59 protein-coding genes, 1 tRNA gene and 2 pseudogenes (2 of these 62 running past the window's edge) are annotated in these 56306 nt (G+C 63.5%); 21 read left to right on the forward strand and 41 right to left on the reverse strand.

Going from position 1 to position 56306, the window contains the following annotated elements; genetic code table 11:
- The 10 genes from cobA to ACOGJC_RS06800 form a co-directional block, all read right to left on the reverse strand.
- On the reverse strand, window positions 1-1445 hold the 5' portion of the coding sequence (gene cobA, locus ACOGJC_RS06755; RefSeq protein WP_419847745.1) for a uroporphyrinogen-III C-methyltransferase. 34 nt of this gene lie to the left of the window's left edge; the window shows 1445 of its 1479 coding nt (coding positions 1-1445); the start codon lies at window positions 1443-1445; its stop codon lies off the left edge, out of view.
- A 31-nt stretch (window positions 1446-1476) separates the two neighbouring features.
- Complete coding sequence (gene hemC, locus ACOGJC_RS06760) at window positions 1477-2337, reverse strand: hydroxymethylbilane synthase (protein WP_419847746.1); 861 nt, start codon at window positions 2335-2337, stop codon at window positions 1477-1479.
- A gap of 10 nt (window positions 2338-2347) precedes the next feature.
- Window positions 2348-3598, reverse strand: coding sequence for a glutamyl-tRNA reductase (locus tag ACOGJC_RS06765; RefSeq protein WP_419847747.1), 1251 nt, complete (start codon window positions 3596-3598; stop codon window positions 2348-2350).
- Window positions 3599-3616: 18 nt separating this feature from the next.
- Entirely contained in the window at window positions 3617-4252 is a 636-nt protein-coding gene (locus tag ACOGJC_RS06770; protein ID WP_419847748.1) for a precorrin-2 dehydrogenase/sirohydrochlorin ferrochelatase family protein, read from the reverse strand.
- A 99-nt stretch (window positions 4253-4351) separates the two neighbouring features.
- Window positions 4352-5215, reverse strand: coding sequence for an SAM hydrolase/SAM-dependent halogenase family protein (locus tag ACOGJC_RS06775; protein WP_419847749.1), 864 nt, complete (start codon window positions 5213-5215; stop codon window positions 4352-4354).
- A gap of 37 nt (window positions 5216-5252) precedes the next feature.
- Entirely contained in the window at window positions 5253-5447 is a 195-nt protein-coding gene (locus ACOGJC_RS06780) for a helix-turn-helix domain-containing protein (protein WP_419847750.1), read from the reverse strand.
- Window positions 5448-5536: 89 nt separating this feature from the next.
- The gene (proC, locus tag ACOGJC_RS06785; protein ID WP_419847751.1) at window positions 5537-6331 is read right to left on the reverse strand and encodes a pyrroline-5-carboxylate reductase; all 795 of its coding nucleotides are present in this window, start codon (window positions 6329-6331) and stop codon (window positions 5537-5539) included.
- Between the two features lie 151 nt (window positions 6332-6482).
- Window positions 6483-6938, reverse strand: coding sequence for a YbjN domain-containing protein (locus ACOGJC_RS06790; RefSeq protein ID WP_419848208.1), 456 nt, complete (start codon window positions 6936-6938; stop codon window positions 6483-6485).
- The gene (locus tag ACOGJC_RS06795) at window positions 6935-8149 is read right to left on the reverse strand and encodes a glycosyltransferase (RefSeq protein ID WP_419847752.1); all 1215 of its coding nucleotides are present in this window, start codon (window positions 8147-8149) and stop codon (window positions 6935-6937) included. The genes ACOGJC_RS06790 and ACOGJC_RS06795 overlap by 4 nt, the downstream gene beginning before the upstream one ends.
- A 52-nt stretch (window positions 8150-8201) precedes the next feature.
- On the reverse strand, window positions 8202-8438 hold the full coding sequence (locus ACOGJC_RS06800) for a MoaD/ThiS family protein (protein WP_419847753.1): 237 nt from the start codon (window positions 8436-8438) through the stop codon (window positions 8202-8204).
- Window positions 8439-8508: 70 nt separating this feature from the next.
- On the opposite strand from ACOGJC_RS06800, the gene ACOGJC_RS06805 reads away from it, so the two are divergent.
- Window positions 8509-9105 carry a histidine phosphatase family protein gene (locus ACOGJC_RS06805; protein ID WP_419847754.1) on the forward strand — a complete coding sequence of 199 codons (597 nt, stop codon included), beginning with the start codon at window positions 8509-8511 and terminating at the stop codon, window positions 9103-9105.
- Window positions 9106-9129: 24 nt separating this feature from the next.
- Here ACOGJC_RS06805 and ACOGJC_RS06810 read toward each other — a convergent pair whose 3' ends face one another.
- The gene (locus ACOGJC_RS06810; RefSeq protein WP_419847755.1) at window positions 9130-9330 is read right to left on the reverse strand and encodes a hypothetical protein; all 201 of its coding nucleotides are present in this window, start codon (window positions 9328-9330) and stop codon (window positions 9130-9132) included.
- Between the two features lie 25 nt (window positions 9331-9355).
- On the opposite strand from ACOGJC_RS06810, the gene ACOGJC_RS06815 reads away from it, so the two are divergent.
- Window positions 9356-9431, forward strand: a tRNA-Lys gene (locus ACOGJC_RS06815).
- Between the two features lie 32 nt (window positions 9432-9463).
- Window positions 9464-10225: a hypothetical protein gene (locus tag ACOGJC_RS06820; RefSeq protein ID WP_419847756.1), complete on the forward strand. Its 762-nt coding sequence runs from the start codon at window positions 9464-9466 to the stop codon at window positions 10223-10225.
- Between the two features lie 55 nt (window positions 10226-10280).
- On the opposite strand, the gene ACOGJC_RS06825 is transcribed toward ACOGJC_RS06820, so the two are convergent.
- Window positions 10281-11549: an ammonium transporter gene (locus ACOGJC_RS06825; protein ID WP_419847757.1), complete on the reverse strand. Its 1269-nt coding sequence runs from the start codon at window positions 11547-11549 to the stop codon at window positions 10281-10283.
- Between the two features lie 9 nt (window positions 11550-11558).
- Entirely contained in the window at window positions 11559-12338 is a 780-nt protein-coding gene (locus ACOGJC_RS06830) for an aspartate dehydrogenase (RefSeq protein ID WP_419847758.1), read from the reverse strand.
- Window positions 12339-12451: 113 nt separating this feature from the next.
- Between ACOGJC_RS06830 and ACOGJC_RS06835 the strand changes: the two genes are divergently transcribed.
- Entirely contained in the window at window positions 12452-12814 is a 363-nt protein-coding gene (locus tag ACOGJC_RS06835; RefSeq protein WP_419847759.1) for a hypothetical protein, read from the forward strand.
- A 23-nt stretch (window positions 12815-12837) separates the two neighbouring features.
- Here the strand turns inward: ACOGJC_RS06835 and dut are convergent, their stop codons facing one another.
- Window positions 12838-13275: a dUTP diphosphatase gene (gene dut / locus ACOGJC_RS06840; protein WP_419847760.1), complete on the reverse strand. Its 438-nt coding sequence runs from the start codon at window positions 13273-13275 to the stop codon at window positions 12838-12840.
- 101 nt (window positions 13276-13376) lie between these two features.
- Here dut and orn point away from each other — a divergent pair, with 101 nt between their 5' ends.
- From orn to ACOGJC_RS06870, 6 genes and pseudogenes are all read left to right on the forward strand, one after another.
- Complete coding sequence (gene orn / locus ACOGJC_RS06845) at window positions 13377-13952, forward strand: oligoribonuclease (RefSeq protein ID WP_419847761.1); 576 nt, start codon at window positions 13377-13379, stop codon at window positions 13950-13952.
- Window positions 13949-15025: an MBL fold metallo-hydrolase gene (locus ACOGJC_RS06850; protein WP_419847762.1), complete on the forward strand. Its 1077-nt coding sequence runs from the start codon at window positions 13949-13951 to the stop codon at window positions 15023-15025. The genes orn and ACOGJC_RS06850 overlap by 4 nt, the downstream gene beginning before the upstream one ends.
- 379 nt (window positions 15026-15404) lie before the next feature.
- Window positions 15405-15743 (forward strand): WhiB family transcriptional regulator, encoded by a 339-nt coding sequence (locus ACOGJC_RS06855; protein WP_419847763.1) that lies wholly within the window; start codon window positions 15405-15407, stop codon window positions 15741-15743.
- Window positions 15743-16240: a TlpA family protein disulfide reductase gene (locus tag ACOGJC_RS06860; RefSeq protein ID WP_419847764.1), complete on the forward strand. Its 498-nt coding sequence runs from the start codon at window positions 15743-15745 to the stop codon at window positions 16238-16240. Before ACOGJC_RS06855 ends, ACOGJC_RS06860 begins: the two co-directional genes overlap by 1 nt.
- 143 nt (window positions 16241-16383) lie before the next feature.
- Entirely contained in the window at window positions 16384-16779 is a 396-nt protein-coding gene (locus tag ACOGJC_RS06865; RefSeq protein WP_419847765.1) for an L-rhamnose mutarotase, read from the forward strand.
- Between the two features lie 70 nt (window positions 16780-16849).
- Window positions 16850-17437: pseudogene (locus tag ACOGJC_RS06870) on the forward strand (FadR/GntR family transcriptional regulator); the annotation flags it as partial.
- Window positions 17438-17575: 138 nt separating this feature from the next.
- Here the strand turns inward: ACOGJC_RS06870 and ACOGJC_RS06875 are convergent.
- The 5 genes from ACOGJC_RS06875 to ACOGJC_RS06895 form a co-directional block, all read right to left on the reverse strand.
- Window positions 17576-18475 carry an aldo/keto reductase gene (locus ACOGJC_RS06875; RefSeq protein ID WP_419847766.1) on the reverse strand — a complete coding sequence of 300 codons (900 nt, stop codon included), beginning with the start codon at window positions 18473-18475 and terminating at the stop codon, window positions 17576-17578.
- Between the two features lie 234 nt (window positions 18476-18709).
- Entirely contained in the window at window positions 18710-19450 is a 741-nt protein-coding gene (locus ACOGJC_RS06880) for an ATP-binding cassette domain-containing protein (RefSeq protein ID WP_419847767.1), read from the reverse strand.
- Window positions 19447-20352: an ABC transporter permease gene (locus tag ACOGJC_RS06885; protein ID WP_419847768.1), complete on the reverse strand. Its 906-nt coding sequence runs from the start codon at window positions 20350-20352 to the stop codon at window positions 19447-19449. The genes ACOGJC_RS06880 and ACOGJC_RS06885 overlap by 4 nt, the downstream gene beginning before the upstream one ends.
- A gap of 95 nt (window positions 20353-20447) precedes the next feature.
- Window positions 20448-22265, reverse strand: coding sequence for a sugar ABC transporter substrate-binding protein (locus tag ACOGJC_RS06890; protein WP_419847769.1), 1818 nt, complete (start codon window positions 22263-22265; stop codon window positions 20448-20450).
- A gap of 365 nt (window positions 22266-22630) precedes the next feature.
- A complete protein-coding gene (locus ACOGJC_RS06895) occupies window positions 22631-22900 on the reverse strand; it encodes a transposase family protein (protein WP_419847770.1) in 270 nt (89 codons plus the stop codon).
- Between the two features lie 132 nt (window positions 22901-23032).
- Here ACOGJC_RS06895 and ACOGJC_RS06900 point away from each other — a divergent pair, with 132 nt between their 5' ends.
- Entirely contained in the window at window positions 23033-23245 is a 213-nt protein-coding gene (locus ACOGJC_RS06900) for an amidase family protein (protein WP_419847771.1), read from the forward strand.
- On the opposite strand, the gene ACOGJC_RS06905 is transcribed toward ACOGJC_RS06900, so the two are convergent.
- From ACOGJC_RS06905 to ACOGJC_RS06935, 7 genes are all read right to left on the reverse strand, one after another.
- Complete coding sequence (locus tag ACOGJC_RS06905; protein ID WP_419847772.1) at window positions 23242-23571, reverse strand: L-rhamnose mutarotase; 330 nt, start codon at window positions 23569-23571, stop codon at window positions 23242-23244. The genes ACOGJC_RS06900 and ACOGJC_RS06905 overlap by 4 nt on opposite strands.
- On the reverse strand, window positions 23568-23990 hold the full coding sequence (locus tag ACOGJC_RS06910) for an amidohydrolase family protein (protein ID WP_419847773.1): 423 nt from the start codon (window positions 23988-23990) through the stop codon (window positions 23568-23570). Before ACOGJC_RS06910 ends, ACOGJC_RS06905 begins: the two co-directional genes overlap by 4 nt.
- Window positions 23987-24676, reverse strand: coding sequence for a FadR/GntR family transcriptional regulator (locus ACOGJC_RS06915; protein ID WP_419847774.1), 690 nt, complete (start codon window positions 24674-24676; stop codon window positions 23987-23989). The genes ACOGJC_RS06910 and ACOGJC_RS06915 overlap by 4 nt, the downstream gene beginning before the upstream one ends.
- Before the next feature lie 337 nt (window positions 24677-25013).
- The gene (locus ACOGJC_RS06920; protein ID WP_419847775.1) at window positions 25014-25193 is read right to left on the reverse strand and encodes a hypothetical protein; all 180 of its coding nucleotides are present in this window, start codon (window positions 25191-25193) and stop codon (window positions 25014-25016) included.
- A 21-nt stretch (window positions 25194-25214) separates the two neighbouring features.
- A complete protein-coding gene (locus ACOGJC_RS06925; RefSeq protein WP_419847776.1) occupies window positions 25215-26510 on the reverse strand; it encodes an enolase C-terminal domain-like protein in 1296 nt (431 codons plus the stop codon).
- The gene (locus ACOGJC_RS06930) at window positions 26507-27379 is read right to left on the reverse strand and encodes a fumarylacetoacetate hydrolase family protein (protein WP_419847777.1); all 873 of its coding nucleotides are present in this window, start codon (window positions 27377-27379) and stop codon (window positions 26507-26509) included. Before ACOGJC_RS06930 ends, ACOGJC_RS06925 begins: the two co-directional genes overlap by 4 nt.
- Window positions 27376-28059 (reverse strand): GntR family transcriptional regulator, encoded by a 684-nt coding sequence (locus tag ACOGJC_RS06935; RefSeq protein WP_419847778.1) that lies wholly within the window; start codon window positions 28057-28059, stop codon window positions 27376-27378. The genes ACOGJC_RS06930 and ACOGJC_RS06935 overlap by 4 nt, the downstream gene beginning before the upstream one ends.
- A 92-nt stretch (window positions 28060-28151) precedes the next feature.
- Between ACOGJC_RS06935 and ACOGJC_RS06940 the strand changes: the two genes are divergently transcribed.
- The 3 genes from ACOGJC_RS06940 to ACOGJC_RS06950 are packed head-to-tail and all read left to right on the forward strand — an operon-like array spanning window position 28152 to window position 31181.
- Window positions 28152-29081, forward strand: coding sequence for an aldo/keto reductase (locus ACOGJC_RS06940; protein WP_419847779.1), 930 nt, complete (start codon window positions 28152-28154; stop codon window positions 29079-29081).
- The gene (locus ACOGJC_RS06945; protein ID WP_419847780.1) at window positions 29041-29925 is read left to right on the forward strand and encodes an amidohydrolase family protein; all 885 of its coding nucleotides are present in this window, start codon (window positions 29041-29043) and stop codon (window positions 29923-29925) included. The genes ACOGJC_RS06940 and ACOGJC_RS06945 overlap by 41 nt, the downstream gene beginning before the upstream one ends.
- On the forward strand, window positions 29919-31181 hold the full coding sequence (locus tag ACOGJC_RS06950) for an alpha-hydroxy acid oxidase (protein WP_419847781.1): 1263 nt from the start codon (window positions 29919-29921) through the stop codon (window positions 31179-31181). Before ACOGJC_RS06945 ends, ACOGJC_RS06950 begins: the two co-directional genes overlap by 7 nt.
- Before the next feature lie 48 nt (window positions 31182-31229).
- On the opposite strand, the gene ACOGJC_RS06955 is transcribed toward ACOGJC_RS06950, so the two are convergent.
- From ACOGJC_RS06955 to ACOGJC_RS06965, 3 genes are read right to left on the reverse strand one after another with little or no spacing between them, the layout of a single operon-like run.
- A complete protein-coding gene (locus ACOGJC_RS06955; RefSeq protein ID WP_419847782.1) occupies window positions 31230-31454 on the reverse strand; it encodes a substrate-binding domain-containing protein in 225 nt (74 codons plus the stop codon).
- Between the two features lie 9 nt (window positions 31455-31463).
- A complete protein-coding gene (locus ACOGJC_RS06960; RefSeq protein WP_419847783.1) occupies window positions 31464-31760 on the reverse strand; it encodes a hypothetical protein in 297 nt (98 codons plus the stop codon).
- A gap of 59 nt (window positions 31761-31819) precedes the next feature.
- On the reverse strand, window positions 31820-32236 hold the full coding sequence (locus ACOGJC_RS06965) for a LacI family DNA-binding transcriptional regulator (RefSeq protein WP_419847784.1): 417 nt from the start codon (window positions 32234-32236) through the stop codon (window positions 31820-31822).
- Window positions 32237-32321: 85 nt separating this feature from the next.
- Here ACOGJC_RS06965 and ACOGJC_RS06970 point away from each other — a divergent pair, with 85 nt between their 5' ends.
- The gene (locus ACOGJC_RS06970) at window positions 32322-33479 is read left to right on the forward strand and encodes a D-alanine--D-alanine ligase family protein (protein WP_419847785.1); all 1158 of its coding nucleotides are present in this window, start codon (window positions 32322-32324) and stop codon (window positions 33477-33479) included.
- Window positions 33480-33576: 97 nt separating this feature from the next.
- The gene (locus ACOGJC_RS06975; protein WP_419847786.1) at window positions 33577-34512 is read left to right on the forward strand and encodes an SDR family NAD(P)-dependent oxidoreductase; all 936 of its coding nucleotides are present in this window, start codon (window positions 33577-33579) and stop codon (window positions 34510-34512) included.
- A 76-nt stretch (window positions 34513-34588) separates the two neighbouring features.
- Here ACOGJC_RS06975 and ACOGJC_RS06980 read toward each other — a convergent pair whose 3' ends face one another.
- Window positions 34589-34876 (reverse strand): helix-turn-helix domain-containing protein, encoded by a 288-nt coding sequence (locus ACOGJC_RS06980; protein WP_419847787.1) that lies wholly within the window; start codon window positions 34874-34876, stop codon window positions 34589-34591.
- Between the two features lie 422 nt (window positions 34877-35298).
- Between ACOGJC_RS06980 and ACOGJC_RS06985 the strand changes: the two are divergent.
- Window positions 35299-36064: pseudogene (locus ACOGJC_RS06985) on the forward strand (SDR family NAD(P)-dependent oxidoreductase).
- A 53-nt stretch (window positions 36065-36117) separates the two neighbouring features.
- Entirely contained in the window at window positions 36118-40104 is a 3987-nt protein-coding gene (locus ACOGJC_RS06990) for a discoidin domain-containing protein (RefSeq protein WP_419847788.1), read from the forward strand.
- Window positions 40105-40730: 626 nt separating this feature from the next.
- On the opposite strand, the gene ppdK is transcribed toward ACOGJC_RS06990, so the two are convergent.
- From ppdK to ACOGJC_RS07015, 5 genes are all read right to left on the reverse strand, one after another.
- Window positions 40731-43475: a pyruvate, phosphate dikinase gene (ppdK, locus tag ACOGJC_RS06995; protein WP_419847789.1), complete on the reverse strand. Its 2745-nt coding sequence runs from the start codon at window positions 43473-43475 to the stop codon at window positions 40731-40733.
- Window positions 43476-43773: 298 nt separating this feature from the next.
- On the reverse strand, window positions 43774-44514 hold the full coding sequence (locus ACOGJC_RS07000) for an ATP-binding cassette domain-containing protein (protein ID WP_419847767.1): 741 nt from the start codon (window positions 44512-44514) through the stop codon (window positions 43774-43776).
- Entirely contained in the window at window positions 44511-45416 is a 906-nt protein-coding gene (locus ACOGJC_RS07005) for an ABC transporter permease (RefSeq protein WP_419847768.1), read from the reverse strand. The genes ACOGJC_RS07000 and ACOGJC_RS07005 overlap by 4 nt, the downstream gene beginning before the upstream one ends.
- A 95-nt stretch (window positions 45417-45511) precedes the next feature.
- A complete protein-coding gene (locus tag ACOGJC_RS07010; protein ID WP_419847769.1) occupies window positions 45512-47329 on the reverse strand; it encodes a sugar ABC transporter substrate-binding protein in 1818 nt (605 codons plus the stop codon).
- Between the two features lie 509 nt (window positions 47330-47838).
- Complete coding sequence (locus ACOGJC_RS07015) at window positions 47839-48753, reverse strand: NAD-dependent epimerase/dehydratase family protein (protein ID WP_419847790.1); 915 nt, start codon at window positions 48751-48753, stop codon at window positions 47839-47841.
- Between the two features lie 95 nt (window positions 48754-48848).
- Here ACOGJC_RS07015 and ACOGJC_RS07020 point away from each other — a divergent pair, with 95 nt between their 5' ends.
- From ACOGJC_RS07020 to ACOGJC_RS07030, 3 genes are read left to right on the forward strand one after another with little or no spacing between them, the layout of a single operon-like run.
- Entirely contained in the window at window positions 48849-49976 is a 1128-nt protein-coding gene (locus ACOGJC_RS07020; RefSeq protein ID WP_419847791.1) for a cytochrome c biogenesis CcdA family protein, read from the forward strand.
- The gene (locus tag ACOGJC_RS07025) at window positions 49939-50370 is read left to right on the forward strand and encodes a fluoride efflux transporter FluC (RefSeq protein WP_419847792.1); all 432 of its coding nucleotides are present in this window, start codon (window positions 49939-49941) and stop codon (window positions 50368-50370) included. The genes ACOGJC_RS07020 and ACOGJC_RS07025 overlap by 38 nt, the downstream gene beginning before the upstream one ends.
- On the forward strand, window positions 50367-50690 hold the full coding sequence (locus tag ACOGJC_RS07030) for a fluoride efflux transporter FluC (RefSeq protein ID WP_419847793.1): 324 nt from the start codon (window positions 50367-50369) through the stop codon (window positions 50688-50690). Before ACOGJC_RS07025 ends, ACOGJC_RS07030 begins: the two co-directional genes overlap by 4 nt.
- A 37-nt stretch (window positions 50691-50727) precedes the next feature.
- On the opposite strand, the gene ACOGJC_RS07035 is transcribed toward ACOGJC_RS07030, so the two are convergent.
- The 6 genes in view from ACOGJC_RS07035 to ctaD are tightly spaced (at most 35 nt apart) and all read right to left on the reverse strand, a layout consistent with a single transcriptional unit that may run on beyond the window.
- Entirely contained in the window at window positions 50728-51426 is a 699-nt protein-coding gene (locus ACOGJC_RS07035) for a class I SAM-dependent methyltransferase (protein ID WP_419847794.1), read from the reverse strand.
- A 35-nt stretch (window positions 51427-51461) separates the two neighbouring features.
- The gene (gene serS, locus ACOGJC_RS07040; protein WP_419847795.1) at window positions 51462-52736 is read right to left on the reverse strand and encodes a serine--tRNA ligase; all 1275 of its coding nucleotides are present in this window, start codon (window positions 52734-52736) and stop codon (window positions 51462-51464) included.
- Window positions 52733-53644 (reverse strand): cytochrome c oxidase assembly protein, encoded by a 912-nt coding sequence (locus tag ACOGJC_RS07045; RefSeq protein WP_419847796.1) that lies wholly within the window; start codon window positions 53642-53644, stop codon window positions 52733-52735. The genes serS and ACOGJC_RS07045 overlap by 4 nt, the downstream gene beginning before the upstream one ends.
- A 14-nt stretch (window positions 53645-53658) precedes the next feature.
- A complete protein-coding gene (locus tag ACOGJC_RS07050; protein WP_419847797.1) occupies window positions 53659-54009 on the reverse strand; it encodes a cytochrome C oxidase subunit IV family protein in 351 nt (116 codons plus the stop codon).
- An 8-nt stretch (window positions 54010-54017) separates the two neighbouring features.
- Window positions 54018-54635: a cytochrome c oxidase subunit 3 gene (locus ACOGJC_RS07055; protein WP_419847798.1), complete on the reverse strand. Its 618-nt coding sequence runs from the start codon at window positions 54633-54635 to the stop codon at window positions 54018-54020.
- Window positions 54636-54639: 4 nt separating this feature from the next.
- Window positions 54640-56306: the 3' portion of a cytochrome c oxidase subunit I gene (ctaD, locus tag ACOGJC_RS07060; RefSeq protein WP_419847799.1), read on the reverse strand. It continues 412 nt past the right edge of the window; the window shows 1667 of its 2079 coding nt (coding positions 413-2079); its start codon lies off the right edge, out of view; the stop codon is at window positions 54640-54642.

The raw sequence follows: 56306 nt of genomic DNA on the forward strand, positions 1-56306 counted from the left end.
AGGCCGTCGACGGTGTGCTCGGAGGCCTCCACCGCGACCTCTAGGCCCCGACTGCGAGCGGTTTGCGACGTGATCGGACCGATGGTGGCTACCACTTCGGGCACGATGTCGGCACCATAGGAGTCCACGAAGTTGGTGACGGTGGACGACGACGTGAAGGTGATGACCTCGGCATCGGCCAACAGGGCGGCGGCGGCGGGATCGGGTGCCGGGGCCACGGTGCGGTAGGCGGGAACCACGTCGACATCCCAGCCGGCGGCGGCTAGACCATCGGGCAGCACGTCGCGGGCGGTCTCGGCTCGGGGGATGAGCACACGGCCCGGACCCTCGGGCCCAACCTCATCAGGCTCAACCTCATCAGATAGGGCTTCCAGCAGGGCTTCGGCCACGTACTGCTCGGGAACCAGGTCGGCCACCACGTTGCGCTCGGCCAGCGCCGCCGCGGTTCCGGGGCCGATGGCGGCCACCTTCACGCCTCCGAGACTTCGGGCATCGGGAAGCTGCTCGAAGAACCGGGCCACACCGGTGGGCGAGGTGAGCACCAACCAGTCGTAGGTGCCAACCTCGGCTGCGGCCTTCTCTAGGCGGTCGAGGTCCTCAGGGGGCTCAAAGGCGATGACCGGCAGCTCGATGGCCTCCGCTCCCCTTCGGCGAAGCTCAGCGGCCAGCCCCGCGGCCTGGGGCTGCGCCCGGGTCACGACGATGCGGTGGCCGAACAGGGGCCGGTTCTCGTACCAGGCCAGATCGGCGGCGGCCACTTCGCCGATCACGATGGTGGCGGGCGGCTGGGGATCGAGGTCGGCCAGGGTGGCCAGGGTGGCCCGCAGCGTGCGCTGGCTGGGGCGGGTGCCCCACTGCACTGCGGCGGCGGGCGTGTCGGGGGCCATGCCCGCAGCCACGAGACGGTCGCAGATCGGGCGACAGCGGGCTGCACCCATGAGTACCACCACCGTTCCACCGAGGGCGGCAACCGCCTCCCAGTTGACCGAGCCCTCCCCTTTGGCCGGATCTTCGTGGCCGGTGACCACGGTGAACGATGTGGAGGAATACCGCATGGTCACGGGAATGCCGGCGTAGGCGGGAACCGCCACCGCCGAGGTGATGCCGGGGACGACCTCGAAGGCGACGCCGGCGGCGGCCAGGGCGGCAGCCTCCTCGCCGCCCCGGGCGAACACGAAGGGGTCGCCGCCCTTGAGGCGCACCACCTGCTGGCCGGCCTGACCCCGAGCCACCAGCAGGGCGTTGATGTCGTCCTGGGAGGTTCGGGGTCCGCCGGGCTGTTTGCCCACCGAGATGCGCTCGGCATCGGCCGGCGCCAGATCGAGCAGCGAGGTCACCGACAGCCGGTCGTACACCACCACATCGGCGCCGGCCAGCACCTCCGCCCCCCTCAGGGTCAACAGCGCGGGATCGCCCGGCCCGGCACCAACCAGATAGACGGTCATCGGGCTATCCAAGCCAGCTTGATAATGACAGTCATCGGGCCACCGCCTGCAAGAGCTTGCCAGCTAATTCCTGGCCCAGGGCCTCCCCGTCTTCTCCTTCGCCCACCACGGTGTGGCACCGGCCGTCGATGCCGTCGGCCAGCACGGCCCGCATGGCCAGCGTGTCGCCCTCAACGTGGGCGTGGGCGCCGGCAGGCAGCGTGCAGTCGCCGCCCAGAGCTGCCAAAAAAGCCCGCTCGGCATCCACCGCCCGACGAGTGGTGGGGTCTTCGATGGCGGCCAGCAAGGCGCGGACTTGGTGGTCGTCTTCTCGGCACTCCACCGCCAGGGCGCCTTGGCCCACTTGGGGCACCATGGTCTCGCAGCTCAGTACGTCGACTACCGGGGGGTGCTCGCCCAGGCGTTCCAGTGCGGCCTGGGCGATCACCACTGCGTCAAAATCGGCGGCCTTGGCCAGCCGGGTGCCGATGTTGCCCCGCAGCTCGGCGAATCGCAGGTCGGGGCGAAGCCCTCGAAGCTGCACTCGGCGACGAGCTGAGCCGGTGGCCACCAGTGCGCCTTCGGGCAGATCGGCCAGGCGACAGCCGACCAGCGCGTCTCGGGGATCGGCCCGGAGAGGCACCGCGGCAATCACCAGACCCTCGGGGGTGGCCGCGGGCAGATCCTTGGCCGAGTGGACGGCAATGTCGGCTCGGCCGTCGAGCACGGCGGCCTGCACTTCTTTGACGAAGACTCCCTTGCCGCCGATGGCCGAAATGGGCTCGTCGGCCAATCGGTCGCCCGAAGTGGCAACCAGCAAAGGCTCGACATCGGCGGCGCGGCCCAGCAGTTCAGCGATGTGGGCCGTTTGCCACCGGGCCAAGGCGCTCCCCCGGGTGGCGGCGCGCAGCATGGGATTGATTCTAGAGATCGAACAGGTCCCGGAGTGCCTCGGCCAGCCGATCGCCACGGGGCGATCCGGCGGCGTCCTTCAGCCTGACGGTGGGCTCATGGAGGAGCTTGCCCACGAGTCCCCGAGTGGCCGCCTCCACCGCATCCCGCTCGGCGGGAGACAATCCGGCTGCATGGCGATCCAGCTCCTCTTTGCGCAGAATCTCGGCCCGAGTCCGGAAGGCGGCTATCAAGGGCGCCGCCTCTCGAGCCGAGCTGTAGTCCAGGTAGCGGCTCACCTCGTCGTCGATGATGCTGCGCACCCGGTCCAACTCGGCCCGGCGCTCGCGCAGACCCCGATCGGCGAAGGCCCGCAGATCGTCCATGTCCAGCAGCGTCACCCCGTCGAGTTCGCCGGCGGCAGGGTCCACGTCACGAGGCACCGCGACATCCACGATCAGCAGCGGACGATTGGCCCGCTGGGCCATGATCTCGGCCACATCGCAATGCTCCAGGATGAGCGAAGACGCCCCCGTGGAAGTCAATAGGACATCCACCACCGCCAAATCGGCCGACATCTCGTCGAGGCCCACGGCCCGGCCACCGATGCGCTGGGCCAGTTCCTCGGCCCGGCCGGTGGTGCGATTGGCCACCACAACTTCGGCCGCCCCGCTCTTGGCCAGGCTGGCCGCCATGCCCTCACCCATATCGCCGGCCCCGAGCACCATCAAGCGGCGGCCGTTCAACCCGTCCAACCGCTCGGCGGCCAGGGCCACTGCGGCGTGGGATACCGAAGTGATGTGCTGGGAGATCCCCGTCTCGGTGCGGGCCCGTTTGCCCACCTCTGCCGCGTGGCGGAAGAGGGAGTTCAACGAGGTGCCGCAGGTGCCCTCCAACCGGGCCGTCTCCCACGCGCCCTTCACCTGACCTTGGATCTCGTTCTCGCCGAGCACGGCGGAGTCCAAACCGCAGGCCACCGAGAACAGATGCGACACGGCATCCGACTCGTAGTGGGCGTAGAGCGCATCGCTGAACTGCTCGGGGGGGACATGGGCGGTCTCCGACAGGAAGTCCCGCACGTTCTGGAAGGCCCCGTGGAAGGTCTCGGCGAAGACGTAGACCTCGATGCGGTTGCAGGTAGACAGCACCACGGCCTCGGAAACGTGATCACGCCCGATCAGGTCGGCCAGCGCCTTGGGCAAGCTCGACTCGTCGATGGTCATCCGCTCGAGAAGGCCGAGCGGTGCTGATCGGTGGTTGAGGCCTATCGCCAGTACAGACACGTTTTGCCAGACTCTCGCCTACATCAGGGTGTGGTCGACCAAGCGGTCGATCTTTGCTTGCGCTTGTCCGGTTTCGCCGGAGCGGATCAACTCCAGCATCCCCGAATCCAGTACATCTTGCCAAGCCAGGCCCTCGGTGTACATCCCCGCTGCCCGAATCCGCTCCCGCGCCTCGCTGAGCAGGCATAACAGGGTCTCGTATTCGGGGCCGATCTCGTCTTCCAGGCGCTGGCGCAACCATCGTGACAAGGCCGGACTGTGGCCGCCGGTGGAGCACGTCACCATCAGCGGTCCCCGGCGCAGTCGGCTGGGCAGGGTGAACGAGCAGTGCTCCGGATCATCGGCGCTGTTCACCCACACTCCGCCCGACTCACCGTCGCGGTATACCTCGGCGTTTACCTCTTGGCAGCCAGTGGCCGCAATCACCAGCCGATAGCCCGCCACATCGCCGGAGCGGTAGGCGCGGCGCTGCACGGTGACATCGGGGCGGGCGTCCAGTTCGGGAACCACATCGGGGGCGATCACATCCACCACCGCCCCGGCTTCCAGCAGTCCCTCAACCTTGGACAGGGCCACCTGTCCTCCGCCCACCACCAGACAGCGGTGGCCGGCAACCCGCAGGTTCACCGGGTAGAGGGTCTCCTCGATGGGCATGGCCGGTGGCAGCTCAGCGGGCCAGCACGAACAGCTGGATGACCGCGGCGATGAGGATCGCCGCCAACAAGATGGAGATCGCGATGGTGGTTCCTGGTCTCATTCCCGTGCCTCTGATGGTCTGGGTTGCAACTGGACCGGGGTGGCCAACCCAGATCCGCCGGATTCGACGGTGATGGCGTCTCCCTCCACGCAGTTCAACTCCATGGCGGCTGAACCCCGGTTGGCAGCAACGGCTACCAAGCCGTAGGAGTCTACCAGCACCCCGAGATCGCCACCGCCCACATCGCTGTAACTGCCGACCCGACGGGCGTTGCGTCCCACATCGCCGGCCGTAAGCCGCAACTCATTGCCCAGTGGTTCGATGTCAGCAGGATCAAGGTTGAGCTGCACGTTGCCGAACCGGTCAATCCACAACACCTCGGCCAGCACCCGTTCGCCGTCGACCCGGCTGACCGGCACGACCCCCGGTGTGAGGGAGTGCACCGGGATGGGCGTCCCCACATCAGCGAGGTCAGCACCCCGGCACAGATGGGCAGCCACCGGAGCAAACACATCGCGCCCCGCGAACGTCGGGCCGAGGGAAGCGAGGTGGTAGTGCTCGGCGGTGAGTTCCACCGCTCGAGACGCCCCGCCGACCATGGCCACGGCCGGGGCCAGCAAGCCGTTGTCGGGACCGACCAACACCGAGGTGCCATCGCCCACCTCTACTGCCACCGCTCGCCGGTCACTGCCCACGCCGGGGTCGACCACGGCCAGCACAACGCCGGGCATCAGGTACTGGGCGCTGCGAGCCAAGGCCAAGCCTCCGCCTCGGACATCGTGGGGCGAGATGTCGTGGGTGATGTCCACCACCACCACCTCGGGGGCCACCGAACGGATGACCGACTTCACCACCCCGACAAACTCATCGGCCAAGCCGTAGTCGGACAAGAAGGAGATGGTGTCGTAGCGCAGCGTCATTGCCTGCCAAGCGCTGCGGAGAAACCCTTCGGCAGGGTCAGCCTGCCTGGGTGTAACGACTGGCCAAGTAGCGGTCGACGTCGCCTTCGCGCAAACGGTACGACTTGCCGATCCTCACAGCCGGTAAGTCTCGGGCTTTGATCAGTCGGTAGACCGTCATCGTTGAGACTCTCATGAGGGCAGCAACCTCCGCCACGGTCATGAGTTTTTCCCGCCCCTCAGGCTTTGCCATACCAACACACCCCTCACTCCGCTGTGGTTGGCTCACCTTACGCGGCGTTGCCTGTCGAGTGCCACCCCGCTCGGCAAGCGGGGAACAGCTCAGGATTTCCCCAGTTCACGGCTCCGTTCGGTGGCAGCGCGTACCGCGGCGACAAATGCACCCGCCGTCCCGCGGGCTTCCAACTCCGCGATGCCCCGGGCGGTGGTCCCGCCCGGGGAGGTCACTGCGGCCCGCAGATCGGCGGGAAGTTCGCCCGACTCAACCAGCAGTCGGGCCGCCCCCAAAATGGTCTGGCGGGTGAGGGAATCGGCCATGTCGGGGGACAGTCCGACCTCAACTCCGGCGGCCATCAAGCTCTCCGCCAACCAGAACACATAGGCCGGTCCCGAACCCGATAGTCCAGTGACCGCATCCAGCATCGGCTCATCGCATACCACCACCGTGCCCACCGCCTCGAGAATGCCAGCGGCCCAAGCCAGATCCTCTTCGGTGGCGTGACTGCCCGCCGCGATCGCCGCCGCGCCCGCGCCCACTAGCGCCGGCGTATTGGGCATGGCCCTGATGACCCGGGCACCATTATCGAGCACTGCTTGGAGGGCTGTGGTGGTAACGCCGGCCGCGATGCTGAGCACGCGGTCAACCCCGGCCGCTCGGAGGCGGGCGCCCGCAGCCGCGGCGTCGTCGGGTTTCACCGCCAGCACGGCATCAGCCCGCTCGACGGGGTGCTCGGCCACTATTACTTCGGGGAAGCGGTCCGTCAGCTCAGCTCGCCGTTCTGAGATCTTCTCCACAACGGCCAGCTCGCCGGGCTGGGCCCACCCACCGGCCAGCAAACCGCCGAGCAGGGCCTCACCCATGCGTCCCCCGCCAATCAGTTGCAGTCGAAGTGCCACCTCACTGCTATAGCAGGCCAACGGCATTCATTGGCGGACAAAAACTCCGGCCGGTGGGTGGACTTCCCCGATCCCTCCCACCGACCAGGAGTTTCCTACGAAACAATTGCACTTCATACACATTGAAATCAACTAATATATAGTGATATTCCTAACCCTTGAACCGGGTCTCGTAGCCGATCCGCATGCAGGGCCGGAACCACCGCTCGGAGTAGGCATAAAACGACCCCAAGAGCCGGTCGATCTCCGCTTCGGTGACTGCATGGGCCGGCAGCTCGGCGACCAGGAACACGGCGTCCTCCACGCCGATGGCGAACCGCAAACCGGCCAGCTCGCGGTTGCGGCGCAACAGGTATTCGTACAGCCGGCCTTCGTTCTCCTCGGGTGCGGGCATGAAGTAGCACTCGCAGTGCAAGAGACGCTGGCCGAGAGTGAACCAAACGGTGGACACCGCCTTCTCCTCCCCCACCATCCGCACATACCAGCGACGCTGGCCGGGTTCGCCCCGGTCCACGGTCAGCACGGTTGGGTTGGTCTGGAGCTGATCTTCCAGCCAGGCATCGATGTCTGACTCCAAAGCGGCTAACTCATCGGCCCGCAGAATCATGTGCAATCGACAAGCACTCTGGACTGGACCCTCCGATAGGTGGTTTGCAGCGAATGGGCCATGGCGGCCCAAGAAAACGTTCGAGCCCGTTCGGCCGCGTCCATGGCCATCTCTGCGGATAGCAGCGGGTTGTCGATCAATGCGGCCACCTGAGCAGCAAACGCCTCCGGTGTGGGGTCGTCTACCAGGAACCCAGTACGACCGTGGTCCACTATCGACCGCAAGCCTCCCACGGGGGCAGCCACCACCGGAGTTCCGCTGGCCGCGGCTTCAAGGGCCACCAACCCGAAGGACTCGCTTCGGCTGGGCACCAGAACAACATCTGCGGCCCGGTAATACGTAGACAGCCAATGGTGAGGACGGGGTGGAACCAATGAAACCTGTTCGCTCAACCCCAGAGATTGAACTCGATCCTTTAGCCTCTGAAGCTCAACCTCTCCCTCCGCGCCGCTTGGACCCCCAACCACCAACAAGCGAGCATCCTCGCGCTCTAGCCGGGCCAATGTCTCGACCGCCACTAGGGGGCGCTTCAGCGGTTGGATCCTCCCCACAAACAACAACACCGGCCCGCTGTTTAGGCCTAGAGCCGAGCGGGCGCCATCTCGATCGCCCGGGGAGAACAGCGCATGCTCCACTCCGGGCGGGGCCAGCTCAATCCGCTCAGAGGGGGCGTCGTAGAACTCTCGCAGTTGCTGGGCCTCCGGCTCGCAGGAAGCGATGACCGCATCGGCACAGCCGATGACATCGGTCTCGGCCTGGGCCCGGTGCTCCGACTCGGGATCGCCGGTGGCTGCCTTTACCCGGGCCAGCGTGTGAAAGGTCACGGCCAACGGCGCCCCGATCACGTGTTTGACCCGGTGACCGGCAACCCCCGACAGCCAGTAGTTGGCGTGAATGATGTCGGGGGCCCCATGCCGTCGGATGTCGGCCATGATGCCGTCGGCAAACTCGTCCACCACATCGATAAGGTCTTCTTTGTCCAAATCAGCGGGCCCCGCGTCGACGTGGACCACGGTTACACCCGGTTCAATGGCCACCTCATCGGGCAGGCCCTTCTGCCCCCGGCGCACATACACCCGGCATTCGCTGGCGGAGTGAGCCAGTGCCGCAGCCATCTCTCGGACATAGACGTTCATACCCCCGCTATCCCCGATCCCCGGTTGAGACAGCGGCGAGGTGTGGAGCGATAGAATCGCCACGTTCTCAGTCATGGCCAGGCCCTCGCCCCCATGGCACTACCTTCTGCGTCATTGGCACGAGACCCTAACCCCCAGAAACCGGAGGCAACACCGCTACCTCGTCGCCATCCGCCACTGGCTCCGATCCGGTGACGGGCTCTCCGTTGAGCCACACCCGACAAATCTGAAGCTGGTCGGCGAACGCCGCGCCGTAGCGATCCACCGCAGTGGCGAGCACTTGGTCGACGGTGGCCCCGGGCACCTCGTCTCGCCCGGTGCCAGCCGCCTCCCTGACATGGGCGAACAGGCGCAGCGTGGCCATGAAGAGAATTGTACGGGAATCCTTCGCCACTACCGCAGTCCGAAATGACGTGAGCATTACCGTTTGAGCCGTGTCTCGTCTGCTGTTGATCCGCCACGGGCAATCCGAATGGAATGCGTTGCGGCGCTGGCAGGGTCAGGCCGATCCCCCGCTGTCGGAATTAGGCCGCCAGCAGGCGGCCGCCGCGGCAGCCCGGCTCGAGCCAGTTGACGTCGTGGCCACCTCCACCCTGCAACGATCCCGGGTGAGCGCGGAGATCATTGCTGAGGCAATGGGCTGCGACCCGCCGATACCAGTCCCCGAGCTGATTGAGCGGGATGTACGAGAATTCTCCGGGTTGACCCGAGTTCAGATTGAAGAGCGGTATCCCGGCTTCTTGGAAGACGGGCGACGACCGCCGGGATGGGAACAAGACGACGCTTTGCTGGCCCGGATCTTGGCCGGCATCAGCCGACTGGCCGATTTGGTCGGCGACCGAACGGCGGTGGTGGTCACCCACGGAGGGGTCATCTATTCGCTGGAGGCCCATCTGGGCTGCCCCCCCAGCCGGGTCACAAACATGAGCGGCCGATGGGTGACCATCAGTAATGGACAACTAGTGGCCGGAGCGCGAGTCCACCCCCTCGAAGGCGTGGATATCCAAGTGCCCGCGGCCGATCTGCTCTAGATCAATTCAGCCCAGCGAAGCGCTCTAGATCAATCCAGCACAGCGCTGGAGCACCGGGCGACGGTCGATGCTTCCATCGTCGACTGCGGCTTGGACGCGGAGCCGCAGGGCATCGAGATCGTCGAGGTCGGCCAGCACTCCTTCTACGTCGATCAGGCCGCTCTCCACGTCGTCGAGCAATGCTTCCCAAGCTTCCACCGTGGGGCATATTACCGGCCACACCATCGGTTCAGGGCGATACAGTTGCGCCGGGCCGCTAGCTCATCAGGTAGAGCAGGAGACTTTTAATCTCAAGGTGCTGGGTTCGAGTCCCAGGCGGCCTACCACTTAATGCCGCTCTTGGTACTACGCTGATGGCATGCATCGTTTGATTGCTCTGTTCGCCACCTTCGCTCTGTTGCTCGCAGCCTGCGGCAACGATGACGCCGAACCGGAAGCCGAAACCGAACCAACGGCAACCGTCGTCGCGGAGGAACCTGCACCGGCGACCACACCGGCACCAGTAGACGACACACCTTCCGACGAGGAGCCCGGCGACGAGGAGCCCGCACCGGATCCCGTCGATGAGCCCACACCAGCCCCCGTCGTGGAGCCCACCGAAGCCCCCGAGCCCACAGGCGAACCGCTGGAGCGCCCCGAGCCCATCGACTTCAGCAATCCGGCGTTCAGCAGCGCCGACAAGCTCACCACCGCGGGACTCGGGGCGATGTTCTTCGGCATGACCCCCGACCAGGCAGGCGAGTTGCTCCCCACCCGGTGGACCGGCGGCCCCGAAGACGGCACTCCCCGCTGCTACCTGCTTGCCCCGGCCAACGGGCCCGCGGGCGTGGTGGTCACCATTTACAACAGCTCCATCGAGCGGGTCGACATCACCAACCCGAGCATCACCACCCGCTCGGGGGCCAGCGTGGGCAGCACCGAGGCCCAGCTCCACGAGCTGTTCGGGGCTCGACTGGTGGTCTCCCCCTATGCCGACGGCAGCGGCAACTCGATCCAATACGTCCCGGTTGACGAAACAGATGTCGACTACCGGGTCATCTTTGAGACCGACGGCGCCACGGTAACCTCTATGCGGGCCGGCCGGCTTCCCGCGGTGGCACCAGCCGAACCCTGCACCTGATCTACCCGAGCTGGACTAAGAGTCCAGCTCTTCGGGATTCATCGGACCTGGAGTCTTAGTCCAGTTCTTCGGGCATCAGCACGAATTCGGGGTAGGCCTCGATTCCCAGTTCGGCCACGTCTTGGCCCATGCGCTCGACCTCGGCTGACACCCGCAGGCCCATCACCATGTCCAGCACCTTCCACACCACCAGCGAGGCGATGAACACGAAGGCCCCGATCGACACGATGCCCAGAAGCTGAATGTGAAATCGGCCGCCGGCGGCGATGGTCACCGCCAGGGTTCCCCAAATGCCGGCGACGAGGTGGGCGGGAATGGCGCCGACCACGTCGTCGACCTTGACAATTTCCAGCACCTTGATAGCGATGGTGCAGAGCAAACCGCCAATGGCGCCGATGATCATCGCCCACCAGTGATCCACCATGGTAGGACCGGCGGTGATAGCGACCAGTCCGGCGATGGCCCCGTTCAGCCCGGCGAAGAGGTCGATCCTCCCCAAGATCGAACGGGAGACGGCCAGGGCGGCGATCACACCGGCCGCCGCGGCCAGATTGGTGTTGACCAACACGATGGTCATGGCCACCGCATCGCCCGGTGTGCCCAGGGCGAGCTGGGAGCCCCCGTTGAAGCCGAACCAGCCCAGCCACAGGATGAACACACCCAACGTCACCACCAGCACATTGGAGGGCGGAGTCGACTTCACGCTGCCGTCGGCTTTGAACTTACCCAGGCGAGGGCCCACCACCAGCACTCCGGCCAGCGCCGCCCAACCACCGGTACCGTGGACGATGGTAGAGCCGGCGAAGTCTTGGAAGCCCTCCTGGGCCAGCCAGCCGCCTCCCCAGGTCCAGGAGCCCACGATGGGGTAGATGAATGCAGTCAAGATGAGGGTGAACGCGAAGAACGACCACATCTTGATGCGCTCGGCAATGGCCCCCGACACGATGGATGCGGCGGTGGCCACGAAGACCATCTGGAAGAACCAGTCAGACATCACGGCGTACCCGTTGTCCACCACGCTTCCGACGGCGCTTAAGTCCCCATCAAGCAGGGCTTTCTCGGCCCCCGACGCTCCGTAGAGGAACTCGAAGGAGCCGAAGATGTCGCCCACATCGACGTACATGATGTTGTAGCCGACGATGAAGTAGGCCAAGCCGGCGATGGAGTAGATGCCGATGTTCTTGAGGCAGATCATCGAGGCGTTCTTGGTGCGAACCGCGCCGGACTCCAGCATCGTGAAGCCCGCGCACATCCACATCACCAGCGCACCCCAAATCAAGAACGCGAAGGTGTTAAAAACAAATTGATCTGGGAGCTCTACCATTGCTGAAGCTTAGAGGAAAGACACTGGAGGCCGACGTAGATCGGTCAGCGCTCGTAACACCGAATAGGCGGTGACCGCACTGGTACGGGGGTTGTCGGGAGAAGCGGCGTTCTCGAACGAAAGCTCATAGGTACCCGCCTCCCCCGAGGCGCGCACCACGTGTCGCACCCCGGTGGCATCGGGATCACCCACCATCTTCACCCGCACCTGATCGAACCCGACCGTGGCCAGCGACAAGGTGGCCGTCACGTTGGCCGATTCCGGGAAGCGCTTACAGGCCTCCCGGGCCGGGCCATTGAACACCGTCACCGGCTTGGACCCGTCGGCCAGGGCATTCAGCACATCATCTTCCATCCATGGTCGACTCAGCGCGGCCGCGGGCTTGGTGCTGGTGATGGCCACGTCGTCCAGCGGCCCGAAGAGCATGGCGGCCCGCAAGATGTCCAAGCCGCCGATCGCCCCTGTGCAGAGAAAAAGGCGCCCACCTTCGGCTTGGCGCAACCGAGATTCCAGATCTTCGTCGGCCAAGGCGCCGATGCTCACCACCAGCAGGTCGGTTCCTGCTTCTCTCACCGCCACTCCGTGCTCTCGAAGGGCTCCGTGGCCAGCCGCTTCTACCACCACGTCTGATCGGGACAACAGGGAATCGCGATCTTGCACCCCTAAGGGATGGTCGACAACCAGGTCGAAAACCGCAGTCAACTCCACCTTGTCGATAGCCCCCGCCGACAGTTCCCGGGCCACCACCGAGCCAATGGCACCGCAACCGATCAGGCCGACTCGAAGCATCGAGTCACAATACCGGTTGCGACAGTCGGCACTCTCGCCTCCTTATTCACCCCTGGTTGGTAGCCTGTCGAGATGGGCTGCGTAACGCTCAGCAACGTGGCAGGCTGAGCAACGTGAACGGTGACGTGCGAGTTCGGTTGCCGGCGGCTCCTGAATACAGCCGCATGGCCGACATAGCCGTTGTCCACGCCGCTACCCACCTGGGCTTCTCCCCCGGTGACATCGCCCACCTCAGCCAGGCCATCAACGAGGCAGTGCTGCTGTTGCTCGACCCCGAGCAGCCCGGCGGCTCATTGGCCTTCGACCTTCAGAGCAAAGCCGGAATCGTGACCGTCGAAGCCCATATAGAGCAGCAAAACTGCAAGCCGATCCCCCACGACAGGATCGACCGGTTCGAGTCAACCGCCGGATCGCTGATTGACTCGTGGAAACTCGACCCCGACGAGCATCGCATCTGGTTGCAGAAGTCGGTCTGAATCAATACTGGCGTGGGCCGTCTTCATCGACCGGTGGAGCCGAATCCACCCGACCCCCGGGAAGACGGGGGCAGTTCCTCCACCTCGACAAAGTCGGCTTGCTCCACCTTTTGCAGCACGAGTTGGGCGATCCGCTCGCCCCGGCGAACCAGGAACGGCTCAACCGGATCAGTGTTCACCAACAGCACCTTCAGCTCGCCGCGATAACCGGAGTCGATCAACCCCGGCGTGTTCAAGCAGGTGACACCGTGGCGCAAAGCCAGACCGCTGCGGGGCTGGACAAACCCGGCATAACCCTCGGGGATGGCGATGTAGGTGCCGGTGGGCACCAGCCCCCGGCCGCCGCCTGGTGGCAGCTCCACATCTTCGCTGGCCACCAGATCGGCGCCGGCATCACCTTCAGTGGCGTAGCGGGGAAAAGGCAGGTCAGGACGGCTTCGGACAATGGGGATCTCCAACACGGCGGTGACACTACCTGGCTTGAGCAGACAGTTCCCCCGATCCGATCCGATTACCCGCCGACTCAGGTTTTCTCCCCACAAGGCTCTAGGGTCAATTCACCATGCTGGCTTGGATGGACCTGGAGATGACGGGGTTGGACCCGGCCAGCGATGTGATCGTGGAAATCGCCACCCTCATCACCGATGACAACCTGGATTTGGTGGCAGAAGGGCCTGACCTGGTGGTTTCGGCCTCTCCAGAATCCTTGGCATCAATGCAAGACGTTGTGGTGGAGATGCATACCAAGAGCGGGCTGCTCGACGAGATCAGGGCATCTACGCTCAGTCTGGAGGCCGCCGGCGAGATGACTCTGGCCTTCCTCAAAGAACACATCGACAAGCCCCGCACCGTGCCACTGTGCGGCAACTCCATCGGTGTGGACCGCCGCTTTTTGGCCGCTCAGCTCCCCGAGGTGGAGAACTTCTTGCACTATCGCTCCATCGACGTCTCCACCGTCAAAGAACTAGCCCGACGGTGGAACGCGGTGGCCTTCCGGCAGGCGCCCAAGAAGGCCAAAGGCCATCGCGCCCTCGACGACATCCGCGAGAGCCTCGATGAGCTGCGCCATTACCGGGACACGTTTCTTTTGGTTCCCACGGAGGCAGATTCTTCCGTTACCACGGAGGCAGGTGCATGAGCGAGCGCCCTCGCAAGCAGGAGCAGGAAGAAGCCACTACCGAGATCACTGAGGTCGTCCCCGGGGTGCTGCGCACCATGTTGCCGGTGAACCTGCCCGGGCTGGGGCACGTGAACTGCTACGTGATGGAAGACGAGCGAGGCATCGCGGTAGTCGACCCCGGTCTTCCCGGCCCCGATTCTTGGAACGCCCTGGTCGACCGACTGGGCCGGGCCGGCTACAAGATCGGCGATGTCCACACCGCCATCATCACCCACTCCCACTTCGACCACTTCGGCGGTGCCGAGCGGCTCAAGGAGGAGGCCGGGGCCGACATCTTGACCCACGAGAGCTTCCGCCCCATCTGGGAACGCAGTGAGGCCAGGGAAGAGCACGATGTCGAGGGCAATGCTTCTGAAGAGGAGATTTTGGAGCGAATAGAGAAGAGCTTCAGCCAGCGCACCCCCTGGGGCACGGTGCGAACTCCACCAAGTCGGGAGCACATCCAACGATTCCGGGCCAAGGACGATTTCCACGCCCGCTGGTTCCAGACTCCCAAGCCGACAGTCAAAGTGGTGGACAGCGAGATAGTGAGCTTCGCCCGGCGGGAGTGGATTGCCTTGCACACCCCCGGCCACACCGGCGACCACCTGTGTCTGTACGACCCTGAACACGGCGCAGTGTTCTCCGGCGATCACGTTTTGCCCACCATCACCCCCCACATCGGCGGCCGTAGCGATACCGATGACTCGCTCGCCGAGTTTTTCGACTCGCTTGAGCGCATGAAGAAATTGGAGGGCACCACCCTTGCCCTTCCTGCCCACGGCCACCCGTTCTCCGACATCGGCGCGCGAGCCGACGACATCTGCGACCACCACCACGACCGGCTGAACGTGCTCCGCCATGCCAGCAACCAGCTGGGCCAGGCAACCGTCGAGGATTTCATGCGAGTGCTGTTCAGCGAGCGGGCGTGGGGCGACATGGCCGCCAGCGAGACATTCGCCCATCTTGTACACCTCAAGGTGATCGGCGAAGCTCGCCAAGACGTCACGCCCGACGGCCTGGTGACGTTTGAGCTGAAGCCGGGCCTGTAGCGGCTGCGTCGGCCCTTTGGGCAAAATCCGAGAAAATTGATGCCCAAATAAGTTGACATCGCGCTCAATACACTGTTGAGTAGTGCACATGTTCGCCACGAGCTATCTCGCCATCGGCTGCTCAAGCCGTGCCGCGCGCGTAGCGGTGGCTGACATGGCCCAAATTCACCAGACCTATTGGCCGGCCAACCCCACACCATGTGTGTTTGGTCACAAGACTGCCGGCACAAGGCCTCGGGGAGGATCCACGTAGAGCACCTACAAGGATCAAATACCTACCGAGGCCGCCGGAAAAATCCGGCGGCCTTTTCAGTTTGTAACCACCACTCGAACAACCAGTTGAAAGCACCCAACCGAAGACCCCCGAAAGGAGAACAACATGGAGGCACTGCTCTTTGAAAACGCACCGTGGCGCTTGGACGCCGCGTGCCGCACCATCGACGCCTCGCTAGGGGAGATCTTCTTCTCCGACGAGCTCCAGAACATCTCTCGGGCCAAGGCCATCTGCGCCGAGTGCCCGGTCATGGCCGAGTGCCTGGAGGGCGCCATCGCTCGCCGCGAGCCGTGGGGCGTGTGGGGCGGCCAGTTGTTCCGCAACGGCAGGGTGCTGACCAGCAAGCGCCGTCGGGGTCGTCCGGCCAAGGTGCCCCGTCCCGAGGACGAGTTCGTCCAGGTGCCGGTGCCCGTACACCTGCGTGAGCGACTCCGCTCGGCCTGATGGCCGGGCGGAACCGCCGGGCGGCGATGGCGGTCGCCGTAGCGCTGTTCGCCGTCGTCGCCGGCTCCTGTGGATCGGGAGCCGGCGACGATGTCCAGGCAACTGAAATCGAGTTTGAGCTGCTCGGCGGGGGCACCGCCACCGTCGAGGACTTTCTCGACCGTCCGGTAGTGCTCAACTTCTTCGCTTCGTGGTGTACGCCGTGCGTAGCCGAGATGCCTGCCCTGGAATCCATCAGCCAGCATCGCTCCGATGTGGCATTCGTCGGCCTGGCCTACAACGACACCCCCACCAGAGCCCGGGAGATCGTGGCCGACACCGGGGTTACCTACCCCACCGGTATGGACCCCAACTCGGCAATCGGGAACGCCTTTGAGATTCTGGGCATGCCCACCACGCTGTTCATCTCCCCCAACGGCGAAGTCGCCTATAAGCACACCGGTGGCCTGACCGCCGACCAGATCACCGAGCACATAAACACCCATCTGACCTCGTAACCAGATGTTCTGCATCCGAACAGCGCTCGAAGTCATCCAGACTCGTTGAAGCCGTTGCGCGCGACCGCTTTCCGCCGTCAAGCTGCGTTAGCGTTGCCCCTCTACGGTTCCCGTCGACCACCACGAGGAGGTCTTCAACCGCAATGCGTCCAGATTCTACCGGCTCTGATGAGGGAGGCCTCCCGAGCTCGCCGGGCCGGGAGACCGACGGCTCTGTCGCTCGAGTGGGGCAGGTTGTGCGCCTGCTGCCCCAGCACAGAGATGACTACATCGCGCTCCATGAGGCGGTATGGCCCGCAGTGCGCACCATGATCAGCGATTGCAACATCAAGAACTACTCGATTTTCGAGAGAGACGGACTGCTGTTCGCCTGCTTCGAGTACGCCGGACACGACTGGAATGCCGACAACGCCAAGATGATGGCAGACCCCACCACGAGGGAATGGTGGAAGCTGACCGATCCGTGCCAGCAACCAGTCCACGGCCATGACGGTCCTCGTCCCTGGGCGTCGATGACCGAAGTGTTCCACCATGACTGAGAACATGGCGGAGGAAAGGTCTGAGGACAGCCACTCAGCCACCGATCGGACAATCGGCGGGATCGTCGCCATGATCGGAGCGGGCGAACTGGCCCCCGCGACCCGCCTGCCGCCCGAGGGCGAGCTAGCCGAGCTGATGGGGGTGTCGAGAGGCTCGCTGCGCGAGGCAATGCGGGTTCTGGCCCATCTCGGGATCGTTGATGTACGAGTGGGCGACGGCACCTATGTCACCGATCTCGACGGTACCAGTCTGCTGCGGGGGTTTGACCTGCTCGGCAAGGTGGCCAACGAGAAGACCGCTCTGGAGACATTTGAGATCCGTCGCATCCTGGAGCCAGCGGCAACGGCTATGGCCGCATCCCGAATCACCGAGGAGCAGCTCGCGGAACTCGAAAATCTCGTAAACGAACTACAGGCCGAGACTGACAGCGACCGGTTCGTCCAGCTCGACATCCAGTTTCATGATCTGATTGCGGCCGCTACCGGCAACGTGTCTCTGCGAATGCTCTGCGCCTCGTTCTCGGCCCGAACGCAAAGGGCCCGCCTAGTGAGAGCTCAGAACTCCGAAGAGAACCTGGCCCGGACGACCGTCGAACACAACGACATCTTCCGCCATATCAAGGATCGAGAACCGGTCTTGGCCGCGGCTGCCGCGACGTCGCACATCGCCAACGTGGAGTATTGGCTGCGACAGGAGCTTTATGCAGCCGCAGCCGATGACTGCCCTGACAAGCTGCCACACATCGACCCGCCGACCGCTGATCCGGCAACAGCAGACTCCGCCACTGTTGGGCCATCACCGGATGCCCGAAGCCCACGGCTTGCCGCCGACGGGGATCCTCGTCGCCACGAGATCGTCGAGGACGGCGCGGTCGACCGGCTCGCGCACCGCGGCGACCACCGCGGCGAGCTCGGTGGGGTTGCTGATGCCCACCAGAACTGACGCGACACCGTCGATCCCAATGGAGTAGCTGAGCGCAGCCGCGACCACCGATACCCCGAGGGCATCGCAACGGTCGATCAGCGCCCGAGCTGCCCTTCTCCGTTCCAGACTCGCCGGATGCCATGGCGGTGGCCCCGCCGGGCTCAGCAGACCCATGTGCAGCGGCGAGGCGGACACCACCCCGCAGCCGTGGGCCCGGGCCGACAGGATCAGCGAGTCGGCGATCGAGCCGTCTAGGAGGTCGCCGTGGCAGTAACTGAGGACCACGTCGATGGCACCAGTCTCGACCACCTCTGCGAGCACATCCAGCGGGTAGCCCGATACTCCCACGAATCGTGCCTTGCCCGATTTCTTGACATCGGCCAGCGCGGGCAGGGCTTCGTCAAAGATGGCCGATGCCTTCCCAAACTCAATGTCGTGGAGGAACAGGATGTCTACGTAGTCGGTGCGCAGCCGGCTCAGGCTCTCGTCGATGGAGGCTGTTATCCGGGCATAGGAGAAGTCGAAGCCATCCTGTTGATGCTGGCCGTAGCGTCCGGCCTTGGTGCTGATGACGGTATCGCCGCGAACACCGGCCAGCGCCCGGCCGAGGCGGGACTCCGACAAGGTGCGCCCGTAGTACGGAGAGGTGTCGAAGAAATTGACCCCCGCCTCTAGGGAGGCCCGCACCGCCCGAACCCCCTCGCTTTCACCGATGGCCCCGTACTCGCCGCCGAGCGGGGCTGAGCCGAAGCCGACGACGGGCAAATCCAAGTCGGTACCCTCCAGCCTGCGCCGCGGCATCATGGCGGCGCAGGCTGGAGTCGTCCCGTTCTCGGGTCAGTCATCAAAGAGGGGAATCCACCTGCGCAGGCACTGCACTGCTGCTAGATGTGATGACGGTCCCAGAGCCCGGGGAGCTCAACCGACGTTGGAGTAGCGTCCGCTCTCCCACTCGGACTGCAAGAAGCGGGAGCCACGTCCTGGGTTGGCGCCGGTATCGACAGATCATCGTTTGCCGTCGGTGGCACCAGTGATCAGCCCAACGAGTTCCGAGCCAGATGACTTCTCCGTGGCCACGATGTCAACCAAGCGTCCGCGGCGAAGCACGGCCACCCGATCCGAGATGTCGAGAACCTGGTCGAGGCTGTGGCTCACGATGACAACGGTGATCCCTGCACGACGCAAGTCACGGACCATCTCCAAGACCTTGTCGGTCTCCTGGACGCCTAACGCCGCAGTGGGTTCGTCCATGAGAAGGACACGAGCGCCGAACGCGGTAGCTCGACCAATGGCAACGGCCTGGCGCTGGCCTCCCGAAAGACGTCGGACAAGTGCTCGTGGCGACGGGACGTTGATGGAGACTTGAGCCAGGATCTCCCCCGCTTGTTCTCGCATCGTCTTCTTGTCAAGAAATCCGAACCTGGTTGTCTCCTCCCGCCCCAGGAACATGTTGGTCGTCGTGTCCTGCGTCTCTACGAGCGCAAGGTCCTGGAAGACCGTTTCGATGCCAAGGACACGTGCCTCGGCCGGCCGGTTGAGCACCACCTGGTCTCCTTCAAAGTAGAGGCGCCCACTCGTAGGCGCATGCACTCCGGCCACAATCTTCATGAGGGTGGATTTGCCGGCCCCGTTATCTCCGACAAGGGCTAGCACTTCGCCCTCGCGCAGGTTGAACGTCACGTCGCTGAGAGCGTGCAACCCGCCAAAGGACTTGCTAATCGCGTCGAGGCGAAGGAGTTCGCTCATTGCTGGGTTGCTCGCTTCCGCAACTGATCGATCAGCACCGCGGACACGATCACAACCCCGACAACGATCGACTGGATGAATGAGGAGTAACCCTCCAGGTTCATCCAGTTCCGGATGACGCGGATGAACAGGGCACCGTAAAAGGCGCCGAGAATGCTGCCCTCCCCGCCGAACAGCGAGATTCCCCCGATAACCACGGCGGCAATCACCTCGAGTTCGAGGCCGACCATGATGCTGCCGTTCGCCGAATCAAGCCGACCGATCTGTATCAGAGCACCTAGACCGGCCAATGCACCAGCCAAAACATAGGCCGTTGTCTTCAGCCGTTGAACCGGCACACCTACGTTCTCGGCAGCGGACTCGTTTCCCCCCAGCGCATAGAGATGCGAGCCGAAGACCCGCCGATTCAACAGCACCCACAGCCCCGCATAGACCGCTGCGGTCAACACGATCGGGAACTCGAGATCGCCGACCAGCTTCCCGCGGCCAATGAACTCGATCTCACTGGCCATGCCGGTGTTGGCGATGCCGCCCGTCAAATGGTTGGCGAGCCCGCGCCAAGCCGACAGTCCACCTAGGGTGACAATGAATGCCGGCAGGCCGCCGTATGCGATCAGCATGCCTTGCGACCAGCCGGCGAGCGAGCCAACCGCGAGCGCGAACGCTATGGCGAACCAACCATTCCAGCCCCACTCCACTGTGGCGATACCAGCCAAGGTGCCAGCTAGTGCACCGATTGCAGCGACCGCGAGATCGATGCCCTTCGTGATGATCACGAGCGCAGCGCCCGCGGCCATGATGGCCACAATCGAAACCTGCGCTAGCACCGTCAGAAGGTTGCGAGAAGTCAGAAAAAACTCGTTCGTGATCGACGCGTAGGCACCAAGCAACAACGTCCCCATCACCGCCCCCGTGTACGGGGGCAGGCCGCCTAGGTGCAGCCTGCCCCCGCCACGGAGCGCCGATTCCGCTCCGAGGGGAATGAGCGGCATTCTACCTAGCCTTCGGCTGCGATGAACTCGGCGAACTCCGGCGGGTTCTCAGCGATGAAGGCATCGACGGTGTCAGCGGTCAGAATCGCGGCGCCGGTGTTCACGTTGGCGTCCACGTCCTCGCCGCAGGCCACACGAATCGCCGCGGTGATCCCATCGAAGCCGATCTGGAACAGGCTCTGAGCCACGATCAGGTCGACCTCTCCTCGCAGCAGCGCTGCAATCGAGTTCGGTGCGCCGTCGAACCCGGCGATAAACGGATCGACGCCCAACGACTCAACCACAGGCAAAGTCGCCATGGTCGCGCCGTCCCACGCATGCGCAATCGCCGCGATGTCGGGGTTCGCGTTGAGCAAATCCTGGACGCCATTTTGTGCCGCCGTCGCATCCCATTCAGTGCTGACCACCAACACGTTCACATTCGGATAGGCGGCAGCCATTCCGTCAACGAAGCCGATCTGGCGGTCGCGACCAGTCTGCTGAGCCTGAGAGCCGGCCACATAGACGACATCCCCCGACCCGCCGATCGCCTCACCGACAAGCTCGGCCTGCTGAGTTGCGGCCGCAAGGTTGTCCGTCGCCACAAGCGACGCCACGTCCCCACCCTCGATAGCGGTGTCAATAGCAACCACCGGGATCCCAGCATCATTGGCGCGCTCAACAGACGGAACAACACCAGCAGAGTCCGTCGGCGCGATCGCCAAAGCATCAACACCACGGTTAATGAGATCCTCGATGACCGGGATCTGCGTGGTGATGTCGTTCTCGTTCGCAGGCCCAACCTCAATCAGCTCGACCCCAGCACCCTCAGCACCAGCATTCACACCGGCGTTGATGATCACCCACGCCTGATTCGTCGCCGACTTCGTCGCATACCCAATCGTCAAATCCTCAGTCACACACTCAGCCGACGGCACAGCAACACCTTCGACACCTTCGGCTGCGATGAACTCGGCGAACTCCGGCGGGTTCTCAGCGATGAAGGCATCGACGGTGTCAGCGGTCAGAATCGCGGCGCCGGTGTTCACGTTGGCGTCCACGTCCTCGCCGCAGGCCACACGAATCGCCGCGGTGATCCCATCGAAGCCGATCTGGAACAGGCTCTGAGCCACGATCAGGTCGACCTCTCCTCGCAGCAGCGCTGCAATCGAGTTCGGTGCGCCGTCGAACCCGGCGATAAACGGATCGACGCCCAACGACTCAACCACAGGCAAAGTCGCCATGGTCGCGCCGTCCCACGCATGCGCAATCGCCGCGATGTCGGGGTTCGCGTTGAGCAAATCCTGGACGCCATTTTGTGCCGCCGTCGCATCCCATTCAGTGCTGACCACCAACACGTTCACATTCGGATAGGCGGCAGCCATTCCGTCAACGAAGCCGATCTGGCGGTCGCGACCAGTCTGCTGAGCCTGAGAGCCGGCCACATAGACGACATCCCCCGACCCGCCGATCGCCTCACCGACAAGCTCGGCCTGCTGAGTTGCGGCCGCAAGGTTGTCCGTCGCCACAAGCGACGCCACGTCCCCACCCTCGATAGCGGTGTCAATAGCAACCACCGGGATCCCAGCATCATTGGCGCGCTCAACAGACGGAACAACACCAGCAGAGTCCGTCGGCGCGATCGCCAAAGCATCAACACCACGGTTAATGAGATCCTCGATGACCGGGATCTGCGTGGTGATGTCGTTCTCGTTCGCAGGCCCAACCTCAATCAGCTCGACCCCAGCACCCTCAGCACCAGCATTCACACCGGCGTTGATGATCACCCACGCCTGATTCGTCGCCGACTTCGTCGCATACCCAATCGTCAAATCCTCAGTCACACACTCAGCCGACGGCACAGCAACACCTTCGGAGCCAGAAGCCTCTGAACCTTCGGAGCCAGAGGCCTCCGAATCGGTGGTGTCGTCACCACAGGCCGACGCAACAAGCGCGAACGTTGCGAGGAGCAGAGCGACCATTCGTAGCCAGCCCACTGGCGCAGCACTTCTGACTGAGCCAGTCGGACGTGCCGACCTCCGCCATCTCTGTTCCGTTCTCATTGTCAAGATCCTCCCTCTTGAGCGTCCCGCGGGCCAGGACGCTGGGCAGCGTCAAGACACGAGACCTTGAACACACATCCAGGATTATTAACCATGAGATAAGAGCTTGTCAACAAAAGATCGGATGATTGGTGGCGCTTCGGAAATCAGGGGGACTGCACGCGGCGGCGGACCTCGTCAAGCGCCTCCCCACGCCCGGCGCGACGCGTCGCCCACCGCGCCGCGCGCGTCGTCAGCAACGCACGCTCGGGCGCGATCTGTGGACTCTGCTCGGTGAACGAGCCAGCCCCGCAATCCTGGCGGGGGCATCTCCAGCGGCGCTTGTGCCACACCAGCCGCACCGGCCTGCCAAACGCCGGCAGGTCCACCAGCACGACCCGCCGCCAGCCTTCATACCGCCATAGGTGCTGCGCCACCGATTCCAGGTCGACTCGGTGATCTCCAACTGACCCAGCACCGAACCCAACTCCTCACCAGCGTTCAAACGACGCTCGCCCTCACGCAGCTTACGCACCGCCTGCTCAGATGTATAGCACTTCCTCTTCATCGTGGTCATCCTCCCATCATCGAAGAATCAGACCCACAACTCATGGACCCAAATCAGGGACCCCTGTCACTCCGGCGGATTTGGAGCCCTTGTCACTGCGGGCGGGGTCGTATGGCGATCTCTTGATGACCAGGGTGGCTCGATTCGGATGTCATCGGCTCTTTCAGGGAATTGCGGTGTCAAGCCGATGCCTTGGTTGACGGATGTGTGCTAATCGAGCTTGAAGACGCAGCGCATGTCCTTCCAGAACTCACCGGGCTGTCTGTCGGGCAACGGCCGTTGCATGTCGCCCATGATGGTCCACCACTCGTTCATGCGGGGGGCTTTGGCGAGTTCTTCCATGCGTTGGTCGAACTTGTCTTCAGGTCCGTGGTATTCGAAGTAGCCGAACAACCAATCGTCATGGCTGTAGATGGAGTAGTTCCTGATCCCAGCCGCACACAGGGCCGACACGATTTCGGGCCAGATGTCTTCATGGAGGTCTGCGTACTCGTTGATCCGAGAGGGGTCTATGCGGATCAGTTGTCCAAAGCGTCTCATGGCTGGGCCTCCAGTCGGTAGATGCGCGCGGCGGTCCCGCCGAAGACCATGTCTTTCTCGGGTCCGGTGAGGGGATCGGTGAGGTCGTGCGCTAGTTGCAAGGTGGTGTCGTAGGATGCGGCGACGAGACAAACCGGCCAGTATGAACCGAACATCACGCGCCCGGGACCGAAGGCGTCGAGCGCGATATAGGCGTACGGGCGGAGCTGATCAGCCGTCCATGATTCCCACTGTGCTTGGGTGACGAGGCCCGACAGTTTGCATGACACGTTCGGAGATTTGGCGAGGTTACCAATCTCGTGTTCCCAGTTTCGGAATTTTGCACTGCCGATGTCCGGTTTTGACAGGTGGTTCGGTCCGCAACTGCGCGACCCGTTTGATGATTGTCTGCGGCGCTGGCTTACACCGTGTCCTCTCACGCATCCCGGCTCCGTCGAGCTGACGGTAGTGCTATTCCCAGTTCCTGGCCAAGCCAGTGCTCGACGTTCGCGACGTGAGATGTCGCCGCGGCTGCTGCGAGGGTCGGCCGACCGCTAGCGATGTAGCGGAAGATGTCTGCGTGTTCTGACCTGGAACGATCCAGGATTCCCTCGACGTGCTGGCTTCTCATGAGTCGGGCACGTTGTGTTTGGCCGGAGAGGCCTGAGCAGAGTGTGCGGAGGGCGACGTTGCCGGTTGCCTCGACGATGGCATCGTGGAAGCAGATGTCGAGGTGGACGAAGCGCTCGCGGTCGTCCTCGACCGCGAGCTGCCCGAGCAAGCCTTCAAGATGTTCAAGTTGCTCGTCGGTAATCCGTGTCGCGGCGATAGCAGCTGCGCTTGACTCGAGAATTCTTCGGATTTCGAAGATCTCCAGCACGGTCGTCTCGTTCGCTACTTGACCGATCAAGGTGAGTCCGCCCAGCAGGTTGGCGCCGTTGAGTTCGGTCACGTACGTACCATCCCCCACGCGCACGTCGAGGATGCCGAGATAGGCCAGGATTCGTACCGCCTCGCGTAGCGAGCCTCTGGAGACGCCAAGCTGGCTGGCGAGGTCGGCCTCACGTGGAATTCGAGAGGCAACCTTCAACTGCTGATCTGAGATCATCCCGACGATGGCGGTCATGATCCGATCAGTTGTTGATGTTGGAGACGCACCGTTGGGATTAGCTAAGTCGGGTTGGGACTGTGCGGGCATAGGGGGACAGTACCACCCATAGATCGGATTATCTAAGGTAGATCGGATTGCTTCAGACCAATCATCCGATCTTTGAGAGCGTGCGCGGGTAGGTGACCATCTACCGATCGTCGGGTTGTCTCGAGGTTTCCAGCAGGGTGTCGGCGGCTATCGCAGTGGCTGAGCGCAGAGCCTCGGGGTCGACGTTGATCGGTGCGGCTGCGAGGCCTGTTTCGGCAACATGGATCTTGGGCCGCTTGATCACCCGGGCGGTGAGGTTGCGGGTCTAGGCCGGCAGTTCGTGCACCATGAAGACCATGTGCAGCCAACCCAGGGACCACCACTCCAGAGATTGGAGTACACGGAGTCGCACCTCCAGCCGAGGACCCCGATCGAGCCCGACCAGCGCGCCGAGTCCAACCGCCGCAGCGAGCCGCAGTGCTACATCAACCTCTCCCGGGCTCATCGCTCCGCGCGCAGCCGCAGGTCACGAGATCCATTCCGTTCCGTCGGGAAACCCATACCGGCGTTCGACGCCGGCCACGAACTCGCTCGAACTCCCCGGCGATGTAGGGAGTCGGTACGCACCTCCTGTAACCGTCACCGGATCGGCCATGTGCTCGTGAAGATGATCCACGTACTCCAGAGAGAGTGGCGCGGTATCGTGGGCGACGCACACCGCGTTGAAGTAGACGAAGTGCTGCACGGCCTCGCACAGACCCACTCCACCGGCGTGTGGAATGACTTCGACCTTCGACTTCCGAGCCAGCATGATCAGCGCCAACAGGTCGTTCACACCGCCAACCCGTGTCGCGTCGATCTGCAACACTGATGCGCCGCCTGCAGCGAGGAGCTGCTTCGCCATCACGGGGTTTGCGAGGTGCTCGCCGGTCGCGATCGGTGTCGGGGCCACGGCGTGCGCGATCGTCGCGTGGCCCAACACGTCGTCGGGGTGGGTCGGCTCTTCAACCCACCGCAAGTTGAAGTCCGCGAACGCCCTCACCGACGCGATGGCGGTCTCGACGTCCCAGCGCTGGTTGGCATCGACAGCGATATCGACGCTGGCGCCGAGCGCATGCCGGGCGATCTCCAGCCGGCGCAGGTCCGAGTCGAGATCCTCGCCGACTTTTAGCTTCACGAGCGAGAAGCCGGCCTCGCGGGCCTCAACGCACAGCCGTTCCAGCTTGCCATCGCTGTATCCGAGCCATCCTGGTGACGTCGTGTATGCCGCGAGACCCAGTTGTTCGAAGCAGGCTCTTCGCGAGTCGCGAAGCGGGGCCTGCTCCTCAAGCAGTTCGCGCGCTTCGCCCGGATCCAGACAGTCCCGCAGGTAGGTCCAGTCGATCTGGTCGACGACCTCAGTCGGCGAGAGCTGGCACAGCTCTCGCCACAGCGGTATTCCGGCGCGGCGCGATCGCAAGTCCCAGATCGCGTTCACGACGGCGCCGATCGCCATGTGCATGACACCCTTGTCGGGGCCAAGCCACCGGAGCTGGCTGTCCCAGGCCAGCTCCCGCATCGCCGCTGCTGGGTCCGCGCACAGACCGTCTGCGTCGCGGCCGGTGAATCGTTGTGCGGCTTCCTCGATCGCAGCCACCTGCACGTTGTTGCCGCGACCGATGGTGAAAACAAAGCTGTGGCCAGACCAGTCAGTGTCACTGGTCTCCAGGGTGAGCGCCGCCGCCGAGTAGTCCGGGGCAGGATTCATGGCGTCCGACCCGATCAGCGAGCGGCTCGTCGGGAACCGCAGATCGCGCACACACACCCGGGTCACGGTTGTCACGAGGCAACCTCGGTGCGTTGAGTTCCCAACCCTTCGATACGGACCTCGATCTGGTGGCCAGGACGAAGATACTGCGGCGGGGTGTGGCCCAGCCCGACGCCGGAGGGAGTGCCGGTGTTGATGATGTCGCCCGGCTCCAGCTTGAGAAACTGGCTGATGTACCACACCAGATATCTCGGTGAGAAAATCATCTGTGTCGTGGAGCTCGCTTGCTTCAGCTCGCCGTCGACTGACAGCCGAAGGTGCTTGTCCGCGGGGTCGAAGTCGGATGCTGGAACGAGCACTGGGCCCAGAGGGTTGAACGTTGGGCACGACTTGCCCTTGACCCACTGACCACCGCGCTCGAGTTGATAGGCCCGTTCGGAGACATCGTTGGAGATTGCGTAGCCAGCGATCGCGGCTTGGGCCGTTTCCTCGTCGGGAAGACGCCACGCGTCAGAGCCGATGACGACTGCGAGTTCGACCTCCCAATCCGTCTTGCTTGAGTCCGGCGGGACGACAAGGTCGTCACTGGGACCAACGATGGTATTGGTCGCCTTGAAGAACAGGATCGGTTCGTCGGGGGGAGCCATACTGGACTCCAGCGCGTGGTCGAGGTAGTTCAGGCCGACACAAACAAGTGACCTCGTCCCGCACACTGGAGGCCCGAGTCGGTCCCCAGGCCCGACATCGAGACCCGGGAGTTCGCCCGCAACAGCCGCCGCCCTCACTTGCGCGATGGTGCCGCTCGCCAGAAAGCTCGGGTCTACGTCCTGCGTGACCGCAGTGAGCTCATACAGCGAGCCCTCGTGAAAATACGCGGGGCGCTCGTGACCATCTGGCCCAACGCGGACGAATCCACCGGACACGTCGGCGAGGAGATCCATCATGTCGTAAGGCCGAAGGCGTGGCGGTGATAGGACGAGTCAAGGTGAGCGCGCATCGCTTTGGCCGCAGCCGCTGAGTCGGCCTCGGCGATTGCCTCCACGATTGCCACATGCTCATCGGACGTATCCACGATCCCGGTCGAGGGGTGATGGAGGCGGTAGATGTGCAGGTGCGGGCGCAGCGCAGCCAGGGACTCCGCCATAAACGGATTGTCCGCAGCCGTGGCGATCGCTGTATGAAAGCGACGGTCCCAATCTGTGTGATGCCGGTAGCGGTCGTAGTCGCCGCCTCTCTCCCAACCCGCCGCCAACACGGCGAGTTCGCGCAGCCCGTCGATCTCGGCACTGTCGACCCGCTCTGCCGCCAATGCTGCGAGCTGGGGCTCTAGCGCATAGCGCGCTTCCATCAACCGATCGAAACCCTTGGCGTCGAGGATTGGCGTCACCCGATATCCGGCCAGCGAGACATAGACGGCTAGCCCCTCAGCGGCGAGCCGCGAAAGCGCTTCGCGCACGGGCGTCTGAGACACACCGAAAGAGTCTGCGAGCGCGTCGATCCCAAGCTTCTCATTAGGACCGAAGGAGTGATCGAGGATCTGGGCCCGGATTGCGTCATAGGCGCTGTCCACGAGCGTCGCCCGCTTCAACCGCCATGGCGCGACAGCACCAACCTCTTCCTTCATGGTCTAGATCCTATAGGATCTATGTTGTGTACCAACGCTTGGCCTTCCTGGCGAGACCGTGCGAGCTAAAATACATCCTATAGCATATGGCAGTGAAGTTGGCGACGACGGTCATTCCGCCTTTCGGCCTTGGCACCGCCCCACTCGGCGGCTTGTACGAAAACGTGAGCCACGATGAGGGCGTCGCAACGGTGCTCGCAGCCCTCGACGCCGGCTACGAGTACCTAGATACAGCGCCACTGTACGGATACGGACGTGCGGAGAGCATCGTCGGTGACGCGTTGCGTCACGCTGAGTCGATGCCGATGGTGTCGACGAAGGTAGGTCGTTTACTTGACCACACGACTGTCCGACCCACAGGCGACATGTTCGCCGGCGCCGTCGGTGCGTTTCAATGGGACTTCTCCGCCAGCGGTGTGCGCCGAAGCCTCGAATCAAGCCTCGACAGGCTCGGCCTCGACCGCGTCGACGTCGCGTTCATCCACGACCCTGACCGCTTCGCCGACCAAGCTCTCGCCGAGGCCTATCCCGAGATGGAAGCTCTCAGGAGTGAAGGCCTCGTTGGTCTCATTGGCATTGGCATGAACGAGCCTCAGCTACCCACGCGGTTCGTCCGCGACACGGACATTGACGTCATGCTGATCGCCGGCCGTTACACCCTGCTGGACCGCTCCGCTGCGGAGGAGCTGTTGCCCGAAGCCATCAGACGCGGGGTTCACGTCATCGCGGCCGGTGTGTACAACTCGGGAATCCTGACCGGTGACGAAGCGACCCCACACTTCGACTACGCGCCCGCGCCACAGAAGCTCGTCGAGCGGACCGACGTGCTCGCCTGTGTCTGCGACCGCTTCGGAACCAAGCTGCGAACCGCCGCGGTGCAGTTTCCGAGTCGGCACCCCGCAGTCGACACAGTGCTCGTCGGCGCCCGCAGCCCGCTCGAGGCTGCCGAGAATCTCCAGAACTTCACCGCTGCCGTTCCGCATGGACTCTGGGGAGTATTGGAGACCGTCAGTGTGGACTGACGCACATCACCACGTGTGGGACCCGACCCGTCGACCGCAACCGTGGATGGACCCGACATGGCCCATCAATCGTCCCTTCGACGCCGACGACCTCGCCGCGGCAGCTAGAGGGACTCCCGTCAGCTCATCGATCGTCGTCCAGACGACCCCGAGGCTCGACGAGACCATCGATCTTCTCGACTTAGCTCACGCGAACCCCAGCGTGACTGGCGTGGTCGGATGGCTTGATCTCCTCACCCCCCTCAGCCCGCAACTCGACGCACTGTCGACGTCAGAAGGCATCGCTCACCTCGTTGGGATTCGTCACCAAGCCGAAGACGAACACGACCAGCAATGGCTAGCCAGAGACGACGTTGGCGCGGCTATCCGGCAGCTGGGCCGCTATGACCTCGCCTTCGACTTGCTCGTCCGACCTCACCAACTCCAGGCCGCCATCACTTTGGCACGGGCCACCGCCACAACCACGAGGCTCGTCTTGAACCACTGCGGGAAGCCTCCGATCGGCGACGACCTGACGACTTGGCGTTCCCGCTTCAACGAACTCGCCGGCTTCGACCATGTGGCGTGCAAGCTATCCGGCCTCGTCACTGAGGCCAACTGGAGCCGGTGGACCCATTCCGACCTTGAGCCCGTCGCCCACGCTGCACTCGACGCATTCGGACCCGAACGGCTGATGTTCGGGTCGGACTGGCCCGTGTGCCTCCTCGCCGCTTCCTACGCCGAAGTGGTCACCACGGCCAAGGACCTCACTGCCCGCCTGAGCCGCAGCGAACGCGCCGCCATCTTCAGTGGGACAGCTCGCAAGTGGTACCGCCTCCCCTCCCGAGAAGAGGATCGATGCTAGACATCCTCCGCTCCGTACTCCGGTTCCGTCGATTCGAGACCGATCCAGTGGCGCGGCGCCTCCAGCGAATCGCCAACATCTCGGACCTACGACTCGCCGCCAAGAAACGCCTTCCGGCTGGAGTCTTCGACTACATCGACGGCGGCGCAGACGACGAGATCACCCTGCGCCGCAACACAACCGCCTTCTCCGACATCACCTTTCGACCCCGAGTACTTCGAGACGTGTCCGGGGGCGAGACATCCACGACGATCCTGGGCAAGCCCGCCGCGGCGCCCCTGATCTTGGCGCCCACAGGGTTTTGCCGCATAGCCGATCCGGCCGGCGAACTGGCGGTTAGCCGGGCGGCGGCCGCCGCCGGTATCCCGTACGCGCTCTCGACTCTCGCAACGCGCTCACTCGAAGAGATCAAGCTCGCACAGCAGTCGGTGTCGCCCCCGCTCGGCTTCTCAGCCCCCCGGCGCTGGTTTCAGGTCTACGTGTGGAAGGACCGGGACCTCCTCCAGGAGCTACTCCACCGCGCCGAACGAAGCGGCGTTGACACGATCGTCATCACTGTCGACACCGCCGTACTCGGGCGACGAGAACGCGACGTTCGCCGCGGGTTCACCCTCCCACCCAAGATCGGCCTCGACACCATCGTCCAGGGCGCGCTCCACCCTCGCTGGACCACACGATTCGTCACGTCCGAACCTATCAGGTTCGCGAACGTGACCGGCTCCGCCGCGCCCGACGGCACCGACGCCATCTCATTGAGCGACCACGTGAACAGCCAGTTTGATCAACGCCTCTCATGGGATGACATAACGTGGTTTCGAGACCGATGGTCTGGCCACATCGTGCTCAAGGGCATCCAAACCGTCGCCGACGCCCGCGTCGCCGCGACCCACGGTGTCGACGCCATTGCGCTCTCGAACCACGGTGGCCGCCAACTTGACGGCGCTCCCGCACCGATCGACCTCGTCCGTCCGGTCGCGGAAGCACTCGGTGGCAGCATCGAGATCTTCTGCGACGGCGGCGTACGTCGCGGCAGCGACATCCTCAAGGCGCTCAGCCTAGGAGCGACTGCCTGCTTCGTCGGTCGCCCATATCTGTACGGCCTCGCGGTTGCGGGCGAACGGGGAGTGGAATGGGTCATCGACTTCTTGTGCGACGGGCTCCTGCAGTCAATGGCGCTGTCGGGCATCGTCGCACCCGATCAAGCCACATCAGAGCTGATCGCATTCGGCGCCGTCGACAACCAACGACAACGCTAGGAGGCCCGCCGTCGACCTCAGCGCGCTGAGACCGGCCTTCGGCGAGGGTTACAGAGCGTGCTCCCTGGGGACCCCGAGTGTTCGGCCCCGGACTAGCCGCCCCGCCAGACGAACATGTGTCGGTTCGAGTGAGGTTTCGACCATTGCGATCGCCCTGCGCGCCGCAGTTCGACCGATCTCCTCCACGGGCTGACTCCAGGTCGTCAAGCCGAGCGCAGGACTTGAGAGCGCGCCGATCCCGTCGTAGCCCGTTAGGGATATGTCCTCCGGCACGCTCAGTCCTCAGGCGGCCAGCGTCTCCCACGCACCAATCATGACTGGGTCATTGGCGCACATCAGCACGGTGATGTCACCGACGACCTTCCGCAGTGCCGCTTCGTTCGGGGCGTCACGGCCTGCGGCAATCGGTACAGCGACCGCATCGCAACCTGCCTCATGCAACCCGCGCAACAGTCGCTCGGACCTGTAACCCTGTGTCATCGACTCTGCGTCAGAAACCTGAACGACATCGATTCGCTTGTGGCCGGCGGCCTGCACCTCCGCGATCAGAGATTCGATCCCTGTGCAATCATCGGACACGGTTGTGAGTCCCGCCGGCGCGCTCACCGACCCCGCGACAACCAGCGGCACATGTCGAGCTACCTGTCGAGGCGCTCATTGTCGATGCGACCGCTCGCCACGATGATTGCTTCGCTACGAAGACTCCTGAGGTAGTCGATCGGCCCGGCCGACCTGTTCGTGGCGCCGGTGCTTGTTGCCGACGCGACGCTGTACCCCGCCGCGTCGGCCTCCTCGGAAATCGCCGCGGCGAGCAGTCCGTAAAACTCGGTACCAATCGCGCGGACGTACAGACCAATGGTTCGGAAGCCATCCGTCCGGAGGGCGGTCGCGCCAAAGTCCTTCACATAGCCAAGCTCGGTCGCAGCCTCCCGCACACGACGTCGGACCTCAGCGGAGACGCCTGGCTGGTCCAGCAGGGCAGGGCTATCGGTTGACTTCGAGGTGCCAGCCGCCGTCGCGACGTCGATGATCGAGACTCGCCGCTGCCGTGCCATGGAATACCAAGCTAGTGGTCAATCACGAGGGTCCAGGCGAATCGTAGTCAGCCGCCACGCCAAGGTGATCAATGACCCACTCCGAGTGGTCGTCATCGGGGCGGCCGATCGTCCAAGCGCCACGGACTCCCAGCCCAGGAGACGCGAACTGGAAATCGAGTGTGTATTCGGGGGGCTGTCACCAGAGCACGACATCAGCATTCTGACCGGCCTGCAGGCGGCGCACCTGCTGCGCGATGCCGGCACCGACGTGAGCCTCATCTACTGGACGAAGCAGGCGAGATTCGAGAGCGTGCCCTCTGATGCAGAGGCCGAGGACTTCGCGGGGCCGGAGCGGGCGGGTTTCTCTGCGGTCGAGTTCACGATTCCGGGCGGCTTCGTTGAACCGGGCCGCCGACGGAGTCGGCCCCTCGACATCGATGTCGTGTTGAACTGCTGCCACGGTGGTCCGGGCGAGGACGGCGGTTTGGACTCGCTGCTCCGTCTAGCCGGAATGCGTGTCACGGGACCCAACGCCAGGTCCTGTGCCGTGTCAATGGACAAGCTGGCAACCACAGCGGTCGCCGATGCGATCGGTATCGAGACGATCCCGAGTACTCCGTTCGAACCGGGGGCCGAATTTGCTGCCCCGTTCGGTCCACCGTGGGCGGTCAAGCCGCGCTTCGGCGGTTCGTCGATCGGCGTGGAGGTCGGGGTCGACGATGTTGCGACGATCAGGGCGCTTTCGCAGGGCGCCTCGGCGCGTTCAGGTCTTGTGGTGCAGCCGTACCTTGAAGGATGGGTCGATCTGAATATCGCTGTGCGCACCTACCCCCGACTGCAGGTGTCGGCCATCGAGCGACCTTTGTCAGACGGTGTCTACGACTACGCCACCAAGTATCTCTCAGGTGCGGAGGGGATGGAGTCCGCGCCTCGTGAACTGCCCGCCGATCTGCCTTCGGGGATCAGGGCGACGATCGAGGACGCCGCTGGGACTCTCGCGGGGGCACTGCAGATCAGCGGAGCACCGCGGGTGGACTTTCTGTGGGACGGCGACGGCACGGTCCTGTTGAACGAGATCAATCCGATCCCCGGCGTCTTCGGGTTGTACCTGTGGTCCGGCGTCGGAGTTGACCGGGTGACGTTGCTCACTGATCTGCTCACCGAGGCCGAGAATCAGCCCGTTCACCCCGGATCGTGGAACCCTGCGAGCGACGGCGCGGCGCTGCGGTCTGCCCGCGATATAGCTACCAAACTCGCCTAGTCGACCCGAGGTCAGCCACCGCTAGGGCACGTTCTGGGCACCAAGGCCCTACATTTATCGGCTTGCGGCTCGACCCACGACGAGGTGACCCCGATGAGTGACCAGAAGAGACGAGAAGAAGAGTGACAAGAAATGGACCGTTGACGACATCGCCGACCAGACCGGCCGGGTGGCGATCGTGACTGGTGCCAACACCGGTCTCGGCCTTGAAACGGCGCGAGCCTTGGCGGGCAGCGGCGCTTTGGTTGTACTCGCCGTGCGCAGTCTCGACAAGGGGCAGGAGGCCATCGAAGCGATCCGCTCCCACCATGGAGGGGCGAGCCTGGAGTTGCTGACGCTCGATCTGGCGTCCCTAGACTCGATCCGCAGTGCCGCAGCGGAGTTGGGCGAGCGATTCGAGCGAATCGACCTGCTCATCAACAACGCCGGGGTCATGTACACGCCGCGGTCAAAGACTGCCGACGGATTCGAAATGCAGTTAGGCACGAATCATCTGGGCCACTTCGCGTTCACTGGTCTGGTTCTGGACCGTTTGCTGGGCGTGGCCGGTTCGCGGGTGGTCACCGTGAGCAGCGTCGGTCACCGCATTCTCTCGAAGATCGACTTCGACGATCTCGGAGCCGAGCGGCGCTACAACCGGGTGGCCGCATACGGTCGTTCGAAGCTGGCGAATCTGCTGTTCACCTACGAGTTGGAGCGTCGTCTGCGCTCGGCGGGTGCTGAGACGATGGCCTTGGCTGCTCATCCCGGCGGGTCGGATACTGAGCTTGGACGCCATATTCCCGGGGGCCGGTTGTTCGAGCCGATGTTGAGGGTGATGGCGCAGAGCGCGGCTATGGGCGTCCTTCCGACGTTGCGGGCCGCTGTCGACCCTGATGCGCATGGCGGGCAGTACTACGGCCCCGACGGTTTCCAGGAGACCCGTGGTCACCCGGTGTTGGTGTCCTCCAGCGACCGTTCCCACGACGCGCCGACGCAACAACGCCTCTGGACCGCCTCAGAAACCCTCACCACCGTGCATTTTCCTGTGTGACGATCTGCCAATTCGTTGCGCTCCTCGCCGTTCACGCCAGCCGTAGTTCTTATTTCCGTCGGAATCGCGGCTTGCCTCAGGAGGCCCGCGCGACCAGTCGGACATCGGCAGACAAGACTTCGGCGATTCGCTGCAACGTCCTGGCCGTCGGACTAGTGACGCCCCGCTCGATACGGCTGACGTCACCTTGATCGATCCCGCAGCGCGCGGCCAGTTCAACCTGGGTCAAACCATTTCGTTCACGCAACTCGACTATCTGTATTGCAATGTCGTACGCCTGAGCCAACACCGCAGCCTGCGCCTCAGCGTCAGCACCAAGCCGCGCCCGACGCTTCTTCGTGGCCTGCTCATATGTGCGCTTCATCGCTGACACCTCCTCCCCTCAGTATGGGTTATTTACCATACGATGTCAACTCTGCCGCCCTGCAACTATTGACGACGATGACGCTCCTTGAACGGCGCAAGCATCTTGCGTGCGTGAGCGATCTGGCGCACGATCCGCCCCGATGACGCTTCGACGGGGGCAGCGCCGCAGAGAGCGGCACTCACTCCCCCTGATTTCCGAAACGTCACCAATCATCTAATCCCTAAGAGCGAAAATCGATACAAAAGGTCATTTTTGACCCATAACTAAACATAAGATCCGATCTTTTCTTGACAAGGTCCTATCTCATGGTCAACAATGCTGGATGTGGGTTACCTAGCCCCATCGCAACCGGGATTCAGCGCAGAGATGCGCCCGACATCCATCGAAGCGTTCCAGTTAAGACCCGGCTCGGCCTCCCCATGAGCCTGACCACCGACTTCACAGGCACCGCTGCGATTGTGACCGGTGGATCCTCTGGAATCGGGCTGGCAACAGTGCAGGCGTTGACAGCGCGGGGTGCTGGGGTGATCTCACTCGATCTCGCGTGCCCCATCGGCGAGTCCGTCTCCTGGATCGCCTGTGATGTCTCCGATGACGAATCAGTAGAGAGCGCTGTCGGCGAGCTCGCGGATCTGCTGGGCCGCCTCGATGTGGTGATCAACAACGCGGGAATCGGTGCAATCGGTCGTGTCGACGACAACTCCGATCAGGAGTGGGCCAGGGTCTTAGATGTCAACGTGCTGGGCATCGCCCGCGTCAGCCGCGCTGCCCCCCCCCCCTCATCTCTGCGACTCTGACCACGCCGCCATCGTCAACACCGGGTCGATCGCCGCGTCAGCGGGGCTTCCCCAGCGGGCTCTCTACAGCGCCACGAAGGGTGCCGTCCACGCGCTCACACTGGCCATGGCCGCCGATCACGTCCGTGACGGGATTCGCGTCAACGTAGTCGCACCCGGGACAACCGACACGCCCTGGGTGCAGCGGCTCCTCGATCAGGACCCGAATCCAGACATCGAACGCGAAGCGCTCAAGCGCAGGCAGCCACTAGGCCGGCTCACCACCGCCGAGGAGGTCGCGTCGGCGATCTGCTACCTGGCCAGTCCAGCGGCAGGATCCACTACCGGAACGATTCTCGCCGTTGATGGCGGCATGCACGGCCTCCGAGTCCCACCGAACACCCAATGAAACGAACAGCAAGAAACGGACCATCCACAATGACAAGAAACGGACCATCCACAATGAAACGAACAGCAGGCAAGACAATGATCGTGCTTAGTGCAGCGGCGCTGCTCCTTGCGACTTTCGTCTTCCCCTCTTCCGCCGACGTCTCCGACACCACCGCACCCACCATCGACAGCCTCGCCGTGAGTTCGTCACCGAGCACCGGCGACGTCTACGGCAGCGGCGAAGCCATCGAGGTGACGGTGACCTTCGACGAGAACGTCGCGGTGACCGGCACGCCGCAGCTCACCCTCACCGTCGGCGCCGAGGACAGGGTAGCGGAGTGCGTGGCCCACTCCAGCATCGCCACCAAGCTGGTGTGCTCGTACACGGTGGCCGCCGGCGACGCCGACACCGACGGCATCTCCATCGGGGCCAACCAGCTGGCGCTCAACGGCGGCACCGTCAAGGACAGGGCCGTCACGCCCAACGACGCCGTGCTGACCCACGACGCGGTGAGCGCGCAGGCAAGCCACAAGGTCATCTCGGCGCCGGCGGCGGTCCTGCCCGTGCCTCATCAGCGTCAGATAGACTGGCAGGAGCAGGAGTTTACTGCGTTCGTTCACTTCGGTATCAATACGTTCAACGACGTTGAATGGGGTGATGGTACGGCGTCGCCTTCTAGCTTTAATCCTACCGAGCTTGACACTGATCAATGGGTGCAGGCTTATAAGGCAGCGGGAATGAACATGGTGATACTCACTGCCAAACACCACGACGGGTTTACGCTGTGGCCTTCTTCTACGGCTCCGAACTATTCGGTCGCCGCTACTCCTTGGAAGAGCGGGAAGGGTGATGTAGTCAAGGATCTGGAGACCTCTGTTCGTAAGTATGGCTTGGATTTCGGGATCTACATCTCTTCATGGGATCGTTATCAGGAGGACGTCCTCCAAAAGACGAGCGATGAGTACAACGACATCTTTAATGCTCAGCTCACTGAGGTGCTGTCGAATTACGGCGAAATCAAGGAGGTGTGGTTCGATGGCGCTTCCCAGAGTCAGTACACGATAAACTGGGACCGGCACTACACGACGGTTCGTACACTTCAGCCGGATGCGGTCATTGCCATCCAAGGTCCAGATGTGGACTGGATTGGCAATGAAAACGGCGATGGCAAGGATCCCTTGTGGAGTCCCCAGGAGAAGACACCCAATGGGTCGAAAGCAGCCCAAGAAGCAATTTACAGGAAATTCAACACGGGTGGCGCGTTGGTGGACTCAGCGTTTCTAGGCGGCTCTAACACTGGCCCTAAGAACATCTTTTGGAAGCCGCAAGAAGTTGATGTCTCGATTCGTCCTGGTTGGTTCTGGCATGCTGACGAGAACAATAGGTTGAAGTCCCTGAAGCGGATGCAGCAGATGTATTACGGGTCTGTTGGCGGTAATTCTCTGTTCTTGCTGAACGTGCCACCTGATACACGCGGCCTGCTGCATGAGAATGATGTGGCGCGGTTGAAGGAGTTCGGCGACCTGATCGAGCGTACGTTCGCCACAGACTTCACTGATGGTGCTACGGCCACTGCCAGTAATGTGCGCGGTGCTGGAGTTGTGTCCACGTACGCGGCCTCGAACCTGATCGACGACGACGACGACACCTACTGGACTACCGACGACTCGATCACCAGCCCGTCCTTTACCGTGACGTTCGATGCGGTGAAGAGTGTTGGGCTGGTCCAGTTGCAAGAGTACATTCAACTGGGTCAGCGGGTGCAGACCTTCAAGGTTGAGGCGATGGTCAGTGGGTCTTGGACCCAGGTTGCGACCGGTAACACTATCGGCTACAAGCGTATTCTTGAACTGTCGGAGCCGGTGACGACAGATAAGATTCGTGTGACTTTCACGTCCAGCCGCGATATACCGGTGATTCATTCGTTCGGTGCGTACGCCCGGCCGGTCGTGCCAACGCCGAATCACACTCGGGCAAACAACGTGGCCTACCAGAGCCACGCAACCCAGAGCAGCCAGAATGGGTCTGCGGCGGCTGAACGCGCTGTTGACGGCAACACCAACGGTCAATTCTCGGAAGGCAGCGTGACCCACACCGCTGATAATGAGAGTAACCCATGGTGGCAAACTGATCTTGGAGCCAGCTTCAACATCAGCGAGATCAAGCTCTGGAATCGCACCGACTGTTGTGGCAGCCGCTTAAGCAACTTTCACGTCTTCGTCTCCGATTCACCGTTTACTTCCAACGATGCAGAAGTCATTCGTACTACAGCGGGTGTGTGGCATCATCGGCACACCGGCACTGTGGGGACGACGGGCGTTATCTCAGTTCCGAACGTGAGCGGACGTTACGTGCGCATTCAGTTGACGGCGAGCCTACCGCTGCACTTGGCGGAGGTGGAAGTCATCGGGTCGGCAAAAAACCTGGTCGGCAGCGGCACAGGTTCGGCTAGTGGTTCTGTTGTTGGTCATGGGCCGGTGAAAGCGTTCGACGGTTCGTACACGACCAGCTGGCGTGTTGAGTCCGGTACGGCATGGATTTCCTACTCGTTCGGGTCCACCGGGCGCCCCAACGTCACCGGATACACCGTCACTGCGGCTACAACTGGATTGAACCCACCGACCGGTTGGACCTTCGAGGGGTCGAATGACGGCGGAACCACGTGGACGTCTTTGGACACCCAAACCGATCAGACGTTCATCCGGGGTCAGCGCAGGACGTACTCGATAGAATCCGATCAGACGTTCAACATCTATCGCTTCAGCATGACCAACAGCGCGAGCGGCACGATAGACGTCGCCGAAATCGAGCTTTACGCTGGACCGATTGGTCCGTCTTTGGTTACGAATGTTGCGACGGGTGGCACGGCGACCCAGTCGAGCGCTCAAGAGATGCACACCGCGAGCGCGAGCGCGAGCAAGGCGATCGATGGGGATACCGATGGAAGGTACCCCGACGTTTCTCATACGAGTGATTCGTCTGTTGCTAATGAATGGTGGCAGGTGGATCTGGGCTCCTCCCATTTGCTCGACCGGATTGTGGTTTGGAACCGGACGGATTGTTGCGGCAACCGGTTGAACCCGTATTACGTGTTGGTGTCGGAGACGCCGTTCGGTAGTAGCACGCTTACTGAGTTGTTGGCTGATAACTCGGTCACCCACTTCGAATTCACTTCTGCGCCTAATCCGAACCAGACGGTCACGCCGACCGCTACTTTGACGGGTCGGTATGTGCGAGTGCAGCTCGGCGGTTCGACCGTGAGACCCTTGGCCCTGGCCGAGGTGCAGGTCTACGGGCTCCCCCTGCCGGACACCACAGCGCCCACCATCGACAGCCTCGCCGTCACCTCCACCCCCGCCGCAGGCGGCACCTACAAGAGCGGCGAGAAGATCGAGTTCGCCGTCACCTTCACCGAGCCGGTCACGGTGACCGGCAAGCCCAAACTGGCCATCACCTTGGGCAGCAACGCCATGGGCACCAAAACCCGCCAGGCGGCCTACGAGAGCGGCAGCAGCTCCAAGACGCTGATCTTCTCCTACACCTCGTATGACCGCGAGGAGGACCTCGACGGCGTGAGTATCACCGGCGGCACCGTCCTCTCACTGCCCATCGGGTCCACGATCAAAGACGCCGCCAACAACAGCGCGGTGCTCACCCACACCGCTGGGCTGGCTGCACAGAGCGGGCACCTGGTCGACACGATTCGGCCCGCCAAGCTCACCGGGTTCTCCACATCGCACAGCGCCAGCCAGGTCGGCCAGGTCACGGTGCTGTGGACGGTGCCCTGCGACTACTCCATCACCGGATACCAGTACCGCACGAAGGTCGGCACAGCCGCCTACGGCAGCTGGACCGACATCCCCGGCAGCTCGCTCAACCGCGACACCGACGCCAACAAGCTGTACTTCGTCGTGACCGGTCTCGAGAACGTCGACATCCCCGGCATCGCGTGGGCGCCGGTGTTTAACCGCATCCAGGTGCGCGCCCGAGACACGGTCAACTTCGGGAAGCCGGTGGTCGCAGCGGTCGGGTTCAACACGTTCTCAGTGGGCCGGTGACTCGGTCTTCTCGACGAGCAGGAACCACAACCTCTACAACCTCTCGCCCGTGCTCAGGCCTCGGCGGCCTGCACGCAGCCCGCACGGCGCTGTCGGTGCCTGAGAACACCGCGGCCAACACCAACATCGGCACCGCCTACGCGGCCAACGACCCCGACTCCGGAGACACGGTCACCTACAGCCTCGCCAGCACCCGACAGGGCCTCGTTCGCGATCACCGCCTCGGGCGCCGGCACCGGCCAGCTCAAGACCAAGGCGGCGCTGGACTTCGAGACGAAGAGCAGCTACTCGGTGAACGTGAAGGCCTCCGACCGCAACAGCGGGGTGGACACCGTGGTGGTGGCGGCGGACACCGACGCCGGCTATGGGGCGTGGCTGTGCCGCTTCGCCCAGGATCATCCCCGCTGAAGATGGCGCAAAGCCCATGACGTCGCCGTGCGCGAAGAGCGCGCGGCGAACCCCAAGCGGACGCTGAGGCTGTGGCGCACCCACAACCTCCAGCGGCCTGCGCAGCGGCGCCGCAAACGGCAGCGCCTCGGCGACGGCGCCGCGTCGAGGCTACGCGCCCAGCGGCCGAACCCCGTGTGGGCACTGCAGTCGCACCCACCACTAGAGCTTGCCCACCTTCAAGAAGTGCCGATGGCAGAGAGGCTTGTTGTATTGCGCGGCGTTGGATTTCCTTCCAGGGCGGCGTGTGCGGCTGCGAGGCGTGCGGTGGGCACCCGGTAAGAGGAGCAGCTGACGTAGCTGAAACCCGTTTGGTGGCAGAACTTGATCGACTCGGGGTCACCACCGTGTTCTCCACATATGCCGACTTCAATGTTTGGTGCTGTCTTCTGGGCATCGCGCATGGCGATGCGCATCAATCGGCCCACGCCGCTGGCGTCTATGGTGCTGAACGGGTTCTTGTCGAGGATGCCTGTGTCGAGGTAGTCAGCCAGGAACGCTGACTCGGCGTCGTCTCGGCTGATAGCGAAGGTGGTTTGGGTTAAATCGTTCGTTCCGAACGACAAGAAGTCGGCGTGCTCGACGATCTGTTCACAAGTAAGAGCTGCTCTCGGGACTTCGATCATTGTGCCAATCCTGACTGGGACGTTGGTGCCGAGGCGAGTTTCTGTTTCCGTGATGGTCGCATGGATCATGGCTCGCTGTTGCGCTAGTTCGTTGTGATGCCCGACGAGGGGGACCATGATCTCGGGTCTAGGATTACCACCGTCGCGGGCGACTTCGGCCGCGGCCTCAACAACTGCCTGTACTTGCATGTGGGTGAGGTGGGGCAGTTTCAGGCCGAGTCGCACGCCACGAAGCCCGAGCATCGGGTTCGATTCACTTAGTGTCTCCACGCGGGCAAGCAAAGTCCTCGTATTGGTCAGATCGGTGAGGTCAGTCGTTTTCTGGTTGAGATCGGCTTCTGGGAGTTGTCTCTCCAGTTCGCTGATCTGTCGGTTGAGCTCGCTGCGGCTCGGGAGGAATTCGTGCAGTGGGGGATCGAGAAGCCGGATGACGACCGGGAGTCCGTCCATAGCCTGCAGCAGGCCTATGAAGTCCTGACGTTGGATCGGGAGCAGTTCTTCGATGGCCGCTCGCTGCTCCGCTTCGCTTGTGGCCAGGATCATTCTTTGCACGATGGGCAGCCGGTCGGAGTCGAAGAACATGTGCTCGGTTCGGCAGAGACCTACGCCCTCTGCGCCGAACTTGCGGGCGCGATCCGCTTCGAGGGAGTCGTCGGCGTTTGCGCGGACCTTCAGGACTCGTCTCTGATCGGCCCAGGCAAGCAGTGTGGAGAGAGCGTCGTTGCCGACCTCTGCGGCCGTGGTCGCGAGCTTTCCTTGGTACACCGTGCCCGTGGCCCCGTCGAGAGAGAGCCACTCACCCTCGTGGATCGTGGTGCCTTCTGATGTGACCGTGCGCGCCAGAAGGTCGATTTCTATGTCGGCGCCGGTGATCGCGGGCTTTCCGAATTGACGGGCGACGAGAGCGGCGTGGCTCGTGCGGCCGCCGGTGGCGGTGAGGATCCCATCAGCGCTCAGCATGCCATGAACGTCCTCGGGCCTTGTCTCCGGGCGGACGAGAATCGTGTGATGACCTTGGCTGCTCCATTGCTGTGTCAGGTCGGGGTTGAAGACGGCGATGCCGACGGCCGCGCCTGGCGAGACGTTCAGACCACGTGCGAAGACGGGCTTCGACGCGAGATCCTGGGCAGTGAATTGTGGATGCATAAGTGTGTCGATTTGGTCTGGTGAGACTCTCAGGAGTGCTTCGTCTCGCGTGATGAGACCTTCGTTGGCGAGGTCGACTGCGATCTTGACCGCGGCCTGCGCTGTTCGCTTGCCACTCCTTGTTTGCAAGATCCATAGGCGGCCGTTCTCAATGGTGAACTCGATGTCTTGCATGTCGCGGTAGTGGTTCTCAAGGAGCCTCGCCGTGGCGAAGAGCTCGAGTGCGCACTCGGGAACTTCCGAGACGAGGTCTGCGATTGGCTTGGTCGGTCGGCTGCCCGCGACGACGTCTTCGCCCTGGGCGTTCATCAGGTAGTCGCCCTCGATGGCCGACTCTCCGGTGGTTCCGTCTCGCGACATCACGACGCCTGTTCCTGACGCCGGTCCCGCATTGCCGAATACCATCGCAACGATGTTGACGGCCGTACCTAGGTTGTGATCGATTCCGGATGCTTGGCGGTAGTCGTATGCTCGTCGGCTGTGCCAGCTGCGAAAGACCGCTTCCACTGCGTCATGTAGTTGGCTTGTTGGATCGGTTGGGAAGGGCTGGCTCGCGGATGCGTCGATGAGCGACTTGAAGGAGGTCGTGAGGGACCGGAGTACGGCTTCGTCGAGTTCGTTGTCGGTGCCCGCCTCATTACGGGCAGATGACAGCACCTTTTCGAACTCCTCGCTCGGGACACCCAGAACGACCGTGCCGAACATTTGCAGTAGGCGACGAAATGAGTCGAGCACGAACCTGGCGTCGCCTGTGTTCTCGATCATCCCGTCGACGATGTGATCGTTCATGCCCACATTGAGCACGGTGTCCATCATCCCGGGCATCGAAAATTGGGCGCCGGATCTGACCGCTACCAACAGCGGATTGCTCGGTTCCGCAAAAGTTCGGCCGGTGACGGCTGCGACTCGCGTAAGAGCGTCTTCGACTTGTTCCCACAATCCCTCTGGTATGTGCTCGCCGAGAGCTTGGTACTCGATGCATGCCTTCGTGGTGATGGTGAACCCCGGGGGGACCGGGATCCCGAGTGCCGACATGTCGGCCAAATTCGCGCCCTTCCCTCCGAGGAGAGCGCGTACCGCTTCCCAGTCGTTGCCGGCGTCCCGCTTGGCGTCGCGCATCTCATCGAACGAGTACACCCAGCGCTCAGTCATCGAACACGTCCGTCCCGCCGTCGCAGATTATTTCGGTGTCGTCGCCTAAATGCATCGCCGGCCACCGCCGAGAAGTCGGACAGGAGCGGGGGTGCCCACAGCAGAGCAGCACCGCTCGATTCCGTCGTTTGCGAGGAACGCGCCGTCGACGTCTGGCGCCAAGGGAGCAACCGAGTAGGCAACGCCGTCCTCCGTCAAGACCACTGGCTGCTCGTTTCCGGCTTCGCCTATTGGAGCCAGCTTCACAGCTGCCACCCGAGCGGGAGCCACGTCCTGGGTTGGCGCCGGTATCGACAGATCATCGTTTGCCGTCGGTGGCACCAGTGATCAGCCCAACGAGTTCCGAGCCAGATGACTTCTCCGTGGCCACGATGTCAACCAAGCGTCCGCGGCGAAGCACGGCCACCCGATCCGAGATGTCGAGAACCTGGTCGAGGCTGTGGCTCACGATGACAACGGTGATCCCTGCACGACGCAAGTCACGGACCATCTCCAAGACCTTGTCGGTCTCCTGGACGCCTAACGCCGCAGTGGGTTCGTCCATGAGAAGGACACGAGCGCCGAACGCGGTAGCTCGACCAATGGCAACGGCCTGGCGCTGGCCTCCCGAAAGACGTCGGACAAGTGCTCGTGGCGACGGGACGTTGATGGAGACTTGAGCCAGGATCTCCCCCGCTTGTTCTCGCATCGTCTTCTTGTCAAGAAATCCGAACCTGGTTGTCTCCTCCCGCCCCAGGAACATGTTGGTCGTCGTGTCCTGCGTCTCTACGAGCGCAAGGTCCTGGAAGACCGTTTCGATGCCAAGGACACGTGCCTCGGCCGGCCGGTTGAGCACCACCTGGTCTCCTTCAAAGTAGAGGCGCCCACTCGTAGGCGCATGCACTCCGGCCACAATCTTCATGAGGGTGGATTTGCCGGCCCCGTTATCTCCGACAAGGGCTAGCACTTCGCCCTCGCGCAGGTTGAACGTCACGTCGCTGAGAGCGTGCAACCCGCCAAAGGACTTGCTAATCGCGTCGAGGCGAAGGAGTTCGCTCATTGCTGGGTTGCTCGCTTCCGCAACTGATCGATCAGCACCGCGGACACGATCACAACCCCGACAACGATCGACTGGATGAATGAGGAGTAACCCTCCAGGTTCATCCAGTTCCGGATGACGCGGATGAACAGGGCACCGTAAAAGGCGCCGAGAATGCTGCCCTCCCCGCCGAACAGCGAGATTCCCCCGATAACCACGGCGGCAATCACCTCGAGTTCGAGGCCGACCATGATGCTGCCGTTCGCCGAATCAAGCCGACCGATCTGTATCAGAGCACCTAGACCGGCCAATGCACCAGCCAAAACATAGGCCGTTGTCTTCAGCCGTTGAACCGGCACACCTACGTTCTCGGCAGCGGACTCGTTTCCCCCCAGCGCATAGAGATGCGAGCCGAAGACCCGCCGATTCAACAGCACCCACAGCCCCGCATAGACCGCTGCGGTCAACACGATCGGGAACTCGAGATCGCCGACCAGCTTCCCGCGGCCAATGAACTCGATCTCACTGGCCATGCCGGTGTTGGCGATGCCGCCCGTCAAATGGTTGGCGAGCCCGCGCCAAGCCGACAGTCCACCTAGGGTGACAATGAATGCCGGCAGGCCGCCGTATGCGATCAGCATGCCTTGCGACCAGCCGGCGAGCGAGCCAACCGCGAGCGCGAACGCTATGGCGAACCAACCATTCCAGCCCCACTCCACTGTGGCGATACCAGCCAAGGTGCCAGCTAGTGCACCGATTGCAGCGACCGCGAGATCGATGCCCTTCGTGATGATCACGAGCGCAGCGCCCGCGGCCATGATGGCCACAATCGAAACCTGCGCTAGCACCGTCAGAAGGTTGCGAGAAGTCAGAAAAAACTCGTTCGTGATCGACGCGTAGGCACCAAGCAACAACGTCCCCATCACCGCCCCCGTGTACGGGGGCAGGCCGCCTAGGTGCAGCCTGCCCCCGCCACGGAGCGCCGATTCCGCTCCGAGGGGAATGAGCGGCATTCTACCTAGCCTTCGGCTGCGATGAACTCGGCGAACTCCGGCGGGTTCTCAGCGATGAAGGCATCGACGGTGTCAGCGGTCAGAATCGCGGCGCCGGTGTTCACGTTGGCGTCCACGTCCTCGCCGCAGGCCACACGAATCGCCGCGGTGATCCCATCGAAGCCGATCTGGAACAGGCTCTGAGCCACGATCAGGTCGACCTCTCCTCGCAGCAGCGCTGCAATCGAGTTCGGTGCGCCGTCGAACCCGGCGATAAACGGATCGACGCCCAACGACTCAACCACAGGCAAAGTCGCCATGGTCGCGCCGTCCCACGCATGCGCAATCGCCGCGATGTCGGGGTTCGCGTTGAGCAAATCCTGGACGCCATTTTGTGCCGCCGTCGCATCCCATTCAGTGCTGACCACCAACACGTTCACATTCGGATAGGCGGCAGCCATTCCGTCAACGAAGCCGATCTGGCGGTCGCGACCAGTCTGCTGAGCCTGAGAGCCGGCCACATAGACGACATCCCCCGACCCGCCGATCGCCTCACCGACAAGCTCGGCCTGCTGAGTTGCGGCCGCAAGGTTGTCCGTCGCCACAAGCGACGCCACGTCCCCACCCTCGATAGCGGTGTCAATAGCAACCACCGGGATCCCAGCATCATTGGCGCGCTCAACAGACGGAACAACACCAGCAGAGTCCGTCGGCGCGATCGCCAAAGCATCAACACCACGGTTAATGAGATCCTCGATGACCGGGATCTGCGTGGTGATGTCGTTCTCGTTCGCAGGCCCAACCTCAATCAGCTCGACCCCAGCACCCTCAGCACCAGCATTCACACCGGCGTTGATGATCACCCACGCCTGATTCGTCGCCGACTTCGTCGCATACCCAATCGTCAAATCCTCAGTCACACACTCAGCCGACGGCACAGCAACACCTTCGACACCTTCGGCTGCGATGAACTCGGCGAACTCCGGCGGGTTCTCAGCGATGAAGGCATCGACGGTGTCAGCGGTCAGAATCGCGGCGCCGGTGTTCACGTTGGCGTCCACGTCCTCGCCGCAGGCCACACGAATCGCCGCGGTGATCCCATCGAAGCCGATCTGGAACAGGCTCTGAGCCACGATCAGGTCGACCTCTCCTCGCAGCAGCGCTGCAATCGAGTTCGGTGCGCCGTCGAACCCGGCGATAAACGGATCGACGCCCAACGACTCAACCACAGGCAAAGTCGCCATGGTCGCGCCGTCCCACGCATGCGCAATCGCCGCGATGTCGGGGTTCGCGTTGAGCAAATCCTGGACGCCATTTTGTGCCGCCGTCGCATCCCATTCAGTGCTGACCACCAACACGTTCACATTCGGATAGGCGGCAGCCATTCCGTCAACGAAGCCGATCTGGCGGTCGCGACCAGTCTGCTGAGCCTGAGAGCCGGCCACATAGACGACATCCCCCGACCCGCCGATCGCCTCACCGACAAGCTCGGCCTGCTGAGTTGCGGCCGCAAGGTTGTCCGTCGCCACAAGCGACGCCACGTCCCCACCCTCGATAGCGGTGTCAATAGCAACCACCGGGATCCCAGCATCATTGGCGCGCTCAACAGACGGAACAACACCAGCAGAGTCCGTCGGCGCGATCGCCAAAGCATCAACACCACGGTTAATGAGATCCTCGATGACCGGGATCTGCGTGGTGATGTCGTTCTCGTTCGCAGGCCCAACCTCAATCAGCTCGACCCCAGCACCCTCAGCACCAGCATTCACACCGGCGTTGATGATCACCCACGCCTGATTCGTCGCCGACTTCGTCGCATACCCAATCGTCAAATCCTCAGTCACACACTCAGCCGACGGCACAGCAACACCTTCGGAGCCAGAAGCCTCTGAACCTTCGGAGCCAGAGGCCTCCGAATCGGTGGTGTCGTCACCACAGGCCGACGCAACAAGCGCGAACGTTGCGAGGAGCAGAGCGACCATTCGTAGCCAGCCCACTGGCGCAGCACTTCTGACTGAGCCAGTCGGACGTGCCGACCTCCGCCATCTCTGTTCCGTTCTCATTGTCAAGATCCTCCCTCTTGAGCGTCCCGCGGGCCAGGACGCTGGGCAGCGTCAAGACACGAGACCTTGAACACACATCCAGGATTATTAACCATGAGATAAGAGCTTGTCAACCAATTCATTAGATGTTTAGGCCCTAGAAGCGGAAAATATCGCCCTTGGCGGACCAATAGACCGCCATACATAGGAGTAATAGCCAGTGGGCGGGTAGTTATGGCACAGAAGGGTTCGTGCCGGCAGATCCCAGTGGGCTGACAGCGCCCTGCTAGCGCCTTCTCTGCGACAGATAGCTATTGCCGTGTCGCCAAGACCGCTGCTGTGTCTGCGATGGCGACATCGAGGGGGGTCACGGCAACCTCGCCGATAGTCTCGGCAAGCCCTTCGGCAGAGGCTGCATGAGGCAGCGGCAGAGGTGACTTACCAGCGGAGAGGCCGTCAAATCCGGTGACGTGGCAAACTTGGTCCACAAAGTCCGCGACCGGCAGTATATGGCCCCTCAGATTCAGAACCCTGGCCGCCGGATTCGGCATCCGCACCCCAGCTGCGGCCACGAACGCCCTGGCCACGTCGGGCGCGTACTGGAAGTCGAGCACTCCGCCGTAGTCGACCGCGAAACGCTCAGCCCGTACCGCGTGGGCTATCGCAACGGTCGGCTGGGAGGTCAAGCCCTGGTCGCGGCCTGGGCCATAGACGGTGTGCGGACGCAGGCCGATCGAGGCCAGTCCGCAGTCGGCGGCATACACCGCAGCGGTCAGCTCGTTGGCCACCTTGTAGGCACCGTAAAGGGTCGCGGGCTTAAGCGAGTCGTCGCGGGACAGCACCGGGCTCGGGTAGGCGTCAGCGGCCCCATACACCGCGATGCTTGAGGCATACGCCACCGTCTCGATGCCGTGGGCCACGGCTGCCTCGAAGATGTTGACCGTGCCCGTCACGTTCACCGCTGCGCCGCGGCTGGGATCGGCCCGGCAGAAGGGCACCTGCAACGCAGCCAAGTGGATCACCCGGTCGGCACCCGCCATGGCCGCATACACAGCGTCGGAGTCCGTGATATCGCCGCGCACGCGGCGGAAGCTGAGCGGCGCGCCGTCGCACACGAGCTGATGCCGCCGATCATCGGCACCCAGATCGAAGGCCACGACATCGGAGTTCTGCTCCAGAAGATGCCGCACGACCCAGGCGCCGATACACCCGTCAGCTCCGGTCACAAAAAATCTCTCTGACACCGATATCCCCTTTTGTAGATCCCAGGCGCTCACCGTAGGGCACCTCGTCGAACGCTAATCCCAAATAGGCTGGGATTGTGTTCGACCTCGATCTGGCGGTTCCGTTCGGAGCTGGTCTGGTGGCCGCGGTCAACCCGTGCGGGTTCGCCATGCTGCCGGCCTACCTGGCCTACTTCCTGGGCATCGGCAGCCAAGACCAGTCCACCGACACCGGGCGAAACGTCCTGCGGGGATTGGTGGTCGGGCTCACCCTCACCGCCGGTTTCGTGGCCTTCTTCGGCATCATCGGCGCACTCACCTCGTCGCTCATCTCCACCTCCACCATCGCCGACCGAGGACCGTGGATCACGCTGGTGATCAGCGGGCTCATGGTGGTTTTGGGCATCGCCATGCTGGCCGGTTTCGAGCCCAAGATCTCCGTGCCCCGACTGTCCAAGGGAGGCGACAGCCAAGGGCTGATCTCCATCTTCTTGTTCGGGGTGTCCTATGCGGTGGTGTCGCTGGGATGCGCCAGCCCGGTGTTCTTCGGCTCAGTCAGCGGCTCGTTCAGCACCGATGGCGTTTGGGAGGGAACCCTGAGGTTCTTGGCCTACGCCCTGGGCATGGGGCTGGTCATAACGTTCTTGACCTTGGCAGTGGCCATGGGACGCTCGGGGGTCACCGCCCACATGCGCCGCCTGCTGCCCCACATAAACAAGATCTCGGGCGGTTTCCTGGTGGTGGCCGGCGTGGTGCTCGGGTTCTACGGCTGGTGGGAGGTCCAGGTCTTGCTGCGCGACGACTTCGAGGCCAACAACCCGTTCGTGGAGGCCTCCAACCGGGTGTCGGTCCGACTGGAGAACTGGATCATCGACGTGGGCGGCAACCGCTTCGGCCTGGCCACCGCGTTCTTGGTGCTGGCCGTGCTGTTGTGGGCGTTCCGCCACCGCATCCCCCGGCCGTGGCTGGCCGCGGCTTCTCTCGTTGTGACCGTGGGCTACGCCTTGTCGGAGGCAATCCAATACCAGGGCGACCTGTTGGTGCTGCCGATCGCGCGAACCATCGCGGCGATCCCCGAGCGAGTGGGCCACTGGTTCACCGATCCCGGCCGGTGGCCGGTGCTGTGGGAGGTGCTGCTGGCCGTGATTGTGGGCCTCGTGCTGTGGCTCCGCTTCCGGCCCCGCAGCGATGCCGGCCCGCCTCTGGCCGGAAGCGGTGGCGCTTAGCTCGCCTCTCTCAGGCCGGGCCGCGATTGCTGTCGGAATAGGCGGGCTGGCCGGAGCGGGCACCCGCTGGGCACTGGTCGAAGCGCTGCCCGCCACTGACGTGTGGCCCTGGGGAGTGCTGGCCGTGAACCTGGCCGGCTGTCTGATACTCGGCTATCTGGCGGCGGCCGCCTGGTCGGCCCGAGCCGAACTGCCGTTCACCCTCGGCCTCGGTACCGGCTTCTGCGGCAGCCTCACCACGTTCTCGGCGCTGACAGTCGACGTAGCCCAAATGGCCCGCGACAGCGACTGGGGCTATGCCGCCGGCTATCTGGCCGTCTCCATAGCGGGCGGTGTGGCACTGGCCATCGTCGGGGCCGCGCTCCGCAAGACCCAAACAAGGCAAGCCCAGTGACCGCGCTTGGTTTCGCGGCCCTAGCCGTGGCCGGAACACTGCTTCGGGCCGCCACCGCGCAGCGCTTCAACTCCCCCACCTGGCCCTGGGCCACGCTCGGGGTAAACGTGCTCGGCAGCTTCGCCCTCGGCCTGCTGGCTGGCACCGGCAACCCCGTTATGACCGCAGTGGGCATCGGCGGCCTGGGATCACTCACTACCCTGTCCACCTTCGCCGTGGAACTGACCACGCTCAGCCGCCCCCGCGCTGTGGCCTACGCCGCCGTGAGCCTCATCCTCGGCCTTGCCGCCGCATTCACCGGGCTGATCATCTCCGACTAGCGGTCAGCCATCGTCGGCAATCAGCCATCGTCTGCAATCAAGAGGCGTATCCGATGCCGTATTGGAAGAACTTCGAGGTGTAGCCCACTTCGAGGCGAATGCCCGCGGCGGCCGCGGCGGCCTGCAATTCTCCTGTGTCGTAGTAGTTCTTGATGATTGTGAACTCTCGGCCATCGTTGAGGCGCCGCAGTGTCAGCTCGGGATCCTCCTCGAACCGGATTTCTTCGACCGCGAATCCGGTTGGGTCGAATCGAAGATCGACGAAGAACACACACGCTCCATCGTGAAGAGCGCTGTGGCAGGTTGCGAAGAACTCGGTGAGCCGGCTGCGGGGGACGTGGGAGATCCAAAAGCAAAACACCATGCCATCGAATCGACGAGGCGGGACCCATTCGAAGATGTCGTGTTGAACGTAGGTGACCGCGCCGGCCTTGGCGCCCAAGCGGGTCCTGTTGCAGGCAATCATCTCGGGCGCTCCGTCGACTGCCGTTAGCGAATTGGCCCGCTCGGCCAAGAGATGGGTCCAGTAACCCGTACCCGGGGCCAATTCGACGATGTCGCCGTCTAAAGGCAGAGAATCGAAGAGCCCAAGAAGCACTCCAATCTCGTTGGCCCATTGCTGGTTCTCTTCCTCGCCTCGGTCATATTTGCCCAGACGCTCCCACCACTCGTCGTACTCGCCAGCGCGAGCCCGGTAGTAGGCAAGCTGCTCTTCCAACAACTCTCTATCGCTCACGGCACACACATTGCCACGTTGCCCTGCGGGCGGCACTAAAGGATGTCGCGGCCGAGGTAGGGGCGGAGGGGGTCGGGGATGGCTACTGAGCCGTCGGGTTGGCGGTGGGTCTCTACTAGGGCGGCCCATACTCGGGGGACGGCGAGGGCGGAGCCGTTGAGGGTGTGGAGGATGCGGGTGCCTTTTCCTTCGGCGGGGCGATAGCGGAGGTTGGCCCGGCGGGCCTGGTAGTCGGAGTACCACGAGCACGACGACACCTCGAGCCACTGGTCGGTTCCGGGGGCGTACACCTCCACGTCCCAGGAGCGGTGATGCGACTGGCCCAGGTCGCCGGAGCAGATGTCCACGATGCGATAGGCCAAGCCCAACTCAGCCACGGCGGCCTCGGCCCGCTCCAGGATCTCGGCATGGACCCCCGGCGCCTGCTCGGGGGTGGCGTAGGCCAAGATCTCCACCTTGTCGAACTCGTGGACCCGCAGCAGGCCCCGGGTGTCGCGGCCCGCCGCGCCGGCCTCTCGGCGATAACAGGAGGTGTGGGCCATCATTCTCATGGGCAGGTCGGCCTCGTCGAGAATCTCGCCGGAGGCCAGCGAGGTGAGCGGTACTTCGGCGGTGGGAATGGCCCACAGGTCGTCTCGCTCCAGCCAGTAGGCGTCGTCGGCGAACTTGGGGAGCTGGCCGGTGCTCACCATCACCTGGCTGTGGACCAGGGTGGGCGGGCGGATCTCCTCGTATCGATCGGCGTTGCGGTCGAGCCCGAACTGGACCATGGCCCGGGCCAGCGAAGCCCCCGGCCCCCGGAGCATGGCGAACATCGAGCCCGACAGCTTGGCCGCCCGCTCCATGTCTAGCCAGCCGGCCTCCACCGCAAACTCCCAATGGGGCACCCTCTGGTGCTCGCCGTAGGCGTCGGGGTCGAAGTTCTCCACCCGCAGCACCGGGTTGTCGCCCTCATCTTCGCCGTCGGGCACATCGGCGGCGGGCAGGTTGGGGATGTGCAGCAGCAGGTCGTGGATCTCGGCGGCCACCGCGTCGGCCTCTTCGGCTAGGGCCTTGCCCTGCTCGCCTCGTGTGCGGCTCCGGGCCGCAGCCTCGTCGGCCTCGGCGTCGCGGCCATCGCGTTTGAGTTGTCCCACCTTCTGGGACAACTCCTTGACCTCATGGCGCATCGCATCGCGCTCGGTGGTGAGATAGCGGTGGCGCTCATCCAGGGCAGCTACCTGCTCGAGCTCGGACAGGTCGATCCCCCGACGGGCCATTGCAGCCTGCACGGCGTCGTAGTCGGTGCGCACCAGGCGCAGATCGATCATCGAGACCCGTTCGTGGAGTGAGAGCCGTTGGAGCCCGAGGTGGCCGGCACTCGGGTATCGGCGGCGATGGGCCCCGACGGGACGGTGGTGACCACCCGCATCTGGGTGTTGGCCCGCTGCTGGACCCCGGCCCAGCGGAAGAACAGCACTCCGATCCACGCCCACAGGTACATGCCGCCCACCAGCTTCATGATGAGCCCGGCGGCCTGCTGGTCGGCCCGCACCCCGATGCCCCACAGGCGCACGTCGTGGTCGTAGACGCTGTAGACCGCGCCCTGGGCAAAGGTCAAGAACGCACCGGGCACGGTGGGCACCACGGACATCAAGAACAGGTAGATCATCTTGCCGGGAGCGCCCATCCGTAGCTCGGGAATCGGGCCGCACACCGGCAGCCACATCACCATGGCCGAGCCCATCAGCAGAAGATGCACGAAGTAGTGCAGGGCACCATTTTCTACCGAGGTGTTGACCACCCAGGGGATGTGGCTGACCGCCACCATGAAGTTGAACAGAACCCCGGCCACCACCGGCCGGGCCAGCCGTCGCACCCACACCCCGACGCTGCCGTCGCCGCTGAGCATCAATCGGGCCAGCCACTCGGGCATGGCCGCCCATAGCAGCGGGGGCACCACAAAGGTGATGAGCAGGTGCTGGATCATGTGCACCGAGTACAGGTACTCCTCAGAGATGTCATGCATCGGCCAGTCGCTGGCCACCCATAACAAGACCATGGCCCCCACAAACGCCAGGAAATGGAAGCGGGAGAAAGGGGCTTCGCCCGCCGGGGCGGCCTTGGGGGCGATCACCCGAACGGCGTACCAGGCCATGGCGATCCCGGCCAGCAAAATGAACCACACTTCCGCGTGGGGCTGGTACCGCCAGATATCGGTGTCGGCCGCGAAGACCACGACGGCCAGTCCGTCTACCAGAAGCGGAAGGCGGTCAACATGACCATGTACACCGCCATGGCCAGTATCAGGCCGAACACAAATAGTCGCCAGAAGATCGGAGCATCGAACTTCAGGTGCATGAAGAAGGCCACCACCAAGAAGAACTTCAGCAGCATCATGATTATGAGCATGATGATGATGGCGTTGTCGCCCCAGCCGTGCACCGTCTCGAAGTAGGTGAACACCTCGAACGCGGTGAGCAAGGCGAGGTAGATGGCCACCTTGACATAAAGCCAGTTCGACGGATGGGCGTGACCGTCGCCCGACGCGTGCTCTTCGGCGCCGTGGGCCGTGTCGGGAGACTCTGGGGTGACGGTGGCCATAGCGGATCCTACTGCGGGAAGAGGTACACGATCGTGAAGATCACGATCCAGACGATGTCGACAAAGTGCCAGTACAGGCCGATTATCTCCACGGTCTCGGCCCGCTCAGGCCCGAGGTTGCCCCGCATCGACATGACGTACAGCGACATCAGCATGATGATGCCGATGGTCACGTGAGCGCCGTGGAAACCGGTGAGGGCGTAGAAGGCGGAGCCGAACAGGTTGGTGGTGAAGCCGAGGCCCTCGCTGTAGAACGCGGTGAACTCGTACACCTGACCGGCCACGAAGGTGGCCCCCAGCGCGGCGGTGGTGGCCAGCCAGATGCGGTTGCCCCGGATATCGCCCTTGGCGATGGCCGACACCGCGAACACCATGGTCAGCGAGCTCATCAACAGCACGAATGAACTGACCGAGGTGAACGGGATGTCGAAGACGTCGTTGGGGCCGACGTCGTCGGGGCCGATACGGCCCTTGTTGAACATGTAGGTGGAGATCAGCCCGCCGAACAGCAGGCACTCCGAGCCCAAGAACACCCACATGGCCAGCTTCTCGTTGGAGATGCCGGTGCTGGTGCTGTGCCCTCCGTCGTGGTGCTCCTCGGCGTGGGCAGCGGTCTCGGCAGTCATGGTGTCAGCCAACGGTCGCAGCCTCCTCGGTCTCCGGCGTCTCAGCCGATGCCGACGCGCCGTTGCCGCCGGGTCCTCCGTTGCTGTCGGGATCGCCATGATCGTCGCCGTCATCGCCGTGATCGTCGTGGTGGCCGGCGGCGTCGGGGTCGTCGGCCGGCTCCAGGATCCAGCCGTAGATGGCCCCCACCAACAGCACAAGCCCCGCGGCGGCCAGCCACAGGTTGTAGATGAGGCCGTAGCCCACCAGCAGGATGCCCCCGCCCAAGACAATGGGCCAGTACGACGGGGACGGCAGGTGCACGTTGGTGTTGCTGCCGTCGTGGGCCACTTCTTCGGCGGTGGCGGTTTTCACCACCCGGTGGTTCTCGTCGACGCCGTACTTGCGGTGCCAGAACTCGTCGAGGCGCTCCACCTCAACCTCCGAGTCGAAGTTGTGCTCGGGCACCGGCGAGGCGGTCATCCACTCCAGGCCCCGGGCGTCCCACGGATCGGGACCCACATCGGGGCGACCGGACTTCTGCCATTTCCGGGTGCTGGCGTAGATGTTCCACAAGAACAAGGCCACCCCAACGGCGATCACGAACGCTCCGATGGTGGCCACCATGTTCCACAGCGCGAAGCCCTCGTCGGCCCGATAGGTGGCGATGCGCCGCGACATGCCCTGCAAGCCCAAGATGTGCATGGGCCCGAAGGTGAAGTTGAAGCCGATGAGCATCACCCAGAACGCGGCCTTGCCCCACGCCTCGTTGAGCTTGTACCCGAACGCCTTGGGCCACCAGAAGTGGAAACCGCCGAACAGCCCGAGCAGCGCCCCACCGAATATCACGTAGTGGAAGTGGGCCACGATGTAATAGGTGTCGGTCTGCTGGGTGTCAGACGGCGCGATGGCGTGGGTCACCCCCGACAGCCCACCGATGGTGAACATCGACACCACGCCCACGGCGTAGAGCATGGGGGTGGTAAATCGCAGTCGGCCCCGGTACATGGTGGCCAGCCAGTTGAGGATCTTCACCCCGGTGGGCACGGCGATGAACATGGTGGACACCGAGAACGCGGCCACCGCCAGCGGACCAATGCCGGAGGTGAACATGTGGTGGGCCCACACCCCCCAGCCCATGAAGCCGATGGCGATGCCCGAGGCGACCATGAAGTGGTAGCCGAACAGGGGCTTGCGGGAGAACGTGGGGATGATCTCCGACACGATCCCGAAGGCGGGCAATATCAAGATGTACACCTCGGGATGGCCGAATATCCAGAACAAGTGCTGCCACAGCAGCGGGTCGGCCCCGGCGGCCACATTGAAGAAGTTGGCGTCCCACAGCCGGTCGAACATCAACAGGAACAAGGCCACGGTGATGACCGGAATGGCGAACAGCAGCAGGAACTGGGTGATGAGCAGCATCCAGGTGAGCACGGGCATTCGGAAGAAGCTCATGCCCTTGGTGCGCATGTTCAACACGGTGACGATCAGGTTGATGGAGCTGACCAACGACGCGACACCGGTTATCTGCAAGCCGACGGCGTAGAAGTCGATCCCCTTAGAGGGTGAGAACGGCAGCCCGCTGTTGGGGGCGTAGTTGAACCAGCCACCGTCGGGCGCATTCTGGAACCAGCCGCCGATGAAGATCGACGAAACCAGCAGCAGGCCGCCGGCCAAGAAACACCAGA

The sequence above is a fragment of the Candidatus Poriferisocius sp. genome, assembly GCF_965204015.1.
Classification (GTDB): domain Bacteria; phylum Actinomycetota; class Acidimicrobiia; order Acidimicrobiales; family Bin134; genus Poriferisocius.

Bases quoted from the DNA above. Each gene is read 5' to 3' on its own strand.
- hemC (WP_419847746.1), bottom strand. From the start codon at position 2,337: ATGCTGCGCGCCGCCACCCGGGGGAGCGCCTTGGCCCGGTGGCAAACG.
- ACOGJC_RS06770 (WP_419847748.1), bottom strand. From the start codon at position 4,252: ATGCCCATCGAGGAGACCCTCTACCCGGTGAACCTGCGGGTTGCCGGC.
- ACOGJC_RS06775 (WP_419847749.1), bottom strand. From the start codon at position 5,215: ATGACGCTGCGCTACGACACCATCTCCTTCTTGTCCGACTACGGCTTG.
- ACOGJC_RS06780 (WP_419847750.1), bottom strand. From the start codon at position 5,447: ATGGCAAAGCCTGAGGGGCGGGAAAAACTCATGACCGTGGCGGAGGTT.
- ACOGJC_RS06790 (WP_419848208.1), bottom strand. From the start codon at position 6,938: ATGATTCTGCGGGCCGATGAGTTAGCCGCTTTGGAGTCAGACATCGAT.
- ACOGJC_RS06795 (WP_419847752.1), bottom strand. From the start codon at position 8,149: ATGACTGAGAACGTGGCGATTCTATCGCTCCACACCTCGCCGCTGTCT.
- ACOGJC_RS06800 (WP_419847753.1), bottom strand. From the start codon at position 8,438: ATGGCCACGCTGCGCCTGTTCGCCCATGTCAGGGAGGCGGCTGGCACC.
- ACOGJC_RS06810 (WP_419847755.1), bottom strand. From the start codon at position 9,330: ATGGTGTGGCCGGTAATATGCCCCACGGTGGAAGCTTGGGAAGCATTG.
- ACOGJC_RS06820 (WP_419847756.1), top strand. From the start codon at position 9,464: ATGCATCGTTTGATTGCTCTGTTCGCCACCTTCGCTCTGTTGCTCGCA.
- ACOGJC_RS06825 (WP_419847757.1), bottom strand. From the start codon at position 11,549: ATGGTAGAGCTCCCAGATCAATTTGTTTTTAACACCTTCGCGTTCTTG.
- ACOGJC_RS06830 (WP_419847758.1), bottom strand. From the start codon at position 12,338: ATGCTTCGAGTCGGCCTGATCGGTTGCGGTGCCATTGGCTCGGTGGTG.
- orn (WP_419847761.1), top strand. From the start codon at position 13,377: ATGCTGGCTTGGATGGACCTGGAGATGACGGGGTTGGACCCGGCCAGC.
- ACOGJC_RS06850 (WP_419847762.1), top strand. From the start codon at position 13,949: ATGAGCGAGCGCCCTCGCAAGCAGGAGCAGGAAGAAGCCACTACCGAG.
- ACOGJC_RS06855 (WP_419847763.1), top strand. From the start codon at position 15,405: ATGGAGGCACTGCTCTTTGAAAACGCACCGTGGCGCTTGGACGCCGCG.
- ACOGJC_RS06860 (WP_419847764.1), top strand. From the start codon at position 15,743: ATGGCCGGGCGGAACCGCCGGGCGGCGATGGCGGTCGCCGTAGCGCTG.
- ACOGJC_RS06865 (WP_419847765.1), top strand. From the start codon at position 16,384: ATGCGTCCAGATTCTACCGGCTCTGATGAGGGAGGCCTCCCGAGCTCG.
- ACOGJC_RS06880 (WP_419847767.1), bottom strand. From the start codon at position 19,450: ATGAGCGAACTCCTTCGCCTCGACGCGATTAGCAAGTCCTTTGGCGGG.
- ACOGJC_RS06885 (WP_419847768.1), bottom strand. From the start codon at position 20,352: ATGGGGACGTTGTTGCTTGGTGCCTACGCGTCGATCACGAACGAGTTT.
- ACOGJC_RS06905 (WP_419847772.1), bottom strand. From the start codon at position 23,571: ATGAGACGCTTTGGACAACTGATCCGCATAGACCCCTCTCGGATCAAC.
- ACOGJC_RS06915 (WP_419847774.1), bottom strand. From the start codon at position 24,676: ATGACCGCCATCGTCGGGATGATCTCAGATCAGCAGTTGAAGGTTGCC.
- ACOGJC_RS06920 (WP_419847775.1), bottom strand. From the start codon at position 25,193: ATGAGCCCGGGAGAGGTTGATGTAGCACTGCGGCTCGCTGCGGCGGTT.
- ACOGJC_RS06930 (WP_419847777.1), bottom strand. From the start codon at position 27,379: ATGATGGATCTCCTCGCCGACGTGTCCGGTGGATTCGTCCGCGTTGGG.
- ACOGJC_RS06935 (WP_419847778.1), bottom strand. From the start codon at position 28,059: ATGAAGGAAGAGGTTGGTGCTGTCGCGCCATGGCGGTTGAAGCGGGCG.
- ACOGJC_RS06945 (WP_419847780.1), top strand. From the start codon at position 29,041: ATGGACTCTGGGGAGTATTGGAGACCGTCAGTGTGGACTGACGCACAT.
- ACOGJC_RS06950 (WP_419847781.1), top strand. From the start codon at position 29,919: ATGCTAGACATCCTCCGCTCCGTACTCCGGTTCCGTCGATTCGAGACC.
- ACOGJC_RS06965 (WP_419847784.1), bottom strand. From the start codon at position 32,236: ATGGCACGGCAGCGGCGAGTCTCGATCATCGACGTCGCGACGGCGGCT.
- ACOGJC_RS06980 (WP_419847787.1), bottom strand. From the start codon at position 34,876: ATGAAGCGCACATATGAGCAGGCCACGAAGAAGCGTCGGGCGCGGCTT.
- ACOGJC_RS06990 (WP_419847788.1), top strand. From the start codon at position 36,118: ATGAAACGAACAGCAGGCAAGACAATGATCGTGCTTAGTGCAGCGGCG.
- ppdK (WP_419847789.1), bottom strand. From the start codon at position 43,475: ATGACTGAGCGCTGGGTGTACTCGTTCGATGAGATGCGCGACGCCAAG.
- ACOGJC_RS07000 (WP_419847767.1), bottom strand. From the start codon at position 44,514: ATGAGCGAACTCCTTCGCCTCGACGCGATTAGCAAGTCCTTTGGCGGG.
- ACOGJC_RS07005 (WP_419847768.1), bottom strand. From the start codon at position 45,416: ATGGGGACGTTGTTGCTTGGTGCCTACGCGTCGATCACGAACGAGTTT.
- ACOGJC_RS07025 (WP_419847792.1), top strand. From the start codon at position 49,939: ATGCCGGCCCGCCTCTGGCCGGAAGCGGTGGCGCTTAGCTCGCCTCTC.
- serS (WP_419847795.1), bottom strand. From the start codon at position 52,736: ATGATCGATCTGCGCCTGGTGCGCACCGACTACGACGCCGTGCAGGCT.
- ACOGJC_RS07050 (WP_419847797.1), bottom strand. From the start codon at position 54,009: ATGGCCACCGTCACCCCAGAGTCTCCCGACACGGCCCACGGCGCCGAA.
- ACOGJC_RS07055 (WP_419847798.1), bottom strand. From the start codon at position 54,635: ATGACTGCCGAGACCGCTGCCCACGCCGAGGAGCACCACGACGGAGGG.